General features: G+C 56.3%; 55 protein-coding genes, 7 tRNA genes and 1 CRISPR repeat array (2 of these 63 only partly in view). Of the genes, 27 read left to right on the top strand and 35 right to left on the bottom strand.

Features of this window, described 5'->3' with window-relative positions; translation table 11 throughout:
- From leuS to ACZ5AM_RS03665, 4 genes are all read right to left on the bottom strand, one after another.
- Positions 1-1,004 carry the beginning of a leucine--tRNA ligase gene (leuS, locus tag ACZ5AM_RS03680; protein ID WP_464915531.1) on the bottom strand. It extends 1,900 nt beyond the left edge of the window, so 1,004 of the gene's 2,904 nt are visible here — the first part of the coding sequence; it begins with the start codon at positions 1,002-1,004; the stop codon falls past the left edge of the window.
- A 207-nt stretch (positions 1,005-1,211) separates the two neighbouring features.
- Positions 1,212-2,402 (bottom strand): hypothetical protein, encoded by a 1,191-nt coding sequence (locus ACZ5AM_RS03675; RefSeq protein ID WP_464915530.1) that lies wholly within the window; start codon positions 2,400-2,402, stop codon positions 1,212-1,214.
- Between the two features lie 172 nt (positions 2,403-2,574).
- Positions 2,575-3,651 (bottom strand): M24 family metallopeptidase, encoded by a 1,077-nt coding sequence (locus ACZ5AM_RS03670; protein ID WP_464915948.1) that lies wholly within the window; start codon positions 3,649-3,651, stop codon positions 2,575-2,577.
- Positions 3,652-3,656: 5 nt separating this feature from the next.
- Positions 3,657-4,343 (bottom strand): phosphatase PAP2 family protein, encoded by a 687-nt coding sequence (locus ACZ5AM_RS03665; protein ID WP_464915529.1) that lies wholly within the window; start codon positions 4,341-4,343, stop codon positions 3,657-3,659.
- 55 nt (positions 4,344-4,398) lie between these two features.
- On the opposite strand from ACZ5AM_RS03665, the gene ACZ5AM_RS03660 reads away from it, so the two are divergent.
- The 7 genes from ACZ5AM_RS03660 (at position 4,399) to ACZ5AM_RS03630 (ending at position 10,076) form a co-directional block, all read left to right on the top strand.
- Positions 4,399-4,474, top strand: a tRNA-Asn gene (locus tag ACZ5AM_RS03660).
- Between the two features lie 5 nt (positions 4,475-4,479).
- Positions 4,480-4,557 (top strand) — tRNA-Ile (locus ACZ5AM_RS03655).
- A 348-nt stretch (positions 4,558-4,905) separates the two neighbouring features.
- Positions 4,906-5,109, top strand: a complete 204-nt coding sequence (gene hpkA, locus ACZ5AM_RS03650; protein WP_464915528.1) for an archaeal histone HpkA — start codon at positions 4,906-4,908, stop codon at positions 5,107-5,109.
- 66 nt (positions 5,110-5,175) lie between these two features.
- Positions 5,176-6,450 carry a TIGR04013 family B12-binding domain/radical SAM domain-containing protein gene (locus ACZ5AM_RS03645; RefSeq protein ID WP_464915527.1) on the top strand — a complete coding sequence of 425 codons (1,275 nt, stop codon included), beginning with the start codon at positions 5,176-5,178 and terminating at the stop codon, positions 6,448-6,450.
- Between the two features lie 75 nt (positions 6,451-6,525).
- Positions 6,526-6,918, top strand: a complete 393-nt coding sequence (locus ACZ5AM_RS03640; protein ID WP_464915526.1) for a toprim domain-containing protein — start codon at positions 6,526-6,528, stop codon at positions 6,916-6,918.
- Positions 6,915-8,294, top strand: coding sequence for a DNA primase DnaG (dnaG, locus tag ACZ5AM_RS03635; RefSeq protein ID WP_464915525.1), 1,380 nt, complete (start codon positions 6,915-6,917; stop codon positions 8,292-8,294). The genes ACZ5AM_RS03640 and dnaG overlap by 4 nt, the downstream gene beginning before the upstream one ends.
- Positions 8,295-8,360: 66 nt before the next feature.
- The gene (locus ACZ5AM_RS03630; protein WP_464915947.1) at positions 8,361-10,076 is read left to right on the top strand and encodes a glutamate--tRNA ligase; all 1,716 of its coding nucleotides are present in this window, start codon (positions 8,361-8,363) and stop codon (positions 10,074-10,076) included.
- A gap of 46 nt (positions 10,077-10,122) precedes the next feature.
- On the opposite strand, the gene ACZ5AM_RS03625 is transcribed toward ACZ5AM_RS03630, so the two are convergent.
- From ACZ5AM_RS03625 to ACZ5AM_RS03615, 3 genes are all read right to left on the bottom strand, one after another.
- Positions 10,123-11,418, bottom strand: a complete 1,296-nt coding sequence (locus tag ACZ5AM_RS03625; protein WP_464915524.1) for a sodium-dependent transporter — start codon at positions 11,416-11,418, stop codon at positions 10,123-10,125.
- A gap of 88 nt (positions 11,419-11,506) precedes the next feature.
- Entirely contained in the window at positions 11,507-13,999 is a 2,493-nt protein-coding gene (gene malP / locus ACZ5AM_RS03620) for a maltodextrin phosphorylase (RefSeq protein ID WP_464915523.1), read from the bottom strand.
- Positions 14,000-14,097: 98 nt separating this feature from the next.
- A complete protein-coding gene (locus ACZ5AM_RS03615; RefSeq protein WP_464915522.1) occupies positions 14,098-15,972 on the bottom strand; it encodes a phosphoenolpyruvate carboxykinase (GTP) in 1,875 nt (624 codons plus the stop codon).
- Positions 15,973-16,146: 174 nt separating this feature from the next.
- Here ACZ5AM_RS03615 and ACZ5AM_RS03610 point away from each other — a divergent pair, with 174 nt between their 5' ends.
- The gene (locus tag ACZ5AM_RS03610; protein WP_464915521.1) at positions 16,147-16,854 is read left to right on the top strand and encodes a phospho-sugar mutase; all 708 of its coding nucleotides are present in this window, start codon (positions 16,147-16,149) and stop codon (positions 16,852-16,854) included.
- Positions 16,855-16,945: 91 nt separating this feature from the next.
- Positions 16,946-17,572, top strand: a complete 627-nt coding sequence (gene tmk / locus ACZ5AM_RS03605) for a dTMP kinase (protein WP_464915520.1) — start codon at positions 16,946-16,948, stop codon at positions 17,570-17,572.
- 307 nt (positions 17,573-17,879) lie between these two features.
- Here tmk and ACZ5AM_RS03600 read toward each other — a convergent pair.
- A tRNA-Leu gene (locus tag ACZ5AM_RS03600) sits at positions 17,880-17,967 on the bottom strand.
- A 110-nt stretch (positions 17,968-18,077) separates the two neighbouring features.
- On the opposite strand from ACZ5AM_RS03600, the gene ACZ5AM_RS03595 reads away from it, so the two are divergent.
- Both ACZ5AM_RS03595 and ACZ5AM_RS03590 read left to right on the top strand, forming a co-directional pair.
- Positions 18,078-18,155: transfer RNA gene (locus ACZ5AM_RS03595), tRNA-Lys, on the top strand.
- 69 nt (positions 18,156-18,224) lie between these two features.
- Positions 18,225-19,403, top strand: coding sequence for a DEAD/DEAH box helicase (locus ACZ5AM_RS03590; RefSeq protein ID WP_464915519.1), 1,179 nt, complete (start codon positions 18,225-18,227; stop codon positions 19,401-19,403).
- Positions 19,404-19,461: 58 nt separating this feature from the next.
- Here ACZ5AM_RS03590 and ACZ5AM_RS03585 read toward each other — a convergent pair.
- From ACZ5AM_RS03585 to aor, 5 genes are all read right to left on the bottom strand, one after another.
- Positions 19,462-19,536 (bottom strand) — tRNA-Cys (locus ACZ5AM_RS03585).
- Between the two features lie 19 nt (positions 19,537-19,555).
- A tRNA-Ser gene (locus tag ACZ5AM_RS03580) sits at positions 19,556-19,641 on the bottom strand.
- 56 nt (positions 19,642-19,697) lie between these two features.
- Positions 19,698-20,849, bottom strand: coding sequence for a tungsten cofactor oxidoreductase radical SAM maturase (locus ACZ5AM_RS03575; protein ID WP_464915518.1), 1,152 nt, complete (start codon positions 20,847-20,849; stop codon positions 19,698-19,700).
- 1 nt (position 20,850) lies between these two features.
- Positions 20,851-21,099 (bottom strand): MoaD/ThiS family protein, encoded by a 249-nt coding sequence (locus ACZ5AM_RS03570; RefSeq protein WP_464915517.1) that lies wholly within the window; start codon positions 21,097-21,099, stop codon positions 20,851-20,853.
- Positions 21,100-21,170: 71 nt separating this feature from the next.
- A complete protein-coding gene (gene aor / locus ACZ5AM_RS03565; protein ID WP_464915516.1) occupies positions 21,171-22,988 on the bottom strand; it encodes an aldehyde ferredoxin oxidoreductase in 1,818 nt (605 codons plus the stop codon).
- Positions 22,989-23,144: 156 nt separating this feature from the next.
- On the opposite strand from aor, the gene ACZ5AM_RS03560 reads away from it, so the two are divergent.
- The 7 genes from ACZ5AM_RS03560 (at position 23,145) to ACZ5AM_RS03530 (ending at position 27,075) form a co-directional block, all read left to right on the top strand.
- On the top strand, positions 23,145-24,413 hold the full coding sequence (locus ACZ5AM_RS03560; RefSeq protein ID WP_464915515.1) for an Nre family DNA repair protein: 1,269 nt from the start codon (positions 23,145-23,147) through the stop codon (positions 24,411-24,413).
- 65 nt (positions 24,414-24,478) lie between these two features.
- Positions 24,479-24,676 (top strand): hypothetical protein, encoded by a 198-nt coding sequence (locus ACZ5AM_RS03555; protein ID WP_464915514.1) that lies wholly within the window; start codon positions 24,479-24,481, stop codon positions 24,674-24,676.
- Positions 24,673-25,008, top strand: a complete 336-nt coding sequence (locus tag ACZ5AM_RS03550) for a type II toxin-antitoxin system PemK/MazF family toxin (RefSeq protein WP_464915513.1) — start codon at positions 24,673-24,675, stop codon at positions 25,006-25,008. The genes ACZ5AM_RS03555 and ACZ5AM_RS03550 overlap by 4 nt, the downstream gene beginning before the upstream one ends.
- Positions 25,005-26,147 carry an alkaline phosphatase family protein gene (locus ACZ5AM_RS03545; protein WP_464915512.1) on the top strand — a complete coding sequence of 381 codons (1,143 nt, stop codon included), beginning with the start codon at positions 25,005-25,007 and terminating at the stop codon, positions 26,145-26,147. Before ACZ5AM_RS03550 ends, ACZ5AM_RS03545 begins: the two co-directional genes overlap by 4 nt.
- Positions 26,138-26,713 (top strand): hypothetical protein, encoded by a 576-nt coding sequence (locus ACZ5AM_RS03540; RefSeq protein ID WP_464915511.1) that lies wholly within the window; start codon positions 26,138-26,140, stop codon positions 26,711-26,713. Before ACZ5AM_RS03545 ends, ACZ5AM_RS03540 begins: the two co-directional genes overlap by 10 nt.
- Positions 26,700-26,870: a hypothetical protein gene (locus ACZ5AM_RS03535; protein ID WP_464915510.1), complete on the top strand. Its 171-nt coding sequence runs from the start codon at positions 26,700-26,702 to the stop codon at positions 26,868-26,870. The genes ACZ5AM_RS03540 and ACZ5AM_RS03535 overlap by 14 nt, the downstream gene beginning before the upstream one ends.
- Positions 26,871-26,925: 55 nt before the next feature.
- Complete coding sequence (locus ACZ5AM_RS03530; RefSeq protein ID WP_464915509.1) at positions 26,926-27,075, top strand: hypothetical protein; 150 nt, start codon at positions 26,926-26,928, stop codon at positions 27,073-27,075.
- A 232-nt stretch (positions 27,076-27,307) separates the two neighbouring features.
- Here the strand turns inward: ACZ5AM_RS03530 and ACZ5AM_RS03525 are convergent, their stop codons facing one another.
- The 10 genes from ACZ5AM_RS03525 to ACZ5AM_RS03480 form a co-directional block, all read right to left on the bottom strand.
- Positions 27,308-27,712, bottom strand: a complete 405-nt coding sequence (locus ACZ5AM_RS03525; protein ID WP_464915508.1) for a PIN domain-containing protein — start codon at positions 27,710-27,712, stop codon at positions 27,308-27,310.
- Complete coding sequence (locus tag ACZ5AM_RS03520; RefSeq protein ID WP_464915507.1) at positions 27,694-27,945, bottom strand: AbrB/MazE/SpoVT family DNA-binding domain-containing protein; 252 nt, start codon at positions 27,943-27,945, stop codon at positions 27,694-27,696. The genes ACZ5AM_RS03525 and ACZ5AM_RS03520 overlap by 19 nt, the downstream gene beginning before the upstream one ends.
- 97 nt (positions 27,946-28,042) lie before the next feature.
- Complete coding sequence (gene rpsG / locus ACZ5AM_RS03515) at positions 28,043-28,690, bottom strand: 30S ribosomal protein S7 (RefSeq protein ID WP_464915506.1); 648 nt, start codon at positions 28,688-28,690, stop codon at positions 28,043-28,045.
- A gap of 5 nt (positions 28,691-28,695) precedes the next feature.
- A complete protein-coding gene (locus tag ACZ5AM_RS03510) occupies positions 28,696-29,139 on the bottom strand; it encodes a 30S ribosomal protein S12 (protein ID WP_014122317.1) in 444 nt (147 codons plus the stop codon).
- A gap of 13 nt (positions 29,140-29,152) precedes the next feature.
- Positions 29,153-29,590 carry a NusA-like transcription termination signal-binding factor gene (locus ACZ5AM_RS03505; protein WP_464915505.1) on the bottom strand — a complete coding sequence of 146 codons (438 nt, stop codon included), beginning with the start codon at positions 29,588-29,590 and terminating at the stop codon, positions 29,153-29,155.
- Complete coding sequence (locus tag ACZ5AM_RS03500; protein ID WP_464915504.1) at positions 29,590-29,898, bottom strand: 50S ribosomal protein L30e; 309 nt, start codon at positions 29,896-29,898, stop codon at positions 29,590-29,592. The genes ACZ5AM_RS03505 and ACZ5AM_RS03500 overlap by 1 nt, the downstream gene beginning before the upstream one ends.
- A 13-nt stretch (positions 29,899-29,911) precedes the next feature.
- The gene (gene rpoA2, locus ACZ5AM_RS03495) at positions 29,912-31,087 is read right to left on the bottom strand and encodes a DNA-directed RNA polymerase subunit A'' (protein WP_464915503.1); all 1,176 of its coding nucleotides are present in this window, start codon (positions 31,085-31,087) and stop codon (positions 29,912-29,914) included.
- 1 nt (position 31,088) lies between these two features.
- A complete protein-coding gene (locus ACZ5AM_RS03490; RefSeq protein WP_464915946.1) occupies positions 31,089-33,806 on the bottom strand; it encodes a DNA-directed RNA polymerase subunit A' in 2,718 nt (905 codons plus the stop codon).
- A 5-nt stretch (positions 33,807-33,811) separates the two neighbouring features.
- Entirely contained in the window at positions 33,812-37,180 is a 3,369-nt protein-coding gene (locus ACZ5AM_RS03485; protein ID WP_464915502.1) for a DNA-directed RNA polymerase subunit B, read from the bottom strand.
- A gap of 15 nt (positions 37,181-37,195) precedes the next feature.
- Positions 37,196-37,444 (bottom strand): DNA-directed RNA polymerase subunit H, encoded by a 249-nt coding sequence (locus ACZ5AM_RS03480; protein WP_464915501.1) that lies wholly within the window; start codon positions 37,442-37,444, stop codon positions 37,196-37,198.
- A 231-nt stretch (positions 37,445-37,675) separates the two neighbouring features.
- Here ACZ5AM_RS03480 and ACZ5AM_RS03475 point away from each other — a divergent pair.
- Positions 37,676-37,753: transfer RNA gene (locus ACZ5AM_RS03475), tRNA-Gly, on the top strand.
- Between the two features lie 45 nt (positions 37,754-37,798).
- Here ACZ5AM_RS03475 and ACZ5AM_RS03470 read toward each other — a convergent pair.
- From ACZ5AM_RS03470 to ACZ5AM_RS03455, 4 genes are all read right to left on the bottom strand, one after another.
- Complete coding sequence (locus tag ACZ5AM_RS03470) at positions 37,799-38,281, bottom strand: DUF835 domain-containing protein (RefSeq protein WP_464915500.1); 483 nt, start codon at positions 38,279-38,281, stop codon at positions 37,799-37,801.
- A 224-nt stretch (positions 38,282-38,505) separates the two neighbouring features.
- On the bottom strand, positions 38,506-38,904 hold the full coding sequence (mce, locus tag ACZ5AM_RS03465) for a methylmalonyl-CoA epimerase (RefSeq protein WP_464915945.1): 399 nt from the start codon (positions 38,902-38,904) through the stop codon (positions 38,506-38,508).
- Between the two features lie 12 nt (positions 38,905-38,916).
- Positions 38,917-39,873, bottom strand: coding sequence for a methylmalonyl Co-A mutase-associated GTPase MeaB (gene meaB, locus ACZ5AM_RS03460; protein ID WP_464915499.1), 957 nt, complete (start codon positions 39,871-39,873; stop codon positions 38,917-38,919).
- 38 nt (positions 39,874-39,911) lie between these two features.
- Complete coding sequence (locus tag ACZ5AM_RS03455) at positions 39,912-40,343, bottom strand: cobalamin B12-binding domain-containing protein (RefSeq protein ID WP_464915944.1); 432 nt, start codon at positions 40,341-40,343, stop codon at positions 39,912-39,914.
- A 120-nt stretch (positions 40,344-40,463) separates the two neighbouring features.
- Between ACZ5AM_RS03455 and ACZ5AM_RS03450 the strand changes: the two genes are divergently transcribed.
- Positions 40,464-41,120, top strand: a complete 657-nt coding sequence (locus ACZ5AM_RS03450; protein WP_464915498.1) for a PHP domain-containing protein — start codon at positions 40,464-40,466, stop codon at positions 41,118-41,120.
- A gap of 41 nt (positions 41,121-41,161) precedes the next feature.
- A CRISPR array of direct repeats spans positions 41,162-41,593; the repeat unit is 30 nt; unit sequence CTTTCAATTCTCCAAGAGTCTTATTGCAAC.
- A gap of 456 nt (positions 41,594-42,049) precedes the next feature.
- Here the strand turns inward: ACZ5AM_RS03450 and ACZ5AM_RS03445 are convergent.
- The 3 genes from ACZ5AM_RS03445 to ACZ5AM_RS03435 form a co-directional block, all read right to left on the bottom strand.
- Entirely contained in the window at positions 42,050-42,619 is a 570-nt protein-coding gene (locus ACZ5AM_RS03445; RefSeq protein ID WP_464915497.1) for a Maf-like protein, read from the bottom strand.
- Complete coding sequence (locus ACZ5AM_RS03440; protein WP_464915943.1) at positions 42,619-42,987, bottom strand: hypothetical protein; 369 nt, start codon at positions 42,985-42,987, stop codon at positions 42,619-42,621. Before ACZ5AM_RS03440 ends, ACZ5AM_RS03445 begins: the two co-directional genes overlap by 1 nt.
- A 110-nt stretch (positions 42,988-43,097) precedes the next feature.
- A complete protein-coding gene (locus ACZ5AM_RS03435) occupies positions 43,098-44,906 on the bottom strand; it encodes a PINc/VapC family ATPase (protein ID WP_464915942.1) in 1,809 nt (602 codons plus the stop codon).
- A 96-nt stretch (positions 44,907-45,002) separates the two neighbouring features.
- Here ACZ5AM_RS03435 and minD point away from each other — a divergent pair, with 96 nt between their 5' ends.
- The 3 genes from minD to asnB all read left to right on the top strand — a co-directional run bounded on the left by minD (position 45,003) and on the right by asnB (position 48,041).
- A complete protein-coding gene (minD, locus tag ACZ5AM_RS03430) occupies positions 45,003-45,740 on the top strand; it encodes a cell division ATPase MinD (RefSeq protein WP_464915496.1) in 738 nt (245 codons plus the stop codon).
- Positions 45,741-45,750: 10 nt separating this feature from the next.
- Entirely contained in the window at positions 45,751-46,500 is a 750-nt protein-coding gene (locus tag ACZ5AM_RS03425; RefSeq protein ID WP_464915495.1) for an ATP/GTP-binding protein, read from the top strand.
- A gap of 101 nt (positions 46,501-46,601) precedes the next feature.
- Entirely contained in the window at positions 46,602-48,041 is a 1,440-nt protein-coding gene (gene asnB, locus ACZ5AM_RS03420; protein WP_464915941.1) for an asparagine synthase (glutamine-hydrolyzing), read from the top strand.
- Here asnB and ACZ5AM_RS03415 read toward each other — a convergent pair whose 3' ends face one another.
- From ACZ5AM_RS03415 to ACZ5AM_RS03405, 3 genes are all read right to left on the bottom strand, one after another.
- The gene (locus tag ACZ5AM_RS03415) at positions 48,042-49,238 is read right to left on the bottom strand and encodes a hypothetical protein (protein WP_464915494.1); all 1,197 of its coding nucleotides are present in this window, start codon (positions 49,236-49,238) and stop codon (positions 48,042-48,044) included.
- Positions 49,239-49,340: 102 nt separating this feature from the next.
- Positions 49,341-50,363: an L-threonylcarbamoyladenylate synthase gene (locus tag ACZ5AM_RS03410; protein WP_464915493.1), complete on the bottom strand. Its 1,023-nt coding sequence runs from the start codon at positions 50,361-50,363 to the stop codon at positions 49,341-49,343.
- 7 nt (positions 50,364-50,370) lie between these two features.
- Positions 50,371-50,796 (bottom strand): hypothetical protein, encoded by a 426-nt coding sequence (locus ACZ5AM_RS03405; RefSeq protein ID WP_464915940.1) that lies wholly within the window; start codon positions 50,794-50,796, stop codon positions 50,371-50,373.
- A gap of 80 nt (positions 50,797-50,876) precedes the next feature.
- Between ACZ5AM_RS03405 and ACZ5AM_RS03400 the strand changes: the two genes are divergently transcribed.
- From ACZ5AM_RS03400 to ACZ5AM_RS03390, 3 genes are read left to right on the top strand one after another with little or no spacing between them, the layout of a single operon-like run.
- On the top strand, positions 50,877-51,581 hold the full coding sequence (locus tag ACZ5AM_RS03400) for a nucleotidyltransferase domain-containing protein (protein ID WP_464915492.1): 705 nt from the start codon (positions 50,877-50,879) through the stop codon (positions 51,579-51,581).
- A 45-nt stretch (positions 51,582-51,626) separates the two neighbouring features.
- Positions 51,627-51,797 carry a hypothetical protein gene (locus ACZ5AM_RS03395; RefSeq protein ID WP_464915491.1) on the top strand — a complete coding sequence of 57 codons (171 nt, stop codon included), beginning with the start codon at positions 51,627-51,629 and terminating at the stop codon, positions 51,795-51,797.
- Positions 51,778-52,239: a type II toxin-antitoxin system VapC family toxin gene (locus ACZ5AM_RS03390; RefSeq protein WP_464915490.1), complete on the top strand. Its 462-nt coding sequence runs from the start codon at positions 51,778-51,780 to the stop codon at positions 52,237-52,239. Before ACZ5AM_RS03395 ends, ACZ5AM_RS03390 begins: the two co-directional genes overlap by 20 nt.
- Here the strand turns inward: ACZ5AM_RS03390 and ACZ5AM_RS03385 are convergent.
- Together ACZ5AM_RS03385 and serS are read right to left on the bottom strand one after the other, a co-directional pair.
- On the bottom strand, positions 52,236-53,495 hold the full coding sequence (locus ACZ5AM_RS03385; RefSeq protein WP_464915939.1) for an ATP-binding protein: 1,260 nt from the start codon (positions 53,493-53,495) through the stop codon (positions 52,236-52,238). The genes ACZ5AM_RS03390 and ACZ5AM_RS03385 overlap by 4 nt on opposite strands.
- 93 nt (positions 53,496-53,588) lie before the next feature.
- Positions 53,589-54,956 carry a serine--tRNA ligase gene (gene serS, locus ACZ5AM_RS03380; protein WP_464915938.1) on the bottom strand — a complete coding sequence of 456 codons (1,368 nt, stop codon included), beginning with the start codon at positions 54,954-54,956 and terminating at the stop codon, positions 53,589-53,591.
- 113 nt (positions 54,957-55,069) lie between these two features.
- Between serS and ACZ5AM_RS03375 the strand changes: the two genes are divergently transcribed.
- Positions 55,070-55,585, top strand: partial view of an AAA family ATPase gene (locus ACZ5AM_RS03375; protein ID WP_464915937.1) — the 5' portion only. The gene runs 591 nt beyond the window's last position; the window shows 516 of its 1,107 coding nt (coding positions 1-516); its start codon is at positions 55,070-55,072; the stop codon falls past the right edge of the window.

The raw sequence follows: 55,585 nt of genomic DNA, 5'->3' as shown, positions 1-55,585 counted from the left end.
GCGACGTGGTCGAAGGGGGCATGAGCGGGAACGCTCATGACGACGCCAGTGGCGTTGTCAGGGTCAACGAACTCCGCCGGCAGGATTAGGACCTCGTCGCCGGTTACTGGGTTCTTCACGTACTTTCCTATCAGCTTCTCGCCCTTGAACTCCTCGATTACCTCTATCTCCCTGTCCTGGAAGGAGAGCTTGTAGGCTGCCTCCTTGCTGACTATCCAGGTCTCGACCTTGTCGCCGCGCTTGACTTTCGCCTTGACGTAGGTCGCGTTGGGGTTCAGCCACATGTTGGTGACGCCGTAGACAGTCTCGGGTCTGAGCGTCGCCGCCGGCATGTAGATTTCCTCACCGTTCTCCTCGAGGATGAACTTGATTATGACGTAGTCCAGAATCTGGACGTCCTCGCCCTCCATTATGTCGTGATCGCCGAGCGGGGTGCCAACGACGGGGTCCCAGCGAACCCTGTGCGCTCCTTTAACAACCAGCCCCATGTCCTTGAGCGTCCAGAACTGCCACTCTATGAACTTGCTGAAGGGCGGGAACAGCGAAGTCGTGTGGAACTCGCGCGTCCAGTCAACGGAAAAGCCGGCCCTTATGAAGGTCTCCCTCGCCGCTTTCATGAAGTACTTGACGATTTCCTTCGGGTCCTCAAACTTCCAGAGTATTTCCTCGGGAACCTTGTAGACGTCGCGGTAGATGTGTATCGTCTTCGGGTCGCGGTGCTTTATGCGCTCGGCTATTCCGACTATCGGCGCGCCGGTGATGTGCCACGCCATCGGGAATAGGACGTTGTAGCCCTGCATTCTCTTAAAGCGCGCTATGACGTCCGGGATCGTGTAGGTCCTCGCGTGGCCGACGTGGAGGTGGCCCGAGAGGTACGGGAACGCGACGGTTATGTAGAACTTCTTCTCCTTGGGCTTCGCCCTTCTGTCGGGCTCAAAAACCTTCTCTTCCATCCAGCGCCTCTGCCATTTTTCTTCGATTGCCTTGAAGTTGAGCTCAGCCATGTCTAAAACCTCCTTTAGCTTCTATTTTCAACACTGAGAGTCCAGAGGGAACTCCAAAAGAGCGGGACTCAGGAATAGGGGGGTTATCGGGGAAATCAGTTACCGGTGAGATTCCAACGGAGAAGACACTCCCCCCTCATCGGCATCGGAACGGGTAACGGGGTTGGGTATTTAAGGTTTTTGGATGAAGAGGGAAAGAAAAACGGGTCAGGAGTGCGCCACTATGAACCTCTCAACGTCCTGGAGCAGACCCAGGCCGATCTCGAAGTGGGCCTTTGCCTCCTTAGGCCTTCCGCGTTTCGCAAGCTCAAAACCGAGCTTGAACTCCTGTACGGCAGTCCTGAGCTTCAGCTCTGCGCCTTTAACGTCCACTCCCTCCCTCCTGAGCTTTCCCAAAGCCCTGGAATCCTTTCTAATGCGCTCCTGAACTCCCCTCTCAAAGGCCCTCATGTCCCTAATTTTCTCCCTGACCTCCTTTTTCCTCGCCTCCCTGTGGATGAACCCAACGGCCTTGTAGAACTCCTTCACCGTTTCGCGGTTCTCCCGGATGAGGGTTAAAGCCGCGGTGTAGTTGCCCCCGTCGGCCAGCTCCTTCACCTGGTCGTACAGGGCCTCGAACGCATTTAGCCTCTCCTGGAGCTCGGTGGTGTCCCTACCGGTCTCGTTTGCCTTTGAGATTACCCTCTCAACAAGGGTCATAGCCCTATCGCCCCTGATCAGAAACGCGTTAACGATCCTGTCGGAGTGGGCATAGGCCAGCTCCTTCCTGAGCTCCCTGAGCTCGGCGTCAAGCTGCTTCCTGAGTTCACGGGCCTTTTCCAGGTCCTCCCTGGCTTTTTCAAGATCCTTCTCCCTTAAGTCCTCCACAACCTGGAGGTAGGCCTCCTTGGTTTCGTTTAACAGCTCCCGGGCCTTTGAGGTGTCGAGGTTAGCCCTCTCGGCGGCCTCGATGATCCTCTGGACTGACTCGAAATAGCCGCGCATCCTCCCCATGGAGACCAAAACCTGCTCTTTGGCGCCTTTTATGGCCCTGAGGACCTCCCTGTACTGGTGCATGGCAAGCAGACCCTCGGTTACCGCCGTCGGGTAATCCCCGTTCCGATAGGCGGTTTCAGCCTTCTCCCGGTACTCTTCAGCCAGGCTGTAGTGCTCCAGAACGCTTGAGTTTTCCGGCAGGGTGACGTTCTGGAGGAGCCTTTCGGTTACGTTGTGGAGCCTCTCAACTATGCTTATTATCCTCTCCGCGAGCCTCTCCTCGGGGGTCGAGTTCGTTACGTTTGCCTGATAGACGGCCGGCTGTGCATCACTGGTATCGCTCGCGCCGGCGAAGCTTACACCGGCGGGGACTACCGCCCCTACTAGGATGGCCAGCAGGGCCAGTGCCTTCAGCCACTTCACGTCAACCACCTCACCCATCCCTACGAACTTCGATTATTTTAGGGATTCGACGGAAAAAGGCTGGAACGATCGTTTCATCGATGTTAAACGCCAGGCCGCCTAGAATCAATAATCTAAACACTTCCAAAGCAGTTTAGATCAAAAGAAACGATTAGAAACCAGAGAAATTGTCTCAGAGCACCACGAGCTCCCTGTCGGCCCTCGTCAGTCTCTTTCCTCTACCGTCCTCCACAACGATGTCGTCCTCAATCCTAACGCCGCCGAGGCCCGGGACGTAGATCCCTGGCTCTATCGTGAAGGTCATGCCGTTTTCGAGGATTATCTCTCCATCGGGCCCGATGTAGGGTTCCTCATGCACGTCCAGGCCGAGGCCGTGGCCCGTTCTGTGGGTGAAGTATTCACCGTAGCCGGCCTTTGCTATCGTCTCCCTCGCAGCCCCGTCGACCTCCCTAGCTTTCACCCCCTCCCTAACGGCCCTGTAAGCGTTCTCCTGGGCCTCTTTGACGACGTTGTATATCTCAACCAGTCTCTCATCCGGCCGGCCCACAGCCACAGTACGGGTTATGTCGGAGCAGTAGCCCCTGACCTTTGCGCCGTAGTCGAGGATCACCATGTCTCCCTTCCTGATACGCCTGTTTCCCGGAGCGTGGTGTGGATTGGCCGCGTTTTCGCCGCTCGCCACTATAGGCTCGAACGAGATGCCGTCCGAAAGTTCCCTTATCCTCAGCTCGATTTTGAGGGCAAGCTCGCTCTCGCGCATGCCGAGGATGTCCCAGCTCAGGAGCTCCTCAAAAACATGATCCGCTATCTTAGCTGCGTGCTTCATCATCTCTATTTCCTCGCGGTCTTTCCTCATGCGGAGCTCCCTGATCACGGAGCTCAACGGATAGAGCTCGAAGGAGCGGTTTCCAATGCGCAGGATGTTGATTAGCCAGTCCGCCCTCATGGTGTCCTCGACGAGAAGCCTGCCCTCCGACAGCTCCAGCTCCCCTAGGATCCACGCGAGCTTGTGGTAGGGATTCTCGCCGTCCCTCCAGAAGGTGACCGGAAAGTTCCTGATAGTGTTCTCGTAGAGGCTCGGGGCGAGGAGGTGGTAGTTCCCGTCGGCGTTCACCACCAAGAGGGTGGGCCTCTCACCGGCCTCGTGTATTTGGAGACCAGTCAGATAGAAGAGGTTGGTTCCGGGACTGATGATGGCCCCGTCGAAGCCCCTCTCATTGATCAGGGAGACGAACTTCCCGATGCGCAATCCTATCACCGCTGCAAATTATTCGCGGGAGTTAAAAACCTTCCCGAGTACCGATCCACCAGCCATCCCAAAAGGACGCCCGAGAGGGCATCCCAGACCCAGTGCTCAGCGAGGAGAACCGTGGAAACCGGGATAAGAGCCACAAGGAATGCCAGGATTCTAGCGGGAACTTCCTTCCTCCTGACCAGGGCGAGGAGGCTCACAGTGTCAACTGTGCAGTGGGGTGACGGGAGAACGAACTGGGGTCTGGCACTCCAGCCGGGCGGGGAGTACCTTCGGGGGAGGTCGGGGTAAACGAGATGGGGCGGAAAAACGTGAGCAACCAGGAAGATAGCGCTCAACACCAAAAACGAGACGAGGTAGCTCTTTGCGGTTCTCTCAGCCTCTGCGGGGCTGACGTGGAGGAGGTAAAAGACGGTGCCCACCATAACCCACGTAAAGCCGAGCTTGTAGAGGGTGTCCATCAGGAGGTACAGAGCGGGATGGCCTTTCGTCCACATGAGAAGGCCGAGGACGAAGTCATGAGACGTCCCGGGGAGGCGGAGGAGGAGACGGGTATAATCAACGCTCCAGCGACCAACGACGGGATAGATAAGGCTGTAGAGGGTCCAGTAGCCGTAGGCCACCAGCAAAAGGAGCACGGCCCTGGGAATGCGGGTGGTGGAGGTGCCTTCGTCCATGCCGGATCCCATAGGTGTGAGACCGCAAGATTTATAAATGCACCCTGTATTCCCTACATTGGGTCGTGCCGCCGTAGCTTAGTTGGTAGAGCGCCGGACTGTTAATCCGGCGGTCCCCGGTTCGAGTCCGGGCGGCGGCGCCATCAGTGGGCCCGTAGCTCAGCCTGGTCAGAGCGCGCGGCTCATAACCGCGTGGTCGGGGGTTCAAAGCCCCCCGGGCCCACCATGTTCTCGCGAGTTCCTGGGGACAGTCCTTCTCTCTGATGACCCCGTCAGAAACGTGATAGAGCCGTTTCCAGCCCTTTTTGGAGCCCCAAGCGGATTAACGTGGAATAAAAACCCGGCAGTAACCCCCGCTGAATCGATATTAAAGCCCCCTCAGGGGATTTTCATACTCCACTCAACCAGGCTTTCTTCCGGCCATACTCTGAGCCCTCCGGTGTTTTGGAGTTCTCCCCAATGACCTCCGGCCGATGCTGGATAGAACCCACACAAGCCGCCCAATTCACCGAAACCTTTATATAGTTCCTACGGCCAAAAGGATAGTGAAAATCCCTTTATGGAGGTGGGGAAAATGGCTGAGTTGCCGATTGCTCCAATAGACAGATTGATTAGGAAGGCTGGCGCCGAGAGGGTCAGCGAGGAGGCCGCCAAGGTTCTCGCCGAGTACCTCGAGGAGTACGCAATCGAGATCGCCAAGAAGTCCGCTGAGTTCGCCAGGCACGCTGGCAGGAAGACCGTCAAGGCCGAGGACATAAAGCTCGCCATCAGGACCTGAAACCCTTGGCTTTTCTTCCCGTTTTTGTTCCGTTACGGTTTTAAAGCCACTCTTCAAGTTCCGGACATGCCCGAGATAGCCGTCAGGATGACAAAACGCAACCACAACGCCTTCGTTCACCTTCTAGGGGCCTTGGAGAGCCAGGGTTTTGACCTGGACGAGTTGCTGATAACCAAGGACTTCGGGGAGATACTCAAGGCCAGACCAAAGGTCGTCCTGTACTCCTTCTTCACCGAGGAGATCTGGGGCTCCCTGCAGGAGGAGGTTAAGCTCCTCAAGGGGAGGGGGACACTCTTAATAGCGGGCGGCTACCACGCGATAGCGATGCCGAGGCATACACTAAACCAGCTCGGTTTTGACGTAGCGGTCATCGGTGAGGGTGAGGAGGTTCTCTTCCAGCTCCTCATAACCCTGAAGAAGACGGGCTACAGGGTAACCAGAGACCTTCTAAACATCAAAGGCCTCGCCTTCAACCTCGACGGGGAGTTCGTCTTCACGGGCTTCGCCAAGGTGGAAGACTTCTGGCGCTTTCCGCCCTACCCCGAAAGCGTCCGCCTCATCTCGCCGATTGAGATAACGCGAGGTTGCCCCTTCGGCTGCTACTACTGCCAGACGCCGTACATCAAGGGCTTTAGAATGAGGCACCGGCCGATAGACCAGATCGTTAAGTACTCGAGAAGGATGAGGGACATGCGCTACATCACCCCAAACGCCTTCGCCTACGGCTCGCCAGGGGCGATACTAAAGCTGGACAAGCTCGAGGCCCTTCTCAAGGCACTCCAGCCGCTGAGGAAAGAGGGCAGGAGGCTATTCTACGGCACCTTCCCGAGTGAAGTTAGACCGGAGTTCGTCCTGCCGGAGACGCTTGAGTTGCTCATTGACTACGCGGACAATAGAAGGTTAGCGATTGGTGCCCAAAGCGGGGACGATGCAATGCTGAAGGCCATGCACAGGGTTCACAAGGTAGAGCACGTCCAACGGGCGGTGGAGTACATGCTGGAGTACGGCTTCGAGCCGGTGGTGGACTTCATTGTAGGCCTGCCAAACGAGACTGAGGAGAGCCAGAGGAAGAGCATCGAGCTTATGAGGTGGATAATGCAAAAGGGCGGAAAGGTGCGCGCCCACTACTTCATGCCCCTGCCCGGCACGCCATGGGCAAGGTGCAAGCCGTCCCCACTGAGCGACGAGATGAAGCGCTTTTTAGGCAGGATGGCGGCGAAGGGGAAGATAGAGGGATCCTGGGGGATTCAGATAGAGCTCTCGCGGAGGTTACAGAGGCTCATGGAGGAGTTCTACGAGGAGCCGATGAGCCACACGGTCCCGGTCAGGAACGCATGTTAATCCCACCATCCCTTCCCCTGAACGTACGCCAATAAGCTTATAACCGCATCCGGCCGTTATCAGAACGACGGCGAAATGTACGCCGAAAACTATAAAAGATTCCTGGAGCTTATAGATAAACTGCGAGAGTTTGAGGGGGCCATCATAGTTGAAGGCCTGCGAGACGAGGTGGCTCTGAGAAATCTGGGGGTCAGAGCGGAGATAATAAGGCTGTCGCGCTTACCGCTCGCTGAAATAGCTCTCATCGCCTCACGTTACAAGAACGTCATGATCCTTACCGACTTCGACAGGAAGGGGGAGGAGCTTGCGAAAAAGCTCCTCTCCTACCTCTCGGGATACCCGTGCAGGGTGGATCCAGAGACAAGGAAGGAGCTCAGAAGGATCGTCAAAAAGGACATAAAGGGCGTTGAAGACCTTTACGGCCTGTATCTCTCCGTTTCTGGCCCCCGGTTGGAGGGGTTTCAATGAAGAGGAAGAAGAACGTCCTCCACCAGATTTTGTCCGAAAAGAGAAAGGCAGAAAAGATAAGGGGTGGTAACATGTCGGCCAAAGACGAGTTTGGAACGACCAAGTACATAATCTACGCCGAGTTTGAGGCGAACGGTGTTGTTGAAAGGCCCGACGTCGTCGGTGCAATTTTTGGCCAAACTGAAGGTCTTCTCGGTGACGATCTTGACCTTAGGGAGCTCCAGAAGACCGGAAGGATAGGTAGGATAAGGGTTGAAGTTCACACCAAGGCCGGAAAAACCTACGGAACGATAACTGTTCCTTCAAGCCTCGACAGGGTCGAAACCGCTATTTTGGCTGCGGCACTGGAGACCATAGACCGCGTTGGCCCGGCGGAGGCCCACATAAAGGTTCTCCGCATCGAAGATGTGAGGGCAACGAAGAGGAAGTACATCATAGAGAGGGCCAAGGAGATACTCGAGACCCTCATGGAGGAGGAGATCCCAGAAACGCAGGAGCTCACGGAGGAGGTCAAGAAGGCCGTCCGTGCCAAGGAGCTCATCGAGTACGGCCCGGAGAAGCTTCCGGCCGGACCGCACGTCCCGTTCTCAGACTCGATCATCGTCGTTGAGGGCAGGGCAGATGTCCTCAACCTGCTCAAGCACGGCATAAAGAACGCCATAGCCGTTGAAGGAACTTCGATTCCAGAAACGATAATCAAGCTCAGCAAGGAGCGCATCGTTACTGCCTTCACCGACGGCGACCGCGGTGGTGAGCTGATCCTCAAGGAGCTCCTCCAGGTGGCGGATGTAGACTACGTCGCCAGGGCACCGGAGGGGAAGGAGGTCGAGGAGCTCACTAAGAAGGAGATAGTGAAGGCCCTGAGGAGCAAGATACCCGCGGAGCAGGTCATAACCGAGATGTTCCACAGGGGGAAGAACTTCTACGAGATCCTGAAGGAGAAGGAGAGGGCAAAGGCCGTGGCCCCGCAGGCCGAGAGGCCCCATCAGGAAGCCCCCAGGCACGTCCCCCAGCCAAAGCCGGAGGTAGAGCAGAGGCCAAAGGAGAGGGAGGAGGCCAAGATAATCAGGCCCATCCACCAGCCAAAGAGCTCGGAGCTCCAGAAGTTCGAGAAGTTCATAGAGCGCGTGAAGAAGGAGCAGACGGCGGTGCTCCTCGACGAGAACATGAACGTTATAGCCGAGATCCCGGTCAGGGATCTGCTCAACACCATCTCCAGCAGGGACAACGTTCATGCAGTCGTCTTCAACGGGATAATCACCCAGAGACTTATCGACATAGTCAGCGAGAACAACGTGAAGTACCTCGTCGGCGCCAGGAAGGCCAACGTCGTCAGGAGGCCCATAGACCTCAAGATCCTGACCTTCGCCGAATGATTTTCCTCTTTCTGCCCGGGGAGTAGGTTTATAACTTCCCCGTCTCTTCTTCTCCCGGTGGTGAAGATGGTCGAGGAGCTCATCTGGAAGTACGCGCTGGTTAACGCTTACACCCACAAGGGGAAGGCCAACCCCAAAGCCGTTATCGGCAAGGTTCTGGGCGAGAACCCCGAGCTTAGACCCAAGGCGAAGGAGATAATCCCGCTCGTTAATGAGGTCGTTGAGAAGGTGAACGCCCTATCGCTCGAGGAGCAGGAGGCAAAGCTGAGGGAGCTTTACCCAGAGTTCTTCGAGGAGAAGAAGACAAAGAAGGAGGAAAAGAAAGGTTTGCCCCCGCTCCCTAAGGCCGAGAAAGGAAAGGTCGTTACCCGCTTCGCCCCGAACCCAGATGGAGCGTTCCACCTAGGAAACGCCCGTGCGGCAATCCTGAGCCACGAGTACGCGAGGCTCTACGGCGGCAAGTTCATCCTCCGCTTCGACGACACAGATCCCAAGGTCAAGAGGCCCGAGCCGAAGTTCTACGACTGGATTAAGGAAGACCTTGAGTGGCTCGGCTTCAAGGTGGACGAGGTACACATCGCCAGCGACAGGCTTGAGATATACTACGAATACGCCGAGAAGCTGATTAAGATGGGGAAGGCCTACGTCTGCACCTGCCCGCCCGAGAAGTTCCGCGAGCTGAGGGACAAGGGGATCGCCTGCCCGCACAGGGACGAGCCGGTTGAGGTTCAGCTTGAAAGATGGAGGGAGATGCTGAACGGCGAGTACAGGGAAGGAGAGGCCGTTGTCAGGATAAAGACAGACCTCAAGCACCCGAACCCCGCTGTAAGGGACTGGCCGGCCCTGAGGATAATCGACAACCCGGACCACCCGCGCGTCGGCGACAAGTACCGCGTCTGGCCCCTCTACAACTTCGCATCTGCCATAGACGACCACGAGCTTGGCGTTACCCACATCTTCCGCGGGCAGGAGCACGCTGAAAACGAGACGAGGCAGAGGTACGTCTACGAGTACCTCGGCTGGGAATACCCGGTCACGGTGCACCACGGGAGGCTCAGTATAGAGGGCGTCATCCTCAGCAAGTCTAAGACCAGGAAGGGTATCGAGGAGGGCAAGTACCTCGGCTGGGACGACCCGAGGCTCGGAACGATCCGCGCCCTCAGAAGGCGCGGCATAAGGCCAGAGGCGATAAGGGAGCTCATCATAGAGGTCGGCCTCAAGAGGAGCGACACGACGGTGAGCTGGGACAACTTAGCTGCAATAAACAGGCGCATAGTCGAGCCGATAGCGAACCGCTACTTCTTCGTCGCCGACCCAATCCCGATGTACATAGAAGGCTACGATGAAGAGTTCACAGCCGAGATACCGCTCCACCCGGATCACCCCGAGAGGGGAACGAGGAAGCTCAAGTTCGTTCCTGGTAAGCCGGTGTACGTTTCCAAGGACGACATGGAGCTGTTCAAGCCGGGCAACTTCCTTCGCTTGAAGGACCTCTTCAACGTCGAAATCTTCGAGGTCAGCGAGGACGGCATCAAGGCCAGATTCCACAGCGTCGACTACGAGATAGCCAGGGAGAACCGCTGGAGGATGGTGCACTGGGTCACCGAAGGACGGCCCTGCGAGGTTCTCGTTCCAGAGGGGGACGAACTGCTCGTGAGGAAGGGCCTTCTTGAAGCCGATGCTGACGTCAAAGTCGACGACATCGTCCAGTTCGAGCGCTTCGGCTTCGTCAGGATTGACGAAGTTGGAGAGAAGGTCGTGGCGATATTCGCCCACAAGTGATCCTCTTTCTCATTTTTCTGAGCTATTTGGAGAAAAGGAAAGGGAGCTAGACGTTCTCGGCCCCCTCAGGGAGAAGCCTGTCACCAAAGAATCCAAGGAGGGCTATGAAAACCGCCAGCACCAGCGAGACGTAGTAAACCCCGCCCAGCTTTATGTCGTGGTACGACTGTATGAGGAAGCCGATGGCGAAGATAATTGCCGAGAGCACGAAAACCGCCAGCTGTATCCGGGTCGGCTTCTCCCTGCCGGCTATGACAGGGTAGGCCTCGAACACAGCAGTTGCCAGAATTGCCGTCGTAACTGCCTTGAGGAGCATGTCGGCCATCGACGGCGGGGAGTCGAGGATCCCAATTACGGCCACCACCCCCATGAGGTAGAGGGCCGACTTCGTCCTGCCCACTTTAGCTATCGACTCCATTATCTGAACGCCGATCTCGGAGACAGGTAGGAGACTGGTGAGGCCGGCCATGAAGACCGTCAGACCGAGGATGGCAAGTATGAACGGGTGGCCCGAGAGCAGGTCGGGGAGGTCGCCCATAAGGCGTATCGCCTGCTCCTCCCCTCCGCTGGCGTAGATGAAGAACTCCCCGGGGTCATAGGGGGTAACCGCGTATATAACCGCAAAGGTCGAGAGGACGCTTATGATGAACTGGATGAGGACACCGGTCCCTATTATAAGCTTGGCGTTGAAGCGCTCGTTCATAAAGCTACCCAGCATTATGTAGAAGCCAAACCCGAGGCCCACACCGTAGATGGCCCTCTCAGCCGCCGCGCGCACCATCTCGTAGGAGACGGGCTTCCTGGCGGTCAGCATGGTCTCCGCTGTGCTTAGGAACATGGGCGTTTTGGGGAGCTGGGTCTTGAAGAGGATCACCAGCAGCGGAACGAGGATGACGAGGACGAAAGCTCCCACCGCCATTATAGTGAAGGTCTTCTCCTTGGCGCGGGTTATCACGAGCAAAACGACGCCTATCATCAAGAGCTTCGCTATCAGCCTGCCCAGTGTTCCCGTCCCGAGAACAGGCGAGAGCAGGGCCAGCCCGGTGTTGGCGGTGTAGTAAGAGAGGAACGTCACGACGACCGTGAAAATCGCTATTATCATCCCGGGCTTTTTGGAGACCTTGGTGTAGAGCTCGGTAAAGTAATAGCCGGATCTCATTACGCTCTCCGCCTCTAGTATGGCCAGGTACGTAAACACCGCTAGGAAGACGACGTGGAGCGCCAGACCGGTGATCCCATACTTAAGCCACATCTGGGGGAAGAGCCCGAGGGTTCCTATGCCCGTTGCAAACCCGGCCACCAATACCATCAGGTACAGGGTCCACTTCCTAATTTGATCCATGCCCCACACCTCCGTTTTATCTCTTTGATTTCTACGCGAGATGCTTAAAACTTTATTCGCGGCATCTTCAAGAAATGTGAAAAAGGGATCAGTCGATGCCCTTCCACTTCACGAGTCCCAGGAGGAACCTGTGGGGGAGCTTCTCGTGGTGGGGATGAACCCTGAGGGCGTAGTGCCAGCAGGGGTCTCCGAGGTGCCTGAGGGCGCTTCCCTCGTACACGTAGAGCCATTCGTTGTCCCCAGCCTCCTGGGGATGCCTAAGCTCGACTATGTGGGGCTTCTCTATCTCGTAGCCCTGGGCCCTGACACCGTAGTAGAGCTCCACCTTAACGTCCTCGGGGTTGAGCCCATCGAGGTAGAGGACGGCCTCCATCCTGCCGTCGCTCACCCTGACGTCCCTTATCTTCACGTTGTCCCAGGCGGAGGTAACGCGGTCCTTCCAAGCCGCTATCTCCCTCGCACCGCTGTAGTTCTCCCTGCTGAGCCAGATGTGGTTGCTCATCGCCTTCGAGTAGAACTTGTCCATGTACTCCTTGACCATCCTGTGCGTGCTGAAGCGCGGGGCTATGCTCTTTATGCTCTCCTTCATCATGTAGATCCAGCGGGCGCGGTTCCCGTAGTAAGTCGGGATAACCTCGTCCTCCAGGAGGCGGTAGAGGGACTCGGCGTCCTTTACGTCGTCCTCCTCGGTCTCCGGCTCGGTGGTTTCCTCCCCAATGACCCAGCCGTTCTTGCCGTTGTAGCCCTCGACCCACCAGCCGTCGTAGATGCTGACGTTCAGAACCCCGTTGAGGCCGGCCTTCATGCCGCTTGTCCCGCTCGCTTCAAGCGGTCTGCGCGGGTTGTTGAGCCAGACGTCAACGCCTGCCACCATCAGCCTCGCGCTCCCCATGTCGTAGTTCTCCATGACGAATATCTTGCCCCTGAACTCGGGCATCTGACTGATCTCGTACACACGCTTGAGGAACTCCTTTCCGCCCTCGTCCATTGGATGCGCCTTCCCACCGAAGACAAGGTACACGGGCCTCTCCGGGTTGTTGAGGATTTTCTTCAGCCTCTCAAGGTCGCTCAGGATGAGCGTTGCCCTCTTGTAGGTCGCGAAGCGCCTGGCGAAGCCTATTATGAGTGCGTTCTCGTCCATCGCCGGTATGGGGTCGTCTATTCCAAGCCTCCTGTTCCTCTCTATGGCCTTCCTCCTGAGGAGCTCTATGAACTGCCTCTTGGCCTCTAGGTGGGCCTCCCAGAGCTCTTCATCGGGGATCCTCTCCACCGCGTACCATATGCCCTCTATGTTGGTGTGCTCCCTCCAGACCCTGCCGATGTAGCGGTCGAAGAGCTTCCTCATGCTGTTGTGAACCCACGTCATTGTGTGGACGCCGTTGGTTATGCCCTCGATGGGTATCTCGTTGAGCGGAACCCCTGGCCAGAGATCCTTCCACATGCGCTTGCTTACCTCGGCGTGGAGCTTGCTTACGCCGTTGACGTAGCTCGAAGTCCTTATAGCCAAGAGTGTCATGTTTATCTGATCTCCCTCGCGCCCGAGCTCTAGGAGTTCCTCCCTCCCTTCAAGGAACTTCGAAAGCCTTTTTCTGACTTCTTCGATTGGGAACCTGTCGTGGCCCGCGGGAACGGGGGTGTGGGTGGTGAATATTGTAGTCCCCCTGACGACGCTCAAAGCTTCCGTGAACGTCAGGCCCTTCTCCATGTACCAGGCCATCCTCTGAAGGTTCGCAAAGGCAGGATGTCCCTCGTTGAGGTGAACGACGCCGGGCTCTATGCCGAGGGCCCTCAAAAGCCTCATCCCACCGATTCCAAGGAGTATCTCCTGCTTTATCCTCTTGTCGATCTCGGCGTTGTAGAGGTAGTCGCAGATGGTTCTGTCGTCGGGACCGTTCTCGGGGACGTCCGTGTCGAGGAGGTAGAGCTTGACCCTTCCGACGCTGACCTCAAAGGCCCTCGCGTAAACGACCCTGTCCTCTATGGGAACCTCGATGAGGAGCGGTTTTCCGTCCTTGCCGAGGACGGGCTTCATGGGCATCTCTTCGGGCCTGTACTCCGGGAATATCTCCCTCTGCCTTCCTCTCTCGTCGATCTCCTGCCGGAAGTAGCCGTGCTTGTAGAGGAGGCCAACCGCTATGAACGGAAGACCGAGGTCGCTGGCTGTTTTAACGTGGTCTCCGGCCAGGATTCCAAGGCCGCCCGAGTATATCGGGAGGCTCTTGCTTATCCCGTACTCCATACACAGGTAGACTATCGGCTTGTCCCACTTCGGATAGTTCGTGGAGAACCACGTTGATCTGGGGTTCATGTAGGAGTTGAACTGATCCATCACAAGCTCGTAGAGGTTCATGAAGTCGTCGTCCTTGAGGAGCTCCCTGAACCTGTCGTGGGGGGTGTCGAGAAGAAGCTTGACCGGGTTCTTGTACTCGCGCCAGTGCTCAGGGTCTATGTACTCCCAGAGCTTGGTGGCGCGTCTGTTCCAGCTCCACCAGTAATTATAGGCCAGATCGGCGAGATCCCCCAGGGGATACGGGAGCTTCGCCCTTATTGAATCCTCAACTGCGTGGGAAACTTCGGCCATGGCAACCACCTTATATCATCGTGGGTGATACCTAATCGTTCACGACCTTAAAAAGTCTGCCTCTCGGCGGATGACGAAGGAAGAATAGAAGAGGGAAATCAGGCCCCCTCGAGGGTGAAGGGGCTGATGTAGTCGCCGTACTTTTCCCTGGCCTCAAGCAATCTCTTCCGCTCCTCCTCGAGAACCTGGAACAGCTCCTCTGGCACGTTGTCGAGCTTTCTGTAGGTCTCTTCGATGCGGTCAATCTTGGCGAGCAGCTCGGGAACCCTTATCGTGAACTGCTTCTCATAGGCTTCTCTGCTGTACTCCTTGTTCAGAACCTCCCTGAAGAGCCTTCTCAGGTCCCCGTACTTTGGTATGTAGCCTATCGGGCTCTCTATCGCGTCAACGTCGCCGTGGACTCTAAGCTCCATCCACTTGAGCCACACGGCTTTGTCCAGTTTGTGGTTGAGCCAGTTGCCTTTCTCATCACGGAGGAAGTAGTTGACGGCGAATATCTTCGGCGTCTTCCTGACGCGCTTCTCGAAGTCGAGGTAGTTCCTTATGTAATCTCCAAGGTGCACGCTCATGAAGTCGAGGATGGCCATCGGGTTGAAGGCCCTAACGCCTTCCTTGCCGAGAGTTGCGGCTGTAGTCTCGCTCTCAAGGGAGGCTCCCATCGTTATGACCCCGTGCTTCCAGTCGAAGGCTTCCCTCACTGGCGGCCAGGTGTCCTTGTCGCGGCCGCCGAATATCATTCCGCCGACCTCAACGCCGCACGGGTTCTCAAGGGCTTCCAAATCGGCGTTGGGAAAGTGCTCGAGCGATACCGTGAAGCGCGCGTTCTTGTGGCTGGGCGGTATCTCGTTGCCCTCCTTGTCCCTCTTGCCTTTCCACCACTTTCCGCTGTGGTTCTCCCCCTCGTCCGGAATCTCAACGCCCATGTCGTTCCAGTAGGGCTTGCCGTCCTTTACCAGAACGTTCGAGAAGATTATCTCGACCGGCGAGTGGAGAACCTGCCATATTATCGGGTCGTCCTCAGGGTTGACGCCCTGGATGATGCCGAAAACGCCCTTCTCGACGTTAGCTCCCCTGGCCACTCCATTGACGGGCAGAATGAAGGTCAGATCGTCGCCGACTATGTTCTCCCAGGATATCATAGCAGTTGAGGTCTTTCCACACATGCTTGGATAGGCGCCGGTGAAGTAGGTCTTCCTGCCGTGCGGGCCGTTCACGCGCATGAGGAACATGTGCTCGCTGAGCCAGCCCTCCTCGACGGCCCTCTTGATAGTAAGGCGGAAGGCGAGCTTCTTGAGGCCTATCGTGTTCCCGCCGTACTGGGTGTTGACGGAGTAGACCGTCTCGTCCTCGAGGTCGATGTAGATTCTCCTCTTGTCGAGGTTCTTGCTCGTCTTCCTCTCGTCGAGCTCCCCAGCCGAGTGGACGAAGCGGAAGAAGCGGGCCTGCCTACCGAGGCGTTTAAACTCCTCGTAGCCCTTCCTGTAGAGGATGAACTCGGAGTGGGCAACGTAGGTTGAATCTGTGAGCTGGACCGCCGGAATCGTGAAGATCGAGTTCTTTGGCCCGAGAACGAAGAAGCAGACGAAGAGCTCTTTGCCCTTCATAACGCCCTTCATGAGCTCGCGTATCTCCTTCAGGCCCTCTTCCCTGTCCTTGGTGTTGATGTAGGGGAGCTTCTTTCCTCCTGGGGTTAATATAGCGGTGTTGGCCTTGTCCCTGGCCTGGTCGTAGTAGTTGTCGTAGTGGACGGTGTGGTTGAGGGTTTCGAGCATCCTCTCTTCGCCATAGTAGAGGGCCTTCCAGCGGACGTAGGCCTCGTCCTCCGGGCTGTCGGTGCAGACGAAGACCTTATCCGGTTCGAGCCACTCAATCCATTCCGCCAGAAACGCGTGCAGCTCCGGGTTGTCTATCGCCTTTATCTTCTCAAACTGCTCTTTATCGAGGAGCTTTTCAAGCATTTCAAGGGGCTCCATGTTATCGCCTCCGGGAAGAGTTGAGCGATGTATTAAAATAGTTTGCCGGCAACTTTAGGTACCACGGGGAATACTTAAGAGCATCAGGCCACAAAGTTTATTACCTGCCCGGACGAGTTTATGGAGGAAACATTGAAAAGCATAACACTCACGGTGATATATGGAGGTGAAGGTATGGAGCTGTACCACTCAGAAAAGTTCAACCCAGAGGAGCTCGCCCTTCTCGGCAGGGCCATAGGAACAGTTGCCCACGGCACGACGATAGTCGGAAGGGACGGAAGGGCGCTATCCAGGTACGGGAAGAGGGCGATGGTGGTTGGCATAGTCAGCACCGGCTCAACTATAATGGACGTTCGCCTCATCCCCCTCATAGCCCTGAAGGACTTCGCCCACAAAAAGGGCCTTCCCCTGGCCTACGTCTACTACTACAACGGGGTGAGGGTCGAGGTAAGCGGACTGGACGTGGACGAGATAGAGACCATCCTCGAGAGCAGGAGCTTCATAGAGGCCCACCCGAGCGACATAGGCGCGACGGTTTACTACCCCAACGCCCTCGACGACTTCATGAACGACCTTCTGAAGAAGTACAGACTCAAACTGAAGAAGAGGGTTCTCGTCGACGCTATGAACACCCCGGCGGTTCTGTTCTTCCCGCGGTTGTCCGATGCGCTGGGCCTCGAAGTCGAGATAATAAACGACATGATGACCAGCTACCTCCCACCGAAGCCTAAGGAGGTGTTCCTCCACAAGCTGAGGAAAGAGGGCTACGACTTCGGCCTGAGGTTCAGGCCGGACGGCTACGTTGAGCTCCACAGTGAAGGGGAGGAAATCGAGTTCGGAAGCATGTGGAACCTGCTCGAGTACATCAAGAAGAACCTCTGACCTTTCGTTTTGACATTCTTGGCAACCGCCGGGAGGGCAACCATTAAAAGGGACGCCCTCCACCTCACTCCAGGTTCTGGGGGTGAAAGAGGTGGGAATTTTTGTGGTGATAGAGGGCATCGATGGCGCCGGTAAATCAACCCAGGCCAAACTGCTGGCCAGATGGTTTAATGAGAGGGGGTACGAGGTTATCCTCACAAAAGAACCCACGGACACGGCTTTTGGAAAGCTCATAAGGAGGCTCGTCCTGACCGGGGGGAGGGAAGGCATAATCGATGGGGCCAGGATAAGCCACGAGGCCGAGGCCCTCCTCTTTGCGGCCGATAGGGCCGAGCACGTCCACAAGCTGATAAAACCGGCGTTGGAAGCTGGAAAAGTCGTCATCTCGGACAGGTACTTCTACTCATCCCTCGCGTACCAGTGGGCGAGGGGACTGGACCTCGAGTGGCTGATAGACCTCAACAGGTTCGCCGTGAGGCCCGACCTGGTTATCCTCCTCGACCTCCCCGTCAAGGAGAGCATGAAGCGCATAAACGGGAGGAGCATAAAGACGGAGTTCGACAAGATCGTTGAGCTCCAGAAGAAGGTCAGGGAGAACTACCTGAAGCTTGCCGAGATGTTCCCGGAGATGCGCATAGTAAACGCCCAGAACAGCATCGAGGACATCCACAACGACATAGTAGGCCTTATCGAACAGGAGATCTGCGGAAGGACCTGAGTTTGAGGGTTAGCCCCTTCTACCAAACTTTGTGGATGAGGTTTGATTCAAGGGGCAAAACCAACCGTATCTGGACGGAATTTGAATCTCTAGAAGAGGAGAGGCACCTCATCTTCCACCATCCGTAAGGACGCTTGAACGAGGGTGAAAGCGGCGCTGAAGCTTTGCAGTGCAAAGTTATTGGGGGTGTGGGGGCGTTAGCCCCCCAGTAGTTTAAGAGAGAAAGAGGTTTTGTGGGGCGTAGCCCCATTTCGGGGGTTTGAGAGTACAGAGAGATAAGGGGGCGGAGCCCCCTTGTCTTTCGTTATGGTGCGGGGGCGGGGATTTGAACCCCGGAACCCCTACGGGACGGGACCCTCAATCCCGCGCCTTTGACCAGGCTCGGCAACCCCCGCGTTGCCAGATTATAACGCTCGAAGAGGCTTTATAAAGTTTTCTGTAAGCTGAACGTCCCGGGCGACCAAAAAATTTATAAAGCAACCTCCCGTCTATGGTTTCGGGTTGAGGGCCGGTAGCTCAGCATGGTTAGAGCGCGGGACTCTTAATCCCGTGGTCGGGGGTTCGAATCCCCCCCGGCCCGCCAGACCGCGTTTCTTCTCGACGCGTTCCGCTTGAGAAGGGATGCGTTTGAGCAACGTAAGGAGCTAGGAAAATGAGTTTTGAAAAATTAGGCTTATCCGAGGCCACCCTAGTGGCAGTCAGGCAGAAGGGTTTTGAAAGACCAACGGACATCCAGAGGGAGGTCATACCGCTCCTCCTCTCCGGGAACAGCGATATAATCGGCCAGTCCCAGACCGGGACAGGGAAGACGGCCGCTTTTGCGCTCCCGATAATCGAGGCGATTGATCCAAAGGTAAAGGCCGTCCAGGCGATAATCCTCACACCCACGAGGGAGCTAGCTTTGCAGGTGGCGGACGAAATCAAGAGCCTCCGCGGGAGAAAGAGGGTTTATGTCTACGCGGTCTACGGCGGCCAGCCGATAGGACCGCAGATAAGGGCGCTTGAGAGGGGCACGCACATTGTAGTTGGAACCCCCGGGAGGGTTCTCGACCACATAAGGCGCGGCACCCTCGACCTAAGCGGCGTTAGGTTCTTCATCCTGGATGAAGCCGACAGGATGCTTGACATGGGCTTCATAGACGACATAGAGGCCATAATGAGGAACGCGCCGGAGGAGAAGCGCATCCTCATGTTCTCGGCGACGATGCCGAGGGAAGTCCTCCTTCTAGCCAAGAGGTACATGAGGAACCCCGAGGTCGTCATAGTCAGCAGGGACGAGCTCGTCCCGGAGATGGTCGAGCAGGAGTACGTCGAGGTACTGCCTGCCAGGAAGTACGGGAAGCTGAAGGAGGTTCTTACCGAGGACTTCTACGGCATAGTCTTCTGTCAGACCAAGGCGGAGACCAGGAACCTGAGCGAGAGGCTCAGGAGGGACGGCTACAGGGCGGAGGCCCTAAACGGCGACATGAGCCAAGCGGCTAGAGAGAGGACCTTCAAGAGGTTCAAGGACAGGAAAACAAAAATTCTAGTCGCCACAGATGTAGCCGCTAGGGGGCTGGACGTGAGGGACATCACCCACGTGGTCAACTACTCCATCCCAATGAACCCGGAGCAGTACATCCACAGGATAGGGAGAACCGGGAGGATGGGCAAGAGGGGGAAGGCGATAACCTTCCTCCAGCCTGGGGAGGTCAGGAGATTTAGGTACATAGCCCGGGACGCCGGGGTCGAGGTCAGGAGATCCCCGCTGAGCGAGAAAGTTCCAAGGGAGTTCAGGAACGAGGAGCTTGAAAGCGAGTACCGCAGAAGGTGGGGCAGGAGAAGGTATTAGCCGCTTCCTGCTTCCGTTTTTAACTGGCAGAAAACCTCTTTTGAAACGGGCTGAAAACTGGAGCCGGGAGGGGGATTCGAACCCCCGTAAAGCGGATCTGCAGTCCACCGCCTCACCTCTAGGCTATCCCGGCATTTGAACCCAAGAAAATTTGGCGCCGCGGAGGGGATTTGAACCCCTGCGGCCAACGGCCACCGGCTTAGCAGGCCGGCGCCCTACCAGGCTAGGCTACCGCGGCACTCCAGTGCCCGAGTTATATGAGCCTGGGAGGGTTTTTAAGCTTTTTGGAAGCCCTCAGTAGAACTTCCCGAAGTTGTGCTGCGGAATCGGGCACTGGACTATTCTTCTCGACCACAGGCAGTCCGCACAGCTCGGCTCGTTGCCCCAGCAGTCTATGTCCGTAGTCTTAACGAAGTCGCAGGCGTCCACCAAAGGACAGTCGGTGCACGAGGGGTACATGTAGTTCTTCATCGTGAAGCGGAACCAGGTGTACTTCTCGCTCGTCCAGATCTCGGCCAGGCTCTTCTCCCTCACGTTGCCGAAGGAGTAGGCGTTGACCTTCTTCTTCCTGCCGAAGATGTACTCGTAGTAGGAGTGGAGGAAGCGGTAGCACGGGGCAACCTCGCCGTCCCACCTGACGACGGCCACGTTGTTCTCGTCGAAGTCGCAGGAGCGCTCGGTTTTGAGCTCGAAGTAAGGCAACTTAATGTAGATCCCGTTGTTCGCTATCTTGTAGAGTTCATCTAAAATGGGCTTCATGTCGACGCTGCCGTCGTAGACAATGTCTTTAGTCTGCTCCTCCGTCAGCGGTAGGAGGTTCGAGACCAGCATGGAATCGACGCCGAGATCGAGCAGGAAGCGCGCCATGTCCGGCAGCTGCCGATAGTTCTCCTTCGTGACGACCACCTCAACGCCGATGCTCGGCCTGTGAGTTCCGTACTCCTCGCGGTACTCAACGAGCTTCCGTATTTTATCCGCCGTAACCGCGGCCGCGATATGGCCTAGGGTTATGGCGTTTTGGGCAGTAGGGACCGCGTCCATTGAGAAGTATATCAGCTCGACACCGAGCTTCGCGAACTCGCGGAGCATGTCGTCCGTCAAAAGCGTCCCGTTGCTGCTCATTCCGAGGGCAAAACCGCGCTTTTTAACTTCTCGCACCATGTCCATGAAGCGCGGGTGAACGGAGGGCTCGCCGATCCCGCCGAAGTATATCATCTTGAGGTCGGGGAACTCCTCGGCGTCGTCGAGTATCTTGAGGAACAGCTCCCAGTCCATGTCGCCCTCCTCATCCTCCCAGTACTGCTTGAAGCACATCTCGCACTTTAAGTTACAGCGGCTCGTGACCTCGATGTAGAGGTACTTCATGTCGAGCTTGGGCTTTACTATCACCTTCCCGTCCCAGAGGGAGAAGGTGTACTCCTTGTCCAGGGTGAACTTTATGCCCATCTCAACCGCCTCCAGCGGGTGGGAATATGCTCACGGTGTCCCCATCGGAGAGGGGAGTTTCAAAACCCCGGAGGTGCTCGATGTTCTTTCCGTTCACCAGGATTATGTACCCCTGCTCTAGCTCCCTTTTGAAGCCCGGAAACATTCGATCCAGCTCCTCCAAAAGCTCCGCAACGGTCTTAGGGCCGCTTATTTCCAGCTTCCTCTTTCCAGTAAACTCGATGAGGGTCGCAAAGAGCTTAACTAACACCCGGATCACCTTAAGCCGAGTTCTTCTCGGACAGGCATAAAAGAGTTACTGGACAAAAATGGGAAGAAGAGTCACATAAACTCGTCTATGCCCAGCTCCTTGGCCTTCTCTGGGGTGATCCTTCCGTCCTCGGTCCAGCCGCGGAGCTTGTAGTACCTCGGTAGCATCTCCTTTAAGCGGACAACGTGGCCCTTGTTCGGGCCCTCTGGCATCGGCTCCTCTAAGAATCTCTTCGGAAGGGTGTCGTCCTTGAGCGGGTCGAGTCCGGCCTTGAGGTTGAAGAGCCTCTCGGCGTTCCAGATGCGCTCGCCTATCTTGAGGTAGTCTTCAGTTGAGAAGTCCCAGCCGAGGGCGGCGTTGAGCATGTCGCGGTAGTCGTCGGCACCGAGGCCGAAGGTCGTGAACAGACAGAGGCCGGCGGCATCTATCACCGCGCTCAGATCCTGGAAGACGATGAGCATCTTTATCTTGTCGTCGCTTATGTCGTGCGGGTCCATCTTGTACGGGTAGCCGAGGATCTCAGGGCTTATCATGTAGTTCTTGATGTGACAGCCACCGCGGTTGTTGGTTGCGTAACCGAGGCCGTGTCCCTCAGCACCACGCGGATCATAGGCAGGAAGTTCAAGCTTCTTGACGCTCATCGAGAACTCGGGGTGGCCGTACATCTCGGCGAAGCGGTAGCTTCCCTCGGCGAGCTTGTCACCGATGCCCTTCCTGTAGGCTATCTTCTCGATGTAGTAGTGGAGGACCTCGGTGTTGCCCCACCTGAAGGGCGGGGCGTCGCCTAGCTCTTCGTCGGTAATGTAGCCCTTCTCGTAGAGCTCCATCGCAGCGGCTAAAGTTCCACCGGTCGAGATGGTGTCGAGGCCGAACTCGTCGCACTGGTGGTTGGCCTCGATTATGCTCGCGAGGTCGTTTATGCCTAGGTCTGCTCCCAGGGCCCAGATGCTCTCGTACTCCGGTCCCTCGGTAACCCCCACGGTCGGAAGCTTGTTGACCCTGCCGCAGCCTATCGGACAGGCGTAGCACGGCTGGTTTCTTATGAGGTACTTCGCAGTCATCGCCTCACCGCTGTGCTCATAGGCAAGCTCAAAGACTCCGGTCTGGAAGTTCCTCGTCGGGTAGAGGCCGTTCTCGTTTATTATGTTGACGAGGACGGCGGTACCGTACTTCGGAAGTCCACCGCCGGCAACCGGGTCGTTCTTGAGCTTGTTTATCTTCTCCCTGACGGTGAGCATGAACTTCTGCTTGTCCGCTATCGGGACGCGCTTGCTTCCCTCGACGGCTATAGCCTTGAGCTTCTTGCTACCCATGACCGCACCGACGCCGGCCCTTCCAGCCGCCCTGTGGCCGTCGTTCATAACGGCGGCGAACTTGACGAGGTTCTCCCCGGCAGGGCCTATGCTGGCTATGTGGAGCTTCTTGCTCCCTATCTCCTTTTTGAGGGCCTCCTCGGTTTCGCTAACGAGCTTGCCCCACAGGTGGCTGGCATCCCTGATCTCGACGTTGTCGTCTTTGATGTAGATGTAGACCGGGTTCTCGGCTTGTCCTTCGATGATTATTCCGTCCCAGCCGGCGAACTTCAGCTCGGCACCGAAGTAGCCACCGGAGTTCGCCATTGTTATGAAGCCCGTGGTTGGGCTCTTGGTCACGACGTTGTACCTTCCGCCGGTCGGAGCGCTGGTTCCGCTCAACGGGCCGGGAGTTATTATCAGCTTGTTCTCAGGGCCCAGCGGGTCCGCCTTAGGGTCCATCTCCTTGAGGAGGAAGTATATTGCAAGCCCCCTGCTCCCTAGCCACTTCTTTGCGAGTTCTTCGTCATACTCCTCGACCTTCACCTCCCCAGTGGAGAGGTTCACGCGCAGAAACTTACCCCAGTTGCCGTACATAAAGACACCTCACGACAAATGAGTACATTGGAGTATATAAAAGTTTAGGAAAACACAGCCATAAACGGAAATCGTTTTTGTTAGCCATCAATGCTTACAAAAAGTCTTCAAGTCACCGAGGAAATCCATAAATACAAAACCTCTAAGGCTTCACTGATGAACCCCCAGATCTTCAACTCGAAACTCTGTGCCATCTGTAAGGGCAGAAAACTCCTCTGCGGCAGGCCGACCTGCCCGATTCTCGAACGCTTCAGGGTAGCCCGCAGTGTTGAGGGGAAGCTGAACAAGCGCCACCTCTTCGGCTCCTCCCCACCGAGCATCTTCGTCGGCGAGTACGGCTATCCAAAGGTCAGAATCGGCCCCCTCGTTCCGCCCATCGAGGGGAAGACCGACTACCTCGACAACCCGCTCAAATGGGAGGACAAAACGATAAGGGACATCCTCTACTACCGTTCTCTCCTCGTTATGGGTGAGACCAAGGCGGATGTCCACGTGAGGAAGAGTGGCAGAGTACTGGGTGAAGTTCAAGAGCTGGCGATGAGCGTTAAGCCCGTCGACAGCGAGATTCTCCTCAAGAAAAAGCCCGTCCTCAGGGTTCTCCCGAGCGAGTTTGCACCCCCGGTCGGGCCTAAGGCCGAACTTCTCGACTTCGAGCTGACCGAGAACCCAAAAATCCCCCGCAGGACTGACTACGTGGTGAGCGACGAGCTGAAGGCGGAGCAGGCCATAATGAGGCTCTACAACTGGGGCTTCGATGAATACTATATCATAAGGCTCCTTTCTGCTGGCCTACTCGGCGTGGACAAGAAGCTCGTTCCCACCAGATGGAGCATCACAGCAGTGCAGGACACGATAGGAAAGAACCTGCGGCGCGAGATCCTTCACTATCCACTCATCAACCACTACGAGGTCTACTTCTACCGCTTCATGGGCAACCGCTATGCGGTACTGCTGATGCCCGAGAGCTACGCCTTCGAGCTTTTGGAGGTCTGGCTGAAGGGCTCGCTCTTCGGCGCTTCGGAACCCAACGTCATCCACGACTACGAGGACTTCAGGGGCAGAAAGGAATACGTCAAGGAAACCGCCGGTGCTTATCACGCGGCAAGGCTGAGCGTCCTTGAAGCTTTGCGCGAGAGAAAGAGGCAGGCCAGGGCCGTTGTTTTCAGGGAGGTCACCCCTGAGTACTACGCACCAGTGGGAGTGTGGCAGATAAGACTGGGGGTAAAGAAGGCGCTGGGCAATCCAATAGGCCGCTTCGAGACCCTCAACGAGGCCTTGGAAGCTATCAGGAGGCGCCTCGAACACCCGTTTGATAAGTACCTCCAGAGGAGCTACATCCTCGGCAGCCTCGCGAGGCAGAAGACGCTGGATGAATGGCTCGGAAAGAATATATACCGCCTGGACAAAGGAAAAGCAGGTGGATGACGACCACTCCATCCCACTGAACCGTGATGAGTGCACGTCAGGCCGACACCGTTGGAGGTGATAAAGTGGAAGGGATTGATGTCGTTAGGGAACTCATTAGAATTGAGAGGAAACTTGAGAACATAGAGAAGCTCCTTTACGAGTTGCTCGAAGCGGAGGAGAGCTACGCCATAATGAAGCTCTCGGAGGAATCCCTAAAAGATTTCCTCGAAGACGAACCTGACCTTTATTCTGAAGAAGACCTCAGGGTGAGATACAGATGAAGGGAAAGATAGTCCTCGTACCGTTTCCATTTACAAGCCTAAAGGGCACTAAACTTCGCCCTGCTCTTGTGCTGTTTGAAGACAGAAACGACGTTACACTCGCCTTTATCTCCTCAAGGGTTGAGCACTATAACTCCAAAACTGACGTTCTAATTGAACAGGCCCATCCCGAGTTCCACCTAACTGGTCTCAAAGTTTCATCTTTTGTTCGGCTCACAAAGATAGCGACAGTTCAGAAGGATATCCTTATCGGCGAGCTTGGAGAAATTGGACCACTTCTCAAAAAGGAGATAAATCAAAAGATATGTTCACTTTTGGGGTTTGAACCATGAGAAAGAAGCTCGCCCTCATAAGCCTCGACGGGAACGGGGTTTACAACCTCAAGCACATGCCCTTCCTGAGCGAGTTAGCTGAAAGCGGCGACTTTGCGGTCGTTGATTCCATCTTCCCAACGCTCACAGATTTGGTTCACACGAGCGTGATGACGGGGGTTTGGCCGAAGGATCACGGAGTGGTCGAGAACGGCTACTACGACCGCTTAAGCGACAGAAAGGTGAACTTCTACGACTATGAAATAGCGTTCAACCCGCACAAGGTCATAAAGGCCCCGACCATCGTGGACATACTCCGCCAGAGAGGGGTTAGAACCGCCGCCGTCAGCGGTTACACCATGCCGCCCTTCAGCGGGACCGACGTGAGGATTTTCCCACCCTTCTTTGCTGGCGATAGGATGTACCGTCAGCATGGTCGCGATTGGAGGAAGGACGTCTGGGTTATGAACTCGGCTCTCTACCTCTATGAGGAATGCAAGCCCGATTTGCTCCTCGTCCACTTCGCCTCGATAGACGGCATGAGCCACGATTACGGTCCGGAAAGCGAGGGAGCTTTAAAAGCGGTCGAGACAGTAGATACCGCCGTCCGGACCCTGTGGGAGCGGTTGAAGGACGAGTATGCGTTCATAATCTTCGCCGACCACGGACAAGAGGAAGTGCACACCTGGGTGAACCTGAGGGTTTACCTCAAAAAGCACGGCGTTGAGACGCTTCGCGTTTCCTCCGGTGGCGGCGTTCACGTCTATTTGAGGAACCCAAACGAGGCCGAGGAAGCCTTCGAAGTCCTGAGAAAAGCGCCCGGTGTTGGGGAGATCTTCTTCCGCGACGAGCTTCCCCACCTCGATACTCCAAACAGCGGTGAGCTAATTGTTTCAGCCAAGCCCGGCTACTGGTTCTGCTCCCACGGGATGTGCAAGGGGGTAAAAGGAGTAAGCCACTGGGTCAGGGGCATGCACGGGTCAATGAACGAGCCCGTCGTTAAAGTTCCGCTCATTCTATGGGGCTTTGAGAGGGCAGACCTTGAAAACGCCTCTCTCATGGACATAGCGCCGACGATTCTGGACTTTTTCGGCGTTGAGAAGCCGGCAAACATGGTTGGGAAGAGCCTAATACAACGGGGGGATTTGGAATGGAGCTGAACCTCTACCTCGGTGAGGTAACACTTATGGACCTGACCTCTGGCGGGATGAGGGATCCCTTTGAAATCTTCAGGGTGGGAAAGGAGATGGATATAGAACCGGCCATAGGGGTTTCCATAGATAAAGTGGAGATCCTGAAAGAGGCAACCCCTTCAATAGAGCCGCTGAACGACAGCGGGCTGTACAGGATAGTGGCTAGAATCCTCGGCGGGTATGCGAGGATTCTGACTCCTAAGGGAGAATTTCAATGCCCCGACGGGAAGGAGGAAACCTTCTGGGGGGAAGTGTACTTGGCCGTGGACTTCGGGGTTGTTTCGCGGCTTATACTCAACGTCCCCGTTCCCTGCAGGGTCTGCAGAGAGAGCGAGAACTCTTTCGTTTACGTCCCAATTGAGGAGAAACTCACGGAAAAGATGACGTTCAGAAGGGGAGAGTACGTGAGGGTAACTGGCTGGCTCTCCCCGGTGTTCGTGGACTTCTGGCAGGCGGCCATTATAGTGAGGTCGTTTAGAGGGATTATCAGAGGGTTCAGGACGTTGGATGAAAACAGGGGTGTGCACGGTTGAGGTTACTGGAAAAGGAAACGGTCTCCCGAGGAAGGGTAAAGGCTTCATGGTCTTTGAGGACTTCGCCTACGACAGGTACTACGCCAGCTCCTCACCGAGAATAGACGATCGGAATGACTCCTTCACGGTTTGGTTCGGGAAAGCGGAGCTTGGGTAGTGGGTATTAGCTGCACACTAACATTCTCATCTACTACCTCGTGGATGCAATCCCTTTGGAAGAGCTCCTAAAGGTTGAGGAAATCCTCAGGAAGAGCCTCAACGTTTCCATAATTACAAAGATTGAATTCCTCGGCTGGAAGAGCCATACTCCAGAGGGCTTTGAGAAGTCGAAGGGCATGTCATACCGCTCACAGATGAGATAGCCGACGTTGCCATCGAACTCCGAAGGAAGGCCAGCATAAAGCTTCCTGACTCGGTTATAGCCGCTACGGCACCTCCACACAACCTAAACTCTGATCATGAGGAACGTCAAAGACTTCAAAAAGGTTGAAGGACTCAGAATATACAACCCCTTCGAGAAAATCGACAGGAAAGTCAAGTAATGAACCTGGGCATTCTCCTTTTGGCTTAGAAGACTGAAAAACGATGGGGAACTCAAAGCCATTCTATTTTGACCTTCCCCTCAACGCTCCTAAACTCATCATCTCCGGTTAGGAGAGTTGCGTTCAGGTCTATTGCCGTTGCAACGGCGAAGGCATCGGCATAGCTGAGCCTGTGGAAGGCTTTTATCCTGCCCGCAATGAGGGAAAGACGCTCATCAACGTGAACAAATAGAATCGGACTTTTCAGCAAATTGGCTATAATAAAATCCGCGATATCAACTCCCTTTCTGCGTGCTATGATGTAATAAACCTCACCGAGGTTTACAACGTTTATATAGAGCTTCACTTCCCCCATCTCGGCTTTTCTTAGTAAATCTCTGACGCGTTCCGCGCCCCTTTCGTGAAGGAGATAAGCAACGATAGCATAGCTGTCGAGCACTACTCTATCCACTTCCATTTTCTGGCCTCCAGCTCTTCCTCCTCAGCCCTCACTTCTTTCATGATTTCCTTAAGCGGCTTGTCAAACTTCAGTATTCCCATGAGTTCAATGCCCTTTTTAACCGGAACTATCACTATCTCGTTTCCAAAGTCAAGAACCTCAAGTTCGTCCCCCTCTTTGATGCCAAACTTCTCGCGAATGACCTTGGGTAAGACTATCTGACCTTTTGTAGAAACTTTTACTGTCGTCATCTTACTACCACCAAAATAATCTTACTCACAAAATTATAAAAACCTTCCGAGAAATGAGGCGAGAAGGCGAAAGAATAGTGAGAAAACCCGCCAGCCCTCAGCGTGAGGACTGGGCGATCCTCTCGATTTCTTCCTTCTTGCTGTAGGCGAAGCTCTTCGGGTCCTTGTTGGCGGCGGCTATGATCTCCTCAGCCAAAGCCTGAGCGTAGCTGGTCTTGTTCCTGTAGCACTTGGCTGAAGCGCCGAGGGCGATGTTCTTGAGGGCTATGTCGAGCCTCCTGAGCGGGGAGACGTCGACCGCCATGTGGTAGCGGATTCCACCGAAGGCGATGGTGGTGGTGTCCTCCCTCGGGGCGGCGTTCTCGATGGCCCTGACGAGAACCTGAATCGGGTTCTGCTTAGTTCTCCTCTCGATGATCATGAAGGCCTCCTTGACGACCTCGTAGGCCTTCATCTTCTTGCTCATGAGGGAGCGGTGTTCCCTCCTCATGAAGTGGCCGCCGACCTTGTGGCTGCTGGCACCGCTGCGCATTACCTTGTTGATGAGCCTTTCAACGATGTGAACCTGGGCCTTGCCGAAGGCCTTCTTTGCATGCCTACCGTGGCTGTGCGGGAGTATCCTCGCGTCGAGGTTGATGTAGGGCTTGAGGGACGGGTCGCTGACGGTTACGTCCTCAACGCTCCACCTGCCCATGACCTTGAGCTCCTTGGGTATAAAGAACCTCTCGGTAAGTGCCTTGGCCATTCACTTCACCTCCTCGGCTTCTCCTTCCTGCCCTTGACGAGCTCCTTGAGGCTGACACGGTTCACCTTGACGACCTTGTACCTGATACCGGGGATGTCACCCATCGAACCGCCCTTGGGACCGCCGATTCCCTCGATGATGACCTCGTCGTGCTCGTCGATGTGGTTTATTGCACCGTCACCCGGAGTGAAGGCGGTGACGACCTTACCGTTCTTGATGAGCTGAACCCTGACGGCCTTACGCATGGCCGAGTTCGGCTGCTTAGCCTCGACGGCTATCTTCTCGAGGACTATCCCTTTCGCCTGCGGAGCACCCTCGAGCGGGTCGCTCTTCTCCTTGAGCCTAAGAACCCTCCTCTTGTAGCGGATGTCGCTCCAGCGGAACTTCTTCCTCTTGAGCTTGAGCTTCCTTCCCGCGAATTCTCCATACGGAGCCTTCTTTCCAGCCATGATCATCACCCCATCAGATTACGATCACGTCACTAATACCGTGGTGTCTCTCCATCAACTCCTTCACGAGGTTGATGTTCTGGCCGCCCCTGCCTATGGCGCGCGGCTTTTCGCGCGGGCTTATGTCGAGCAGGGCGACCTTCTTACCGTCTCTCTTTTCAGTGATGTGGATCTTTTTAACCTTAACCCCGAGGCTCTTATAAATGTTCCTCAGGAACTCTTCGGGGTTCTCTGAGTGCTCGATGAGCTCTATCTCCTTCCCGAGCATGTTCTGGACGCGCTTGACGTTCGCGCCTTTCTTCCCTAGGGCCAGTCCCATCTCGCCCTTCTTGATGACGTAGATAAGCCTGTTCCTGTTGCTGTCGATCAGGCAGTCCAGTACTGTAGCTCCGGTCATGCTCTCGAAGAGCGCTATGTACTTTATCTGGTCTGTGTTGAGCTTGAGCGGCATTACTCCTTACCCCCAGCAAGTGCAAGTATTCTGCTCTCACCGGGGTCTATTACGGTGAGGGCCGAGACCGTGTGCGGCCTTCCCAGGAGGGTTCCCAGTTCAACGCTGGTGCCCTCGAACTCGTAAACGGGTATGCCGCTCAGCTTGGCGTAGTAGAGTATGTCCTCCTTGATGTCGGGCCTCGCGTTCCTGGCTATGATTATCATCTTTGCCCCGCCGACCTTGGCGTACTGTATGCTCTTCTTGGCTCCCATGACTATCTTTCCAGTGTCTTGGGCTTTCCTAAGTTCGAAAGCGAAATCAACCATTAACTACACCTCCCTACTCCCTTTTCGGTCTCAGGGGAAGGCTCATTGCCAGCTTGACCGTTCCGGTTCCAACTGGAACCGGCTGTCCTATGAGGACGTTCTCAACCACTCCGTTGAGGGGATCCTCCTCTCCCCTCTCAGCAGCCTCAAAGAGGTGCTGGGTGGTGATCTCGAAAGCCGCCCTCGCGAGGACGCTCGACTTCTCACCAACAATACCGTGCCTTCCGATGGGCCTTATGACGCCGTCCAGCGTCATCATATCGGCGACGAGCATTATGTGCCTGATGTCAACCTCGAGACCCTGCTCGCGCATCGTGTTGACGATTTCCTCTATGATCGCGTTTCTAGCCGCTTCAATGCCGAGCACTTCCGCGATCTCCCAGATGTTGTTAGTCCTCGTCCTGGTCGGGTCGACGCCCGGAACCTTGAGCACCTGCTTGAAGTTCGAGCCCTCGGTGTAGATGACGTACTCGTCGCCCTCCTTCCTTATGATGGTCTTACCGACGCCAGAGAGGCCTTTAAGGCGGTGCTTTTTAACCTTTTCGGCAAGCTTCCTGAGGTCAGAAAGCTTTCCAACTTTCTTCGGCCTGCCTATCAGCGAATAACCGTCGACCTCGAACTCCGCGCTCTTGAAAGAGCCGGAGAGCTTCCTGAGGATCCTCTCCATGTCGAGGCCGGATTTCTCAAGCCTTTCGGGATCTATGTCGACGACGAACTCGTAGTTGAGGATGTCGATAGTCGTCTCCCTGGCGAGGTTCTCTATGGTAGTTCCCTCAATCCTTCTGGCAACTTCCCTCGCCTTTTCGAGGTCATAGCGGTGCTCCTCATCGAGGAAGACAGTCATGACAGGCGTGGATGGGTTCTTTCTGGCATCCACAATCTCGATGATCCTCGGCAGACCGAGGGTGACGTTGATCTCAGCGACACCCGCGTAGTGGAAGGTGTTGAGGGTCATCTGCGTTGACGGCTCACCGATGGACTGTGCCGCAACTGTTCCTATGGCCTCACCCGGCTCGATGAGGGCGTTCTTGTACTCCTCAACGGCCTCCTTGATTATCGCCTCGACCTCGGCCTTCTTGAGCTTGTACCTCTTGTTGTACTCGACGAGCTTGCTGTAGAGCTCCTCCTTGATGTTCTCCGGAAGTTCGGCCTTGTCGACCATGCTCTTGATGGTCTTCGCTGCGACCATTTCACTCACCTCCCCTCATCTTGATGAGGGTCCTAACGATGGCCCTATCAACGTCAACCGTCTTGCCCTGCCAGCTCTTCATCGGATCTATCCCGTCCTCACCGTACTTGAACTGGACGATGATTCCGGTTGGATCCCTCACGGTTCCGTCATAGTCTACCTTGAGGTCCTGGAGGGCGTTTATCAATCTCCTCTGCATGTAACCGCTCTGTGCCGTCCTGACCGCGGTGTCGACGAGACCTTCCCTTCCACCCATTGCGTGGAAGAAGTACTCCTGCGGCGTAAGCCCGCTCTTGTAGGAGTTGATGACGAATCCCCTGGCCCTGGCTCCCAAATCACCGGGCTTGAAGTGGGTTAAAACCCTTCCGCGGTAGCCGCGGTAGAGACGCTTTCCACGGATGGACTGCTGGCCGAGCATAGCGGCCATCTGGGTGATGTTGAGGATCTTACCCCTCGCCCCGGTCTTGGCCATGATGACCGCGTGGTTGCCCATACCGAGGTAGCGCTCGGCGACCTTACCGGCGTTGTCACGGGCCTCAGCCAAAACCGCCATGATCTTGCTCTCAAGGGTCTCCTCTAGGGTTTTGCCTGGCAGAGGCTCAAGCTCGCCGTTCTTGTATGCCTCTATGAGCCTGTTGACCCTCTCCTCGGCCTCGCGGATTATCTCGTGTATCCTGTCGAGGGCCTCGCTTGGAAGGTCCTCGTCGTCTATTGCCGTCGTGAAGCCCTTGTGGGTTATGACCCATATCGCCAGCTTGGTCACCTGGTCGAGGAACTGTCTGGCCCTCTCGACGCCGTACTCCCTCACGATTATGTCGAGGAGCTTCCCGTCCTCTCTACCGTAGGCCTTCTTGTCTATGGCACCGCTGAGGAGCTTCCCGTTCTGGATGTAGACGAAGCCGTCGTAGGCTAACTTCCTGACCTCCTCGGGATCAGGGATGAGCTTCTCCTCAATGAGCTTCTCCAAGGCCTCGCAGCGCTCTGGCTCGTCGCAGAGCTTGTTGCGGTACCATATCGTCAGGTCATCGGGAAGGAGGAGTGAAAACACAGTCTTGCCGCTCCAGAGGGGCTGGCCGTTCTCGAACTTGTCAGGCTCTGGCAGCTCGTCTACGTCAACACCGGCGAAGGTGAGCATCTGCTCGACCTCGAGGCGGGTGAAGTATGCACCCTCGCGCGTGAGGAGGTAGCCGCCGGAGATGTGGTCCTGGATTCCAGCTATAAGCGGGCCGCCGTAACGGGGCGAGATTATGTGGTTCTGAACCTCCATGAGAACCTTTGCCTCCGCCTGCGCCTCCTCGGTCTGGGGAACGTGCAGGTTCATCTCGTCACCGTCGAAGTCCGCGTTGTAGGGCGGGCAGACCGGGAGGTTGAGGCGGAAGGTCCTGTAGGGCATGACGCGGACGCGGTGGGCCATGATGCTCATCCTGTGCAGGGAAGGCTGCCTGTTGAAGAGTACTATGTCGCCGTCCTCGAGGTGCCTCTCAACGGTCCATCCTATGTCGAGCTTCTCCGCGATCATCTCGAGGTTGCTCTCCATGAGCCTTATCCTTCTGCCCTCGGGGTCGATGACGTAGTTGGCACCGGGATACTTCTCGGGCCCGTTGAGAACCCTCTGCCTGAGCTTCTCGAAGTTGAACTCGGTGACCTTCTCAGGAACCGTGAGCTCCATGGCGACCGCGAGAGGAACCCCGACCTCGTTGATGCTTATCATCGGGTCTGGGCTGATTACGGTACGGGCCGAGAAGTTGACACGCTTACCGCTGAGGTTCCCTCTGAAGCGGCCCTCCTTACCCTTCAGACGCTGGGCTAGGGTCTTGAGAGGCCTTCCGCTCTTGTGCTTGGCCGGAGGAATTCCAGATGTTTCGTTGTTGATGTATGTGGTAACGTGGTACTGGAGGAGATCCCAGAGGTCCTCGATGATGAGTTGAGGAGCCCCAGCCTCTATGTTGGACTTGAGCCTGTTGTTTATCCTTATGATGTCGACGAGCTTGTGGGTGAGGTCGTCCTCAGCCCTTATACCGCTCTCGAGGGTAATGGAGGGCCTCATGGTGACGGGGGGAACCGGGAGGACGGTGAGGATCATCCACTCCGGACGGGACTTATCGGGATGGAGCCCGAGCAGCGGGAGATCTTTGTCCGGGATCCTCTCAAGCCTGTCCCTTATCTCGCTCGGCATCATCCTGTGCTTGTACTCGTTGCCCTCCTCATCCTTCCTGAGCTCGTAGTAGATGGTGGGCCTCTCGAACTTGAGCGGGAACTGCGGGGCACCGCAGTGTGGGCAGACCATCCTCTCCTTGGCCTTCTTGTGGATCTCCTTGATTAGCCTGTCCTTGGCCTTCTTCCTGTCGCCGACGACCTCGAACTTCTTCATGTACTCCTCTATCTCCTCATCCGTGAGCTTTATCCTCCCGCACTCGCGGCAGGTGCTCTCCAAAACCCTCTGGATGGTCTTGGCGAAGCCCACATGAACAACGGGCCTGGCGAGCTCAATGTGTCCGAAGTGGCCAGGACATTCACCGGCCCTTGCACCGCAGGTCTCGCACCTCAGTCCGGGGTCGATCACGCCAAGCCTCTTGTCCATGAGGCCGCCCTCGATGGGGTAACCGTCATCGTCGTAGGTGTCGGGAACCGTTATCTCGGCCGCACTCATCTTCCTGATCTCCTGCGGTGAGAGGATGCCGAACTCGATACTACCGATAACCTTCTTCATCGACTGCATGGCCATCACACCCTATCCTTGAGCTTGAGGGAGGGCCTTATTACCATCGCCTTGAGCTCGTCCAGCAGGAGCTTAAACGCGTAGCTCATCTCCACCTTGCTTATCCTCTCTTCCTCACCGCAGACTGGGCAGTAGACCTTTCCGCGGCGCTTGTCTTCCAAAGCCAAGTGCCCACAGCTCTCGCAGACCCATACCTCTGTTTTGTCGCTCTCCTCCAGGAGACGCTCGATGAGGAGCATTGCCGCACCGTGGCCGATGAGGACGTCACGCTCCATCTCACCGAACCTGAGACCACCCTCTCTGGCCCTACCCTCGGTCGGCTGCTTGGTGAGCACCTGGACCGGACCTCTCGAGCGCGCGTGCATCTTGTCGGCAACCATATGGTGGAGCCTCTGGTAGTAGATGACGCCTATGAATATGTCGGCCTCAAGGCGCCTTCCGGTTATGCCGTCGTACATGATTTCCCTTCCGCTGTGCTTGAAGCCAAGCTCCTCAAGTTCCTTCCTCAGCCTCTCCTCTGGCTCGCCGATGAAGGCAGTACCGTCAACGCGCCTGCCCTTGAGCGAGGCGACCTTTCCGCCTATTGCCTCGATTAGCTGTCCAACGGTCATACGGCTCGGGATACCGTGCGGGTTAACGATGAGGTCTGGAACGATACCGCTCTCGGTCCAGGGCATGTCCTCCTGAGGAACGATGAGACCGATGACACCCTTCTGACCGTGCCTTGAAGCGAACTTGTCTCCAAGTTCTGGAATGCGGAGGTCTCTCACGGTTACTTTGACGAGCTTCGTTCCGTCGCCGGTCTCGGTGATGATGACCTTGTCAACGATGCCCCTCTCGCTCGGCCTGACCGCTATGCTGGTTTCCCTCCTCTCCTGGAGGGCTATCCCACCGAGGCCGCTCTGCTCCTCAAGGAACCTCGGCGGCGAGGTCCTTCCAACGAGGACGTCCTTTCCTTCGACCTTGGACTCCGGGAAGATTATACCGTCCTCGTCGAGGTTGCGGTAGTACTTGTCGCCAAGGTAGCCCTTGATGGTCGGATCGGGCTTCTCGAAGCGGTCCATCTGGCCACCGAGGTAGCGCTTCTCCTCGGCCTCGTAGGTCCTGAAGAAGGTGCTCCTCCCGAGGCCGCGCTCTATCGAGGCCTTGTTCATTATGATTGCATCCTCCATGTTGTAGCCCGAGTAGCTCAGAACCGCGACCACGAAGTTCTGGCCGGCAGGCCTCTCCTCAAAGCCCACCGCTTTCATTATGCGGGAGTTGACGAGCGGAACCTGGGGATAGTGGAGCAGGTGCCCGCGGGTGTCAACGCGAATCCTGAAGTTAGCAGCTCCTAAACCAAGGCTCTGCTTGGCCATACCGGCACCGTAGGTGTTACGCGGGGCAGCGTTGTGCTCCGGGTAGGGGACGAGGGAAGCCGGAATACCAAGTATGGCAGCGGGCATGAGCTCGAGGTGGGTGTGCTCTTCCGTAACTTCCCACGGCCAGGTGGCAACGTAGGCGTTCTCCTCTTCCTCGGCGTCAAGGTACTCTATGACCCCGCGCCTTATGAGGTCGCTCCAGGTCAGCGTCCCGTTCTTTATCCCCTCGACGTGCTCCTTGGTGAGCTTCGGCCTTCCGTTCTCGACTATGATTAGCGGCCTCCTGACCCTTCCGTCGTCGCTGTTGACGTAGACCTCCTTGACGTCCTCCTCCTCGTAGATGGCAACGTTCACAACGTCGCTTATCTTTCCACTCCTCCTGTCGGCCCTGATCCTTTCCACAAGGGCCCTGCCGTCATCTATCGTGCCTATGAGGACGCCGTTGAGGTAGACGCGGTAGAGGCCCGGAGAAGGCCTCCTCTCCTCAACCGGGATCACTCCAAGCTCCATAAGGTAGTTCCTGGCCTCCTCCTCTGGGATGCCGGTGGTTATCTGGGCCATCAAAGCTAGGTTCTTGACGAGACCACAGTTCGGACCTTCGGGGGTCTCGGTAGGACAGATCCTGCCCCAGTGGGTTCCGTGAAGGTCACGGGCCTCGAAGTGGGGCTGGTCCCTGCTGAGCGGAGAAGTGACGCGCCTGAGGTGGGAGAGGGTTGACATGTAGTTGGTCCTGTCGAGGAGCTGGCTGACGCCCGTCCTTCCCCCAGGCCAGGAACCTGTGGCGAGGGCGTGCTCTATCCTCTCGCTCAGGACATCCGGCCTCACGGAGTTCCTCACGAAGCGCTGGATGTTCTCGAAGGTGTAGCGCTCGCCCTTCCTCTGGTAGGTCTTGGTCATCTGGTACTGCATGTCCTTGACGAGCTGGCCGAAGGCAACGCGGAAGAGGTCTTTGAGAAGGTCTCCAGCGAGCTTGAGCCTCTTGTTGGCGTAGTGATCCTTATCGTCCTCATCGCGGAAGCCGAGGGAGAGCTCGAGAACCTTGAGGGCCATCATGCCGAGGTAGTAAGCCTTAGCACGTCTGTTCTCCGGCTCGACCCCCATATGCGGGAGAAGGTTGTTGTCGATGATGTGCTCGGCCCTTCTGAGCCTGTACTCCTTGGGCTGGCCAGGGAGGGAGAGCTTTCCTATGTAGTCGAGGGCCTCCTCCTGAGTCCTTATGTCGCCAGCGTCGTCGAGGTTGTCGAAGAGGACCTGCTGTATCCTCGGGTCGTCACTTACCGCTTCAACTATCTCCTTGTCGCTGAGGAGACCAAGGGCGCGCATGACGTAGACGAACTTAACCGGCTTTGGAACGTTCGGGATGTTGACGTAGAGAATACCGTCCTTCTTCCTCTCTACGGTTATGAGGGCCCTGTAGCCGTGCCTGTAGGAGAAGACCTTGGCGACGACCTTGTTCTGCCTCTCGTCTCTCTCCACGAGGGTCTTGTTGGGGGCGAGGTCCTCAATTGAAACTATAACCCTCTCTGAGCCGTTGATTATGAAGTATCCTCCCGGATCCTTCGGGTCCTCGCCGAGCTCTATGAGCTCCTCGTCGCTGAGGCCGTAGAGGCGGCATGCCTTTGATTTCAGCATCAGCGGGAGTTCACCGATCCTAACTTCCACGGGCTCCTGCTCGATGCCGTTTATCACGGGGATCAGCTCGAGGAACAGCGGGGCCGAGTAGGTGAGGTTCCTTATACGAGCGTCCATCGGGTAGAGGGGCTTCCTCTGCCCCTGAGCCTCCTGAAATACGGGCTCTCCGAGGCGGATCTTGCCGAACTTGACCTCGAAGTTTGGGATGTCCGGCTTAACGCCGCCGAACTCGTCTATGACCTCCTGAAGGCCGTGATCGATGAAGGCGTTGTACGAATCGAGGTGCTGCCTTACAAGTCCTTTCTCCTTCCAGTATGATTCCATAACCAGCCAGAGGTCGTCGGGAGTAACATCAACAACGGTGGGTCCTCTCGCGCTCATGCTCTCACCTCAAAATCAGTCCTCCACAACGAGCCGGTAGTAGTAGTAAACCCCAGCCGTCGGGCTCTTCCTCTTTATCTCGATAACGTCGCCCGGCTTTGCCTCGAGCTGGACAACGGCAGGGTCAGAAGCCTTGATCTGGGGAAGCTGAGACAGCTTTATGCGGTGCCTTCTGAGGAGCTCCTCCTTCTCCTCCTCGCTGAGGATCCTGTGCTCCGGAACCAGCTCGTGCATAAACACGTTAAACTCCTTCTTCGCCGCCACCGAGAAATGCCCCCTTACAGTTTTTCAGAATGATTGCCACTACCCCCCGGTTTGGGTTCACCTATATAAGCTTTTCGTGGATAAACTGCGGTGGGAGGTTTATAGGGCTTACGAAAAGTTTAAGAAGCTAGTTTTGTCCGATAGGATCCCTTGAAGGACATTATTGTTCATCACCTTCCACGGGAACGCGAGGGTAAACTTTTTAAATGTCCCCCCAATACTAAAATCCGCGCGGTGGTAGTCTAGCCTGGTCTAGGACACCGGCCTCCCAAGCCGGTAACCCGGGTTCAAATCCCGGCCACCGCACCACAGAAGCCTTCCTTCCGGCCCTTCTCTTCCAACTTCACGGAAACATCAAACTAGAACCCCCATTGTGCGCTTGAGGAGTGTCTTTTCCCTCTCCGTGAGGGCATCGCTCAAAACGACGTAGAACTGAGTTCCGTTCATCACCGCTATGTCCCTCACCTTGGAGACGAACCTCAGGGCCGGCACGAGGCCGTTTTCTAGCATCAGGTACTCGAACCCGTCGAGAACCACCTTGGACCTTCTGATTGAAGTGTCCCTGATTACAGCAAACTCGATTTTATGAAGGTCCCGCGGGTTGACGGCGTTGGGGTGTTCAACGGTCGTAAGCCAGAGGACGTTGAGGGGAAACCTCCCGGGCGGGAACTCGCGGGTGATGCCAAAGTAGTCGCGGGTTATCAGAAAAACCGGGCTGCCCCTAGAAAGGTGGGACGCAAGGAACGGCCTGAGGCGGGAGGGTTCTAGGAGGGATCCCTCCTTCATCGAAGCCCTCGAAGGGTCATCACCCTCCAACTTTCCGAACAGACGGACCATGATGTAACACCAATGCCCACTTTTTCAGAGATTGGGCGCATCCACACTATATAAACTTTTCGAAAATTATGTCCCAATGAATAACAAAAAGAGCACGTTTGTGCAATTAAAGTAACAGATGAAGGCACGACATGGACATAATTCACATCTCAACCCAGAACCGTTTCAAAGGCCAACCAACAAAAGCCGAAACGCTCAGATAAAGAACATAAAAGGGAACCGGATCAGTCCCTCTGGCATAGCTCGAGGAGAACGCCGGTTACCGCCTTGGGGTGGACGAAGGCTATCTTCGCCCCGCCGGCACCGATGCGCGGCTTCTCGTCGATGAGGCGGTAGCCCTTCTCCTTGAGTTCCTCCAGGTGGGCCTCTATATCATCCACACCGAGTGCTATGTGGTGTATGCCCTCGCCGCGCTTGGCTATGAACTTCGCTATCGGAGAGTCCTCCGAGGTCGGCTCGAGGAGTTCTATCCTGCTCTCCCCAACGTGGATTATCGCGGTCCTGACCTTCTGGTCCGGAACTTCCTCTATCTCCTCGACCTTGAGGCCGAGGCCCTCCCAGACCTTTATCGCCTCGTCGAGGTTCTTAACGGCGATACCAACGTGGTCTATCTTCCTGAACATCGCAACCACCACCTAAACTTTGAGCGTTTCGCCCATAACCCTTTCGGCGGCCGAGTAGGGGTCGAGCCTTCTCTCGACGACGGCATTTATAAGCTCCTCGGCGTCCTTCCCCCTCAGCTTCTCCTCGACCTTCCTGGCAACATCGCCGGCCACTATGGCCTTTATCTCCTCCCTGGCGCGCTCCTTCCGCCTCTCGGCCAGCTTCCCGCTCCTCTCGAGGAACTCGCGGTGCTCCTTTATGGCCTCCCAGAGCGGCCTGACTCCTTTGAGCGTGAAGGCGACAGTCTCGACTATCGGCGGCTCCCAGCCGAGCTCCCTCCACTTGTCCCTCTCGAACTCGATGGCCATCTTCAGCTCGAGGTAGAGCATCTCCGTGCCTTCCCTGTCGGCCTTGTTGATGGCGAAGATGTCGGCGATCTCCATTAGACCGGCCTTTAAGGCCTGGACCTCGTCTCCAAGCCCTGGAACGTTGACGAGAACCACCGTGTCGGCGGTCTTCACGATGTCGACCTCCGTCTGGCCTACCCCGACAGTCTCGACGAATATGACGTCGCAGCCGTAGGCGTCGAGAATCCTCACCGCGTCGTTGGTAGCTTTAGCTAGGCCTCCGAGGGAACCGCGAGTGGCCATGCTCCTTATGAAGACGCCGGGATCGGTGGAGTGCCTCTGCATCCTCAGCCTGTCGCCGAGAAGGGCACCGCCGGTGAAGGGTGAGGTCGGGTCGATGGCTATGACCCCAACGACGTGGCCCTCTTCCCTCGCGAGCTTTATGAGCTTGTCAAGGAGAGTTGACTTTCCGGCCCCGGGCGGGCCGGTTATGCCGACGACGTAGGCTTTTCCCGTGTGGGGGTGAACGAGCCTCGCTATCTCCCTGGCCTTCTCCTCGTCGTTCTCGGCGAGAGTTATGAGCCTCGCGGCGGCCTTCTTGTCGCCCCTGAGAAGTGCTTCAACCAGTTCTTCAAGGCTCATAGGGCATCGGGGAGAATAATGAGGGGAGGGATATAAACTTAAGCCCCCTTGAACCTCTTGAGGTTCTCCACGGCCCTGTCAACGAACTCGATGGTCTTCTGGAGTGAGGTTCCAGGTCCGAAAACCTCTGCAACGCCCATCTTCTTGAGTTCCTCGGCGTCGTCGGGTGGGATTATCCCTCCGGCGAAGACCACGATGTCCTCGTTGAGCTTCAAACCCCTCTCCTCGAGGAGCCTGAGTATCTTCGGGATGAGGACCATGTGCGCGCCGGAGAGTATGCTTATCCCCAGAACCGGCGCGTCCTCCTGGATCACCGTCTCGACTATCTGCTCTGGCGTCTGCCTTATCCCGGTGTAAATAACCTCGTAGCCGGCCTCCTTCAAGGCCCTGGCGACGACCTTCGCGCCCCTGTCGTGACCGTCCAGGCCGGGCTTCGCTATGACAACGCGAACCTTTGAGCGTTCGACCATCTTCACCACCGCCCTATTTTAGGCGTGGACGTATTTAAAGCTTTGTCAAAGTTCAAGGGGGAGCTTTACGTTGGATATTTTGTCCAGAAGCCTTTTTAACCGCCGGGCGTATCTTTGGGCATGCTGAGGTTTCCGCACGACACCCACACCCACACGGTCTACTCCGACGGAGACGGCGCGATAGCAGACAACATAGCGGCCGCCGAAGAGAAGGGGCTGAAGCTACTCGCGATAACCGACCACAGCCACTACCTCGGGCCTAAGACTCTGAACCGCTACGTCCGCGAGGTGAAGAGGTGGGCCGAGGATTCCGAGGTTAAGGTTTTGGTTGGAATAGAGGGGAACATAACGGCGGAAGGCGTTGACGTCCCAGAATGGATGGCGAGGAAGCTGGAATTCGTTATAGCCAGCGTCCACGAGTGGCTCGAAACGCCCGAGGAATACCTGACGCTCGTGAAGGCCGCCCTGATGGATGAGAACGTTGACGTAATTGGCCACTTCGGGGCCAACTTTCCATACATCGGCTTTCCTGGAGCGGAGGAGCTTGAAGAGATCCTAGAGCTTGCGGAGACAAACGGTAAGGCCTTTGAGATAAGCTCCCGCTACAGAGTCCCGGACGTCGAGTTTATCAGGGAGTGCATACGAAGGGGGATAAAGCTCACCTTCGCGAGCGACGCCCACAGTCCGCGGGGAGTGGGAAACGTGGGCTGGAGCGAGAAGGTGTTCATAAAAGCTGGTGGAAAGAAGGAGGATCTGCTTTTCGGGGAGTTTCTTTGATGTTGAGTCTTACTGCAATGGCTTTGATCACGAGTGTGCCGGTTTCAATTCTCCAAGAGTCTTATTGCAACCTGCGTACCAACTCAGCTTTACGTTATCCGTCCCGCTCTTTCAATTCTCCAAGAGTCTTATTGCAACTAGAAGTTGGTGCGGACGGGGTGCCTAGGGTTAAATTCTTTCAATTCTCCAAGAGTCTTATTGCAACTGAAGGATGAGGAAGAGCGAAAGGCAGTTGATAACCCTCTTTCAATTCTCCAAGAGTCTTATTGCAACACGAACATTTACGTTAACTACAAAACTGCTCCACCAACCTTTCAATTCTCCAAGAGTCTTATTGCAACCGTACAGAGTGTACAGATACAATCACTACGGCTCGACTTTCAATTCTCCAAGAGTCTTATTGCAACATATTGAAGGATGGAAAGTTTGTTGCGATAGTTAAGCTTTCAATTCTCCAAGAGTCTTATTGCAACAGGGCGGCTTTTCCCTTCTTTTGCCCTTTAAAGGGTTAAGAATCCTGGAAACTTATAAGCTTTTCTTCGGAGGGGCCCTCAAAAGGCCCCAGGAAGGCTTTATTTAAAGGCCGCAGATGGGCTGGATACCACGGAGACTCTGATTAAGCGGGGCTTTTTGAGGTGGATGTTTCTGTTCACGAGACTTCCAGACGAATAAGAAAGGCTTAGAGAGTGGAAATTAGTCTCAAAAGACGGCACTTTCAAAACGAACATGTTTAAGAGGGGGACAGCGGTATTGGGGCTATTTCCGTTCTCCGTTTTATCACCCGAAAAAATTTCGTTACAAGTTTGTGGGCAATCTGTAACGTTTCGCCAAATAGTAACAAACTGTAACTGAAGACTTCCAAACGTGAGGAAGCGGGCAAAACCAAAGGAGGAAGCCCTAAAAAGCTCAAGACCTAAGAAACAAGGGAGTCAGCGTGATAAAACCTCAAAGCCCAGCTCCCTGAGCTTCCAGATTATCTCCAGCGGAAAGCCCACGACGTTGTAGTAGTCGCCCCTTATCCACTCAACGAAGAGACCGGCCTTCCCCTGTATGCCGTAGGCGCCGGCCTTGTCCATAGGCTCCCCCGTGGCTATGTAGGCCCTTATCAGCGCGTCGTCTAGCTCGCGGAACTTTACCTCGGTAACGGCCCTCCCGCAGTGCTCCTCTCCTCGATGAACTATGCAGTAGCCTGTCGTGACCCTGTGCACCCTTCCGCTCAGTAGCTTGAGCATCCTGAAGGCCTCCCCCTCGCCCTCAGGTTTGCCCAGAATTCTGCCGTCCACGCTGACCACGGTATCAGCACCTATGACAGTGGAATCGGGAGAAACGCGGGAGTAAACCTCCAGGGCCTTCCTCCGCGCCAGCTCAAGGGCGTATTCTACCGGCTCGCCCAGCGAACACTCCTCGCTCGCCCTGCTAGGCACGACCTCGAACTCGGGAATGAAGCGGGAGAGGATCTCCCTCCTCCTTGGGCTGGCCGAGGCTAGGATGAGGGGCATCAGGAGAGGCACCCCTCTATTTCTCTGACGACTTCCTCAACGTCCCTCTCGAACTCGAAGACTCTGATGCGGTTCCCGCTAATGCCCGGGCAGTCGCTTCCGGCCCTTCTGAGCTTTACATGGACGGTGGCCTTCTTCCCATCTTTTTCGACCGTGTACTTCCTGTAAACGGTGTCGCAGTCGTCTCCTTCTGGCGTCTCGACTGAAACATCAAACCGCGCCTTCAGAACCCTGTCGATCCCCTCCAAGATCCCCACGGCTATGTCGTAGCTCTCCTCCTCGATGACGATCGGGACGCAGATGTGCTCGATGTTGTGCTTGTCAAACTTGTGGAAGGTCTCGGGCATGATGACGACCTCGTACCCCATTCCCACCACCGGGGAAGAATAGACGGGAGGGTTAAAAAGTTGTCCTTTAGCCCAAAGCCCCGGTGATTCCAACTTTATACAAAAGATTCAAGGGAAAGGGCAACCCAAACTCAAGTCGTTGCCCATATAGGTATGCCAGCCTCTATGAGCCTCCTGAGCTCCTTCCCTATCGGCGTGCTCTTGCTGACCTTGACGAGGCCCTTCTTGCTCGGCGTGGCGGTAAAGACGTACTGTTCCCCCCCATAGAACTTGAGGGGCCTTTTGGCATAGTCGGGCGAAACTCTGAGGACTATCGTTTTCTTCTTCTCCTCGACCTCCACAGGGATCTTCTCCTTCGGCTTTTCAGCTTCCCTCTCGGCGAAGCTCTTGACGTCGATGCTTATGCCTATCCTCTTCTCAAGCTCGGTGATGCGCTTGCCCTTCTTGCCGATTATCGCCGGGATGTCGAACTCGTCGGCATAAATAACCGCCTTGTGCGGGCTGACTATCTCGACTTCCGCGTAGACATCGGGTAGGAACTTCTTTATCTCCTGCTTGAGCCTCTTCTCGGCGAGCTTCAGAGCTGGGGCCTTCTCCTCCTTCTTGACCGGGACAACGCTTATCTCCTCGCCGTAGGTGTAAATCTCGTACTCAAGTTCACCTGTCTCGAAGTTCCTCACCTCAATTACCGGCCTCGCCAGGTCCTCCTCCTTCATACCGCTCGGTACCTTGACAAGGTACTCGAGGGTAAGAACCTTAGCAACGTTTCCTGCCTTGATGAAGATGACGGTGTCGACTATCTGCGGTATCATTCCGAGCTCGACCCTGCCGATGAACCTCTGGACCGCGTCTATCGGCTTGGTCGCGTGAACCACTCCGACCATCCCGACTCCGGCCAGCCTCAAATCGGCGTAGATCTTGAAGTCGCTCGTCTTCCTCATCTCGTCGAATATCGTGTAGTCCGGCCTCACGAGGAGGAGGATGTCACCGGTAAGTTCCATTCTACCGTTTAGAGCGGTGTACTGCGTTATCTCCTCGCTAACCTGCAGGTCGCGGGGCTTCTCCATGGTCTTGACGACTTTGCCCATCGAAGCGTACCACTCGGCCAAAGCCTGCGCGAAGGTCGTCTTGCCCTCGCCAGGAGCGCCAGCGATCAAAATGCCCTCCGCCCTGTCCCTTAGCCTTTCGAGCAGCTTTTCGCTCAGCTCGTAGTCCTCTATGCTGAGCTTCTTGACCGGCCTCACCGCGGTAATCTCTATCCTGTCCGCGAAGGGAGGCTTTGCTATGACGATACGATAGTTCCTGAGCTGGACGACCGTCGCCCCGGGCTCGTCCATCTCGATGAAGCTCTCGGGGTCGCGCCTGGCGCGCTCGACGATGTCGTCGGCTATCTCGTGGAGTTCTTCATCAGTCAGAACCTCGTCCCTGACGGGAACGAACTTCCAGTCTCCCGGCTTCCCCTTCTTGGCGAAGGGCCTTAAGCCACCCTTCAGGTGGACGCTCATCGTGGTCTCGTCGAAGAAGTCCTCGAGGCGATGGCGAAGCTCCTTCTTGGCGGTGAGGTAGATTACCTCTATCCCCTTCGCTATCGCTATGTCCCTCTGGACCTGGTCGCCCGTTATGAGGGTAGCTCCAAGCTCCCTCGCTATCTCGCGGACCATATGGTCTATCTCGCCGGCCTTGGCCCTTCTGATCTGCCACAGATCCGGCCTCTCACCGTGGAACTCGAGGAGTATCTTACCTTTATCCGCCATGTCGCGGAGCTTTTTGAGTTCCTCAAGGCCCACGTGGCCTATGGCCTTCCCCTCGTTGGCCTGGTGCTCTATCTCCGCTACCACAGCCTCGGGAATGACCACCTTGACCTTCTCGTTGAGCGTTGAGAGGAACTGGGTCAGTCTTCCATCAACTATCACGCTCGTATCGGGAACGAACACTCTCATCTCTCTCACCCACCCCAACTTCTTCGAACGGTTCATAAGGTTTAGCATTTCCTAAAGCTTCATAAAGGTTGAAGGAAAATCCCTACGGGTGGAACTATGGGGCATCTGATTTCAATAGCCTCGGGGAAGGGGGGAACGGGAAAAACGACGACGACGGCAAACCTGTCGATAGCCCTCGGGAAGCTCGGAAAGAGGGTTCTGGCGGTTGACGCGGACCTAACCATGGCGAACCTGAGTCTGGTCATGGGTATCGACGACGCTGAAACCACTATCCACGACGTCTTGGCTGGAGAGGCCGACGTCAATCAGGCGGTCTATCAAACCAGCTTTGAGAACGTTGATCTGGTTCCGGCAGCTATAGACTGGGAGCACGTTAAGAAGGCCGACCCGAGAAAGCTCCCTGCTACAATAAAGGTCTTCAAGGACCAGTACGATTTCGTTCTAATCGACTGCCCCGCGGGCCTTCAGATGGACGCCATGAACGCCATGCTGAGCGGCGAGGAGGTCATCCTTATAACGAACCCTGAGATATCGTGCATCACCGACACAATGAAGGTAGGGATAGTACTAAAAAAGGCCGGACTGGCCGTTCTCGGCTTTGTCCTCAACAGGTACGGGCGAAGCGAAAACGACATACCGCCGGACGTCTCCGAGGAGGTCATGGAGGTTCCGCTCCTCACTGTAGTCCCGGAGGATCCGAAGGTCAGGGAGGCGACGCTGGAAGGTGTGCCCGTCGTCGAATACGCCCCTGAGTCAGAGGGGGCCCAAGCTTTCATGAAGCTCGCCCAGGAGGTCATAAGGATAGCCGGGCTGAAGGCGAGGGTCATGTACTGAGGGAGTGGCCATGATACTGGCCTTCCTGGGTACAGCGGGAAGCGGCAAGACCACGCTCGCCGGGGCCTTCGGAAGGTACCTAGAGGAGAGGGACTACAGCGTTGCCTACGTGAACCTGGACACTGGGGTCAGGAAGCTGCCCTACCAGCCGGACCTCGACGTCAGAGATATCACCACCGTGGAGGGGATAATGGAGGAGGGCTACGGGCCCAACGGGGCCATAGTTGAGAGCTACGACCGCCTCCTGGAGCACGTCGATGGAATAGCAGAGGACATAATCCACCTCGACGGCAACCACGACTACACCATAATCGACACCCCCGGCCAGATGGAGAGCTTCCTCTTCCACGACTTCGGCGTCAGGATAATGGAGCACCTGAAAGAACCCCTAGTAGCGTACCTCTTCAGCCCGGAGATACTTAAGAGACCCCACGACTACTGCTTCGTCAGGTTCTTCACGGTGATGATAGACCTGAGGCTCGGGGCCACCACGATACCGGTTCTAAACAAGATCGACACCCTGGGGGAGGACGAGCTGGAGAGGCACAGGAAGTACCTGGAGGACCTGGAGTACCTCACGGCGAGGCTGAAGTTTGACCCGACGATGCAGGGGCTTCTCGCGTACAGGATGTGCTCCCTCCTTCCAGAGGTCTCGCCGCCGGTCAGGGTCGTCTACGCGTCAGCTGTCACCGGCCAGGGCCTCGATGAGCTGGACACCCTGTCGTATGAGCACTACTGTACATGCGGCGACCTCACCTAATGAACCCCCGTCCACCTTTTCTCCCGAGGGATAGCTACATTTTCAAGTGAGAAGGGGGAAGGCTTTTCTACAAGCCCTCCCAACGGGCTGGGGTGAGAGTCGTGTGCCTTATAGGGGGAGGAATGGGAAGGGGACTCAGGGAGAGGTTCATCACGATGATCCTCACCGGCAAGCATCGCGGTCCAGACAGCTTTGGCGTGTGGACCGACGAGGGCTTCCTGAAGAGCCTCGATTTCAGCGACCTGGGCGAAATCCCAGACGGGAGGATCGGACTTCTCCAGTGCAGGCTCGGAATGACCGGCTCAAAGGAGTACACTCAACCTTTCTTCAACCGCTTCACCCTCGTCCACAACGGCGAGATCTACAACCACCCCCAGCTCAGAGCCTTCCTTGAGGGCAGGGGGGTGGAGTTCGAGAGCGACGTGGACAGCGAGGTGATCCTCCGCCTCCTCGAGCACCTCCTGGAGAAAGGCCTCTCGATAAGGGAAGCCGTAAAAAAGGCAATGAAGATGCTCGAAGGGGACTACGCGGTGGCCTTCTCGGACGGTGAGAGGATATACCTCTTCAGAGACCCGGTGGGAATAAGGCCCCTCTACTACTCCCCGAGCGGCTTCTTCGCAAGCGAGAAGAAGGTGCTCTGGGCCATAGGAGAGGAGGCCCTACCCGTGAGCCCGGGTGAGCTGGTGACGATCTCCAGGGGAGGCGTGAGAAGGGAAAGGCTCTTCAGCATGGCCGAGCTGAAGCGGAAGGGGATGATGGAGGGGCTGGCCCTCAAATCACTCGGTAAGGTGCTGGAGTACTCCGTAAGGGTTAGGTGTGGAAAGAAAACGGGAATACTGTTCTCCGGGGGACTCGACAGCTCGATAGTGGCCCTGCTGGCTTCGAAGTACTCGGACGTCGTCCTCTACACCGCCGGAACGGAGAACAGCCAAGACCTCCAGTGGGCTAGGAAGGCGAGCGAGGATCTAGGACTGGAGCTCAGGGAGCACGTCTTCGCGGAGGAGGAAGTTGAGGAGGCCCTGCCCGAGATAGCCTTCGCGATAGAAGAGCCCAACCCGATGAACCTGGCCATAGGGATTCCCCTGTACTTCGCCACAAGGCTGGCGCGCGAAGACGGTGTGAAGGTTCTCCTTAGCGGGCAGGGGGCCGACGAACTCTTCGGGGGCTACGCCAAGTACCTAGAGAGGCCGGAACTCATGGAGAGGGATCTCATGGACCTCGGGGAGAGGAACCTGGCCAGGGACGACAAGATAGCGATGCTCAACGGGGTCGAGGGCAGGTACCCCTTCCTATCGATGCCCGTCGTCCTGAGCGCCCTGAACACTCCGCTCGAGCTGAAGATCGCGAACGGAACGAGGAAGCTAATACTGAGGAAACTGGCGCTGAGCACTGGACTGCCAGAGGAGATAGCGCTGAGGGACAAGAAGGCCGCCCAGTACGGCAGCGGGGCCCAGAAGGTTATGGAGAGGATAGCGAAGAGGAGAAACCTAACGCTCAGGGGACTGGCGGAGGCGCTCTTCAGGGAGAGGTTCGGCCCATGATCACTCCTTCGTGTTTATCCCCTCAGCCTCGTGGAGCATCCTGATAACGGGCTCCAGCTCCGCTATAGCCCGGAGCGTCCCATCGGCGATCTCTATGGCCCTCTCCTTGTTTCCGCGGTCGAGGTAGTACTCGACGTCGCCCACGGCCGACAATATGCCCGTGCTCTTCTTCTCCGCACCGTGCACCTTCAGGAGGGCGGCACGCATGAGTATCCTGTTCTCTATGCGGCTGTCGAGGCGTATAGCTTCGTGGTAGGCCTTGAAGGCCTCCTTCAGCTTTCCAACAGCTAGAAGGGCCTGCGCCAGTTCTAGGAGCTTTCTAGCGGCGTTCCTGTCGTCCCCGGCACCCTGGTACGAACCCACGACCTGATAGGCCATCCTCACGTTGTTGAGGCCTATGAGCTTGGCCCTGCTGGTGTTGCCGGCTAGTAGATAGGCGTACTGGGCCTTGAGGAGGTAGGTGGTCGTCCCGTCCAGATCCCCCTGGGAGTAGGCCACCTTACTGGCCTTCTCGTAGTTTCTGGCGGCGGTGTCCATTATCTCGACGTAGTGGGTGTCGTAGCCGAAGAGCTCCAGCAGGTAGAAGGAGAGCCTGTAGAAGGCCTCGGCCGCACCGGCGCTGTCGTTGGCGGCTACCTTTTCTTCAGTCAGCCGCCCGTAGGCCGTTATGAGCGAATCGGCTATTCTCCTAGTCGCCTCGGGATCTCCTAGGGCCTTGTAGTAGCGGAAAGCGTCCTCGTAGGCCCTTATGGCTCCCAAAATGTCATCGTTGTCCAGGTAGGCCTTCCCAAGGTCCTCGTAGATCTCAGCAAAGTACTTCGCGTACTTCTTCAGGTTCTTCTCGTCCCCCACGGTGGCGAAGACGGAGAGGGTCTTCGAGCAGAACTCGTTGAGGCGACCTATATCAACCTCGAACTTGTCGAGTTCGGCCTCGATTAGCTTTATGTAGAGCGACGCGCTTTTAAGGAGGGGCTTCCTGGCCATATCCGGCTTCCCAAGCCGGTGCAGAAAGAAGTAGCCGAAGTAGTAGTAAAGCCGGGCCGCGTCCTCGAGCTTCCCCTCGTCCTCGTACTTTTTAGCCGCCCGAAGAATCAGCTTGAGGCCCTCCTTTATTTCGCCGTCCTCAAGCTTTTCAAACCCCATGTGCTCAAGATCCTCGGGAGAGGCCATCTCAGGAATCAGCGCCAATTTTCTCACCCCATGATTTAATGGGCACTACCCATCAACCCACTTAGCGAGTCCATGTATTTAAGTTTATCCACCGTGTGAAAGGGAGAAAATCGGGGAGAGTAAAGCAGTTCAAACCCTTACGACGTGGTATCCAGCGGCCTTCCTCAGGCGGTTCATCACGGCCAGGCCGAGGCCCCTCTCCTCAATCCCCTCCGCTATTATGACGTCAACCCCCCGCTTGTCGAGCTCCCTGAGCGCCCTGAACACGTTCCTAGCGACCTCCTCATCGGTCTTTCCGAGGTGGAAGAAGGCATCGGCCTCGTGCTCCTCCGTCGCCATCACGCCGACCCTCAGCCCCTCGGATCTAAGCTCCCCAACGAGCTCGTCGATCTTCTTTCTAACAGCCTCCCGCATTCCCTCGACCACTATCACCTGGGCGTTCGGGGAGTAGTGCTTGTACTTCATACCCGGGGCCCTGGCCAGGTCAACCTCCTTTCCCCTCACGGCCGGGTGGATCTCAACAGGGCCGGCAACCTTCTCGATCTCCTCCAGGGGAAGGCCACCGGGGCGGAGAAGGACAGGCCTCTCGCCGGTCAGATCGAGAACCGTGGACTCAACGCCTACTGGCGTCGGCCCCCCATCGATTATGCACTCTATCCTCCCGTAGAAGTCCTCCACCACGTGTTCGGCATCGGTCGGGCTGGGCCTTCCGCTGATGTTGGCGGAGGGGGCGGCTATTGGCCTTCCGCTCAGCCTGATGAGGGCCAGGGCTATCGGGTGTGAGGGCATCCTGACCGCGACCGTGTCCAGGCCGCCGGTGGTGACATCGGGAACCCGCGGATCCCTGGGGAGAACCATTGTCAGGGGCCCCGGCCAGAACCTTCTGGCGAGCTCCATCGCCAGTGGGGGCACCTCCCTAGCAAGCCCCCTGAGCTGGTCGACGTCCGCTATGTGAACTATGAGCGGGTTATCGGCGGGCCGCCCTTTGGCCTCGAAGATCCGCCTCACGGCACTCCCGTTCAGCGCATCTGCCCCGAGGCCGTAGACGGTCTCGGTTGGAAAGGCGACAAGCTTGCCCTCGCGTATGAGGCCAGCGGCTACCGCCAGGCGTTTCTCGTCCACGGCACCGCGCATGGGAATGACTATCGTCACCCAGCCATCACCCCGGGGGCTTTATCTCCACCCTCGGCAGGGGTATGTGATAGGGCAACCTCATCTCCTTGGCTATCACGAAGAGCATCGGGCTTATCTCAGCGGTCAGGAAGTTTATGACCTCCGCAAAAACCTCGGGGGGAACCTTCCTCTCTGCCTCCCACGTGTCGAGGATCCTGTCCACGTCCTCCTTCCTCTGAGGGAGGTACATGAGGGCGCCCTCTATGAGCCCCTCAGCTATCTCCGGTCTGTAGGTCACCTCGTACTTGAAGAGGATCTCGACGCCGTGGGTCTTTCCGGTTGGGGTTCTTATCTCGCCGAGGCGCATGTCCCTTACCTTGGGGGTGAGGTTCACCTCTATTCTGCCACCTATCGGGGGCATTCCTCTCTTCTCAAACTCTATCTTCGTGAGGTTCACTCCGATCACAGGCATCTCTCCCACCAAAGGGGCTCTCCGGCCAACCCCTTAAAAACCTAGGCACGTTTTTAAGGCCCTCGAAGATAGCGAACACGATGCCGAGGGAGAAGGTAGTCCGCGTCTGGGACGAGAGAGAGGTTGTCTACACGCCCAAGAGGTGGCGCTACCTGTGGGAGAAGCGCGAGAAAGCGCTGAAGATAATGGAGCGCTTAGCTCAGTTCGACCCCCTGCTCTACGGCAGCGTTGCCAGGGGCGACGTCAGACGGGACAGCGACGTCGACATCTTCATCCCGGTAAGGATTCCGAGCTACCTCATCGAGCTGGCCCTCGAGGGTCTAGTGAGGAGGAGAAAGATCGTCATGGCTACCCCCTGGCACCTCATCAAGGGCGTCATCGAGATAGACGAGGAGACAACCGTTACCTTCCCGTTGATCGAGCCAACGAACAGGGAGCTTGACTTCTACCGCTGGGGTGGGGCTATCGATCTTTGGGGCGTCAAAACGAAGGAGCGCGTTCCAGGCGTGAACAAAAAGCTCATCCTCATCGTCCCGACGGAGAGGGGCCACATCGAGCGTGAGGTCGTTGGGAGGGAGAGCGAGGTGGCGAAAACCCTTGGGGTGAGCGTTGAGATCGTTACGGAGCGCGTCCACGTGCTCACGAGGCGCGACAGGATCGGGAGGACAGGGATCTACATAAACGAGGAAGTCCCGGACTGGATGAGCTTCGAGGAGGCCCTCAAGATAATAGCCGACCGCGACCCGAACGTGAGGAGAAAGGTTAGGGAGCGGGGAGGGGTTTAGCAACCCTTATATCTTTCAAGACAGAACAAACCTTGGTGGGAGAGCGTGGAAACCGTTAAGGTTGAGATTCCCAAGGAGTTTGAGAAAAAAGTCAAGGAGTACCTCCAAGAGCTTGAAAAGAGGCGTGAAATTCTAAAAAAGACGGCGGGGATCCTGAAAACCGAAAAGTCCGCCGAAGAGCTGAAGGTGGAGATTTATGAGGAGCTTTATGGTTGACTCCACCGTTCTTGTCGAGCACTTGAAGGGAAACCCCAAGGCCACTGAACTTCTTGAGGCCCTCATTGAAGGGGATGTAGAAGGGTATATCAACGAAACCGTTGCCTTAGAAGCCATTTTTGTGTATCTAAAGCTCAAAACTGGCAGGAGCTTTAGAACGCTCAAGAAAAAACCAGATTTGATAAAGGCGATCCAAAAAGGGCCTGTTTATGAGCTTCTATCTCTGTTCAAGTTTCTCGACACAAACGAATTCGTGTTTGCCATTTCCAGGAGGTTGGTCGATGAATACGGCCTCCTTCCCAATGATGCGATGATTGCCGGGGCGGCCCTCTTCTACAAGCTTGACGGGATAGTGATCCTTGACAATGACTTTTCTGAGCTGGGAAATGGTGAAGGTCTTTGTATTGTGTCCTCCAAGGAGCAACTTCTTAGTTCCCTTTAAAGCAACCACTCATGAAGTGGAACCACTTCAACATCCTTCCCGTTCACTCTAAGCTTCCCCTTGTCAGCAAACGTTACGACTCTGAGTCTCTTCGCCTCCATTCTCCGCGCGGCGTTTATGAGAGCCTTAAACTCACGTTCCCTGTTGAACGGATGTAGTTCGTAGCTGACCTGGATCAGCTCGTCTCCAGCGAGAAAATCGACCTCCCAGCCGTCCCCAGGGACGTAAAACAAGTTTTCTCCCGGCTCGAAACCCCTCCTGATAAGCTCCACGAATACAAGGTTCTCCATGAGCCTACCCATGTCTTTAACTCCCATGATCCTCAGAAGGCCGTTGTCAACGAGATACGGCTTGAAACCAAGGAGTTCGGCCTTTTTGTAGGACTTCACGTAAGGGGGGAGGCGGTGCAGGATGAAGGCATCGCTTAAATAGTCGAGGTAATCTGCAAGGGTCCCCTTTCCTGTGGAGACCCCGAGGCTCTTCATAGTTGAATATGCTTTGGTGAGCGTGAGATGGCTTGAGCGGGCGAGAACCTTGAGGAGCAGCCTCAGGGCAGAGACGTTCCTGACCTCCCAGCGCTCAACTATATCGCGGTAGATGGCCAGATCAAGGATCCCCTTCAAAACCTCCATCCTCATGTGCGGGTTCAGCACGACCTCTGGATAACCTCCCCACTCGAGGTATTCCCGGAGGAGTGTCCTAAGCCGAGCTTTTTCCTCGCTCGAGAGATACCGCCTAACGGAAAACGCTCTTGCCTTCAGAAACTCTCCGAAGGAAAAGGGGAAGACCCGAACCGCTATTGAGCGTCCCCTCAGCTGGGTGGCTATCTCTTTTGAAAGGAGCTTAGCGGAGGAACCGGAGACGAAAACCTTGTGCCCAGTGTCGAGGAGGTAGCGAACAAAGCGCTCCCAGCCTTCAACAACCTGAACCTCGTCGAGGAAGAGGTAGAGCTTTTCGCCTCCCATTTCCCTCAGCACTTCGAGCATGACCATAAGATCCTCGAGGGAAGCTCCAACAAGCCGCGGGTCCTCAAGGTTAACGTAGGCCATGTTCTCCCCCGGGATTCCTCCGGATTTCAGCTCCTCCATAATCTGGCGCATTAAGTAAGTCTTGCCGGCCCTTCTCGGCCCGATTATTGCAAGCGCCATCTGGGTGTTGGGAAGTTTGACCTCTATCCCTCTCTTTATCCCCTCGAAGGGAAGAAAGCGGTAATCGAGGATCACCTCGGCCCAGGTCTCCCTCTTGATCATAACCATCACGGACTATATACAGTCCAACCCTTTATAAATCCTTGTACTGTATGCAGAACAAGATGAAGGTTCTGGAAAGGTGTTGAAAGGGAAAGAAAATCAGTCCCGACAGCACTTCTCCTTCATGTTCGCCGGCAGGATCTCCTTGAAGCCCGTGTACTTCCAGAGCGCCCTCGGTAGCTTTACAACGCCTTCCTCCGTCTGGTGGTTCTCGAGGATAGCTACGATAGCCCTCGACGTGGCTATGGCGGTTGAGTTGAGCGTGTGGAGGAACTTCGGCTTCTCGTGGGTCTTGTCACGGTAGCGGATGTTTAACCTTCTCGCCTGCCACTCGGTGCAGTTGCTCGCGGAAACAACCTCACGGAACTTGCCCTGGCCCGCCATCCAGGCCTCGATGTCGTACTTCTTTGCCGCAACGTAGCCGAGGTCGCCGGTGCAGATGTTGACGACGCGGTAGGGGATCTCCAGGGCCTGGAATATCTCCTCAGCGTTCTGGAGGATCCTCTCGTGCCACTCCCAGCTCTCCTCTGGCCTCGAATAGACGAACTGCTCAACCTTGTGGAACTGGTGAACGCGGAATATTCCCTTAGTGTCCTTTCCAGCGGTTCCAGCTTCTTTCCTGAAGCACGGCGAAACGCCGACGTAGAGGAGGGGCAGGTCTTTTCCTTCAATTATCTCGTTGGCGTGCATTCCTGCCAGAGGATGCTCGGCGGTCGGGATGAGGTAGAGGTCCTCTCCCTCGACCTTGTAGATGACGTCCTCGAAGTCGTCGAAGCTCGTAACGCCCTCCTCGACGAAGCGGTGGACCATGTAGGGCGGTATAACCGGAGTAAAGCCCTTCTCGATGAGCTTATCGAGGGCGAAGCGGATTAAAGCCAGATCGAGGATGACGAGCTCGTTCATGAGGTAGTAGAAGCGCGCACCGCTGACCTTCGCGGCCCTCTCCAAATCGGCCCCTTTGAGGAGTTCAAGCATGTCAACGTGAAGCCTCGGCCTCCAGCTCAGAACCTCGTAGTCCATCTTCCCAAGGCTCTGCTCCTTAAAGCTCTCGAGGAAGCCCTCCCAGACTTTAGCCTTGCCCCAGAACTTTATCGGGACGTTCTCGGTGTCGTCTTTGCCTATAGGGACGCTCTCGTGGGTGATGTTCGGCAGGCGCCAGAGGTAGTAGTCGATCTTCTTCCTGAGTTCCTCGACTTCCTTCTCTAGGGCCTCGATCTGCTTCACTATCTCGTTGCTCCTGGCTAGTAGGTCATCGACGGGCTCACCGGCCTTCTTGCGCTTGCCTATCTGGACCGCGAGCTGATTGCGCTCCTTCCTGAGCTGGTTTATCTTCCTGAGGTTCTCGCGCCATCTGGCGTCGAGCTCCAGGATTTCGTCTATCCACTTGAGCTTCTCCAGTTCACCGCGCTTGATGAGGTCGCCCTTGACGAGGTCGGGGTTTTCGCGGATGAGCTTTATATCGAGCATAGCTTTCACCTGGGGGAGGAACGGCGGGGACTTTAAAAAAGGTTTTGATGGCTACACAGCCACCTACACAAAACCGATTTAAGAGCGCCGGAAGGAACCATATACCGGTGGGGATGAAGGCCGTATACTCCGCACTGCTCAGGCGGTACGAGGAGGCTTACAACCGGGCGGTGGAGGAGGGGAACACCGAGAGGGCCAGGTTCATGGCCCTCCAGTGCGCGGGGTTATTTCGAAGGCTAGCCTCCGAAGACCTACAATTCTCACACTACTACCTCGAGATGGCAAAGGAGTGGGAGGAGAAGGCTAAGAGGGTAGAACCCAAGCCATCCCCGGTAGGGAAGGAGTTCGAGAGGGTCAAGTCCCTGATCCAGCGGACCAACGTCTCGTGGAACGACGTTGGTGGACTGGAGGAGGCCAAGAAGCTCTTGGCCCAGACCGTTGGGATCACCCTCGCAAAAACCCCCAGGGGCTTCAAGCCGTGGAAGGGCCTGCTCCTCTTCGGGCCCCCCGGAACTGGCAAGACACTTCTGGCGAGCGCGCTGGCGGGCAGTTTAAACGCTACGTTCATCAACGTTAAGGTCAGCGATATCCTGAGCAAGTACTTTGGGGAGAGTTCGAAGCTGGCCTCG

The sequence above is a fragment of the Thermococcus fumicolans genome (genome assembly GCF_055386755.1).
Note: the sequence above shows the minus strand (reverse complement) of the source record. Positions and strands in the feature narration are given on the sequence as shown.

Coding starts and splice junctions, on each gene's coding strand:
- ACZ5AM_RS03450 (WP_464915498.1), top strand. CDS start 40,464: ATGCTGAGGTTTCCGCACGACACCCACACCCACACGGTCTACTCCGAC.
- ACZ5AM_RS03540 (WP_464915511.1), top strand. CDS start 26,138: ATGGAGCTGAACCTCTACCTCGGTGAGGTAACACTTATGGACCTGACC.
- ACZ5AM_RS03625 (WP_464915524.1), bottom strand. CDS start 11,418: ATGGATCAAATTAGGAAGTGGACCCTGTACCTGATGGTATTGGTGGCC.
- ACZ5AM_RS03445 (WP_464915497.1), bottom strand. CDS start 42,619: ATGCCCCTCATCCTAGCCTCGGCCAGCCCAAGGAGGAGGGAGATCCTC.
- rpoA2 (WP_464915503.1), bottom strand. CDS start 31,087: ATGGTCGCAGCGAAGACCATCAAGAGCATGGTCGACAAGGCCGAACTT.
- dnaG (WP_464915525.1), top strand. CDS start 6,915: ATGAAGAGGAAGAAGAACGTCCTCCACCAGATTTTGTCCGAAAAGAGA.
- hpkA (WP_464915528.1), top strand. CDS start 4,906: ATGGCTGAGTTGCCGATTGCTCCAATAGACAGATTGATTAGGAAGGCT.
- ACZ5AM_RS03575 (WP_464915518.1), bottom strand. CDS start 20,849: ATGGGCATAAAGTTCACCCTGGACAAGGAGTACACCTTCTCCCTCTGG.
- ACZ5AM_RS03640 (WP_464915526.1), top strand. CDS start 6,526: ATGTACGCCGAAAACTATAAAAGATTCCTGGAGCTTATAGATAAACTG.
- ACZ5AM_RS03645 (WP_464915527.1), top strand. CDS start 5,176: ATGCCCGAGATAGCCGTCAGGATGACAAAACGCAACCACAACGCCTTC.
- ACZ5AM_RS03485 (WP_464915502.1), bottom strand. CDS start 37,180: ATGAGCGCGAGAGGACCCACCGTTGTTGATGTTACTCCCGACGACCTC.
- ACZ5AM_RS03440 (WP_464915943.1), bottom strand. CDS start 42,987: ATGGGGTACGAGGTCGTCATCATGCCCGAGACCTTCCACAAGTTTGAC.
- rpsG (WP_464915506.1), bottom strand. CDS start 28,690: ATGGCCAAGGCACTTACCGAGAGGTTCTTTATACCCAAGGAGCTCAAG.
- meaB (WP_464915499.1), bottom strand. CDS start 39,873: ATGAGCCTTGAAGAACTGGTTGAAGCACTTCTCAGGGGCGACAAGAAG.
- ACZ5AM_RS03500 (WP_464915504.1), bottom strand. CDS start 29,898: ATGGTTGATTTCGCTTTCGAACTTAGGAAAGCCCAAGACACTGGAAAG.
- ACZ5AM_RS03560 (WP_464915515.1), top strand. CDS start 23,145: ATGAACCCCCAGATCTTCAACTCGAAACTCTGTGCCATCTGTAAGGGC.
- ACZ5AM_RS03550 (WP_464915513.1), top strand. CDS start 24,673: ATGAAGGGAAAGATAGTCCTCGTACCGTTTCCATTTACAAGCCTAAAG.
- ACZ5AM_RS03510 (WP_014122317.1), bottom strand. CDS start 29,139: ATGGCTGGAAAGAAGGCTCCGTATGGAGAATTCGCGGGAAGGAAGCTC.
- ACZ5AM_RS03665 (WP_464915529.1), bottom strand. CDS start 4,343: ATGGGATCCGGCATGGACGAAGGCACCTCCACCACCCGCATTCCCAGG.
- minD (WP_464915496.1), top strand. CDS start 45,003: ATGGGGCATCTGATTTCAATAGCCTCGGGGAAGGGGGGAACGGGAAAA.
- ACZ5AM_RS03610 (WP_464915521.1), top strand. CDS start 16,147: ATGGAGCTGTACCACTCAGAAAAGTTCAACCCAGAGGAGCTCGCCCTT.
- ACZ5AM_RS03615 (WP_464915522.1), bottom strand. CDS start 15,972: ATGGAGCCCCTTGAAATGCTTGAAAAGCTCCTCGATAAAGAGCAGTTT.
- ACZ5AM_RS03525 (WP_464915508.1), bottom strand. CDS start 27,712: ATGGAAGTGGATAGAGTAGTGCTCGACAGCTATGCTATCGTTGCTTAT.
- ACZ5AM_RS03390 (WP_464915490.1), top strand. CDS start 51,778: ATGAGGAGCTTTATGGTTGACTCCACCGTTCTTGTCGAGCACTTGAAG.
- ACZ5AM_RS03490 (WP_464915946.1), bottom strand. CDS start 33,806: ATGCAGTCGATGAAGAAGGTTATCGGTAGTATCGAGTTCGGCATCCTC.
- ACZ5AM_RS03435 (WP_464915942.1), bottom strand. CDS start 44,906: ATGAGAGTGTTCGTTCCCGATACGAGCGTGATAGTTGATGGAAGACTG.
- ACZ5AM_RS03405 (WP_464915940.1), bottom strand. CDS start 50,796: ATGCCTGTGATCGGAGTGAACCTCACGAAGATAGAGTTTGAGAAGAGA.
- malP (WP_464915523.1), bottom strand. CDS start 13,999: ATGGCCGAAGTTTCCCACGCAGTTGAGGATTCAATAAGGGCGAAGCTC.
- mce (WP_464915945.1), bottom strand. CDS start 38,904: ATGTTCAGGAAGATAGACCACGTTGGTATCGCCGTTAAGAACCTCGAC.
- ACZ5AM_RS03425 (WP_464915495.1), top strand. CDS start 45,751: ATGATACTGGCCTTCCTGGGTACAGCGGGAAGCGGCAAGACCACGCTC.
- ACZ5AM_RS03630 (WP_464915947.1), top strand. CDS start 8,361: ATGGTCGAGGAGCTCATCTGGAAGTACGCGCTGGTTAACGCTTACACC.
- ACZ5AM_RS03455 (WP_464915944.1), bottom strand. CDS start 40,343: ATGGTCGAACGCTCAAAGGTTCGCGTTGTCATAGCGAAGCCCGGCCTG.
- ACZ5AM_RS03385 (WP_464915939.1), bottom strand. CDS start 53,495: ATGGTTATGATCAAGAGGGAGACCTGGGCCGAGGTGATCCTCGATTAC.
- serS (WP_464915938.1), bottom strand. CDS start 54,956: ATGCTCGATATAAAGCTCATCCGCGAAAACCCCGACCTCGTCAAGGGC.
- ACZ5AM_RS03520 (WP_464915507.1), bottom strand. CDS start 27,945: ATGACGACAGTAAAAGTTTCTACAAAAGGTCAGATAGTCTTACCCAAG.
- aor (WP_464915516.1), bottom strand. CDS start 22,988: ATGTACGGCAACTGGGGTAAGTTTCTGCGCGTGAACCTCTCCACTGGG.
- ACZ5AM_RS03505 (WP_464915505.1), bottom strand. CDS start 29,590: ATGCCGCTCAAGCTCAACACAGACCAGATAAAGTACATAGCGCTCTTC.
- ACZ5AM_RS03400 (WP_464915492.1), top strand. CDS start 50,877: ATGCCGAGGGAGAAGGTAGTCCGCGTCTGGGACGAGAGAGAGGTTGTC.
- ACZ5AM_RS03545 (WP_464915512.1), top strand. CDS start 25,005: ATGAGAAAGAAGCTCGCCCTCATAAGCCTCGACGGGAACGGGGTTTAC.
- ACZ5AM_RS03590 (WP_464915519.1), top strand. CDS start 18,225: ATGAGTTTTGAAAAATTAGGCTTATCCGAGGCCACCCTAGTGGCAGTC.
- ACZ5AM_RS03470 (WP_464915500.1), bottom strand. CDS start 38,281: ATGGTCCGTCTGTTCGGAAAGTTGGAGGGTGATGACCCTTCGAGGGCT.